Origin of the sequence: Rhodococcus sp. BS-15, from assembly GCF_000813105.1 — a bacterium.
Taxonomy (GTDB): domain Bacteria; phylum Actinomycetota; class Actinomycetes; order Mycobacteriales; family Mycobacteriaceae; genus Rhodococcoides.
Genome location: NZ_BAOX01000007.1, coordinates 1 through 48,709, shown reverse-complemented (window position 1 = coordinate 48,709; position 48,709 = coordinate 1). Strand labels below are relative to the sequence as shown.

Genomic DNA, 48,709 nt, shown 5'->3' with positions numbered 1-48,709 from the left:
GCTCACCCTGGCCGACACCGGCGACGCCCGCGCGGTCATCGACGCGGCTGCAGCTGCGTTCCCGGCGTGGCGCGACACCTCCCTCGCCAAGCGAACCTCCATCCTGTTCTCGTTCCGAGAACTGTTGAACGCCAAAAAGAACGAGCTCGCCGAGATCATCACCGCCGAACACGGGAAGGTCCTCTCCGACGCACTCGGTGAGATCTCCCGCGGCCAAGAAGTCGTCGAATTCGCCTGCGGCATGGCCCATCTACTCAAGGGCGGATACACCGAGAACGCCTCCACCGGCGTCGACGTCTACTCCATCCGTCAACCGCTCGGACCGGTCGGCATCATCTCCCCCTTCAACTTCCCCGCCATGGTCCCGATGTGGTTCTTCCCCATCGCCATCGCCGCCGGCAACACCGTCGTCCTCAAACCCTCCGAGAAAGACCCGAGCGCCAGCATCTGGCTCGCCCAGCTCTGGGCCGAGGCAGGCCTGCCCGACGGCGTCTTCAACGTCCTTCAAGGCGACAAGGTGGCCGTCGACGAACTCCTCGAGAACAAGAAGATCAAATCGATCTCCTTCGTCGGCTCCACCCCCATCGCCCAGTACGTCTACTCCACCGGCACAGCCCACGGAAAGCGCGTCCAAGCCCTCGGCGGTGCCAAGAACCACGCCGTCGTCCTCCCCGATGCAGATCTCGACCTCGCCGCCGACGCCATGGTCAACGCGGGCTTCGGCTCCGCAGGCGAACGCTGCATGGCCATCTCCGCACTCGTCGCCGTCGGGAACATCGCCGACGAACTCGTCGCGAAGATCGCCGAGCGGACTACACCGTTGGTGACCGGCGACGGAACCCGAGGCGCAGACATGGGCCCGCTCGTCACCAAGGCACACCGGGACAAGGTCGCCTCCTACGTCGACGCAGGCGAAGCGGCCGGGGCCACCCTCGTCGTCGACGGTCGCACCGTCCAGCCCGACGGGGCGGCCGACGGATTCTGGCTCGGCCCCACCCTCATCGACAACGTCACGCCGGACATGAGCATCTACACCGACGAGATCTTCGGACCCGTGCTCTCGGTCGTCCGTGTCGAGACCTACGACGACGCACTGCGGCTGATCAACGACAACCCGTACGGCAACGGCACTGCCATCTTCACCAACGACGGTGGGGCGGCACGCCGCTTCCAGAACGAGGTCGAGGTCGGCATGGTCGGCATCAACGTCCCCATCCCGGTTCCCATGGCGTACTACAGCTTCGGCGGCTGGAAGAACTCCCTCTTCGGCGACAGCCACGCCCACGGCACCGAGGGCGTTCACTTCTTCACCCGTGGCAAAGCCGTCACCAGTCGCTGGCTCGACCCCAGCCACGGCGGCATCAATCTCGGATTCCCCGAAAACAGCTGAGTTCTACAAAGCCCGCGAAGGAGCACACCATGGTTGCCAATATTTCGTTTCCTCGGTTCCTCAAGCTGGGCGGCGGTGCCGTCGAAGAGTTGGGGACGGTACTGACCGACCTCGACGTGTCACGGCCGTTGCTCGTCACCGATGCGTTCATGGCCGGCAACGGCTCGGCGGATCGTTTGATGACGATCATGACCGAGGCCGGGAAGACGCCGGCATTGTTCTCGGGCACCGTTCCGGATCCGACGACCGATTCGTTGGTCTCCGGTCTCGAAGCGGTGCAGCAGCATTCGGCCGATTCGATCATTGGGTTCGGCGGCGGCAGTCCGATGGACACGGCCAAGGCGTTGGCCATTCTCGCGGTGCAGGGCGGCACGATGCGCGACTACAAGGCTCCGGTGCTCTCGACCGGCCCGGCACTACCGATCATCGCCATCCCCACCACGGCCGGAAGTGGTTCGGAGGCAACTCAGTTCACCATCATCACCGATGTCGCCTCGGACGAGAAGATGTTGTGCCCCGGCCTGTCGTTCCTGCCGATCGCCTCGATCATCGACTTCGAGTTGACGATGTCGATGCCGGCACGTTTGACGGCCGATACCGGTGTCGATGCACTCACCCACGCCATCGAGGCGTATGTCAGCAAGAAGGCCAACCCCATTTCCGACGGTTTGGCGCTCAGTGCGATTCGTACGATCGGGACGTCGTTACTGCGGGCGTATCGGGACGGCGACGACCGGCAGGCACGCGAGGCGATGATGCATGCCTCGACGCAGGCCGGGATGGCGTTCTCCAATGCGAGTGTCTGTTTGGTGCACGGTATGAGTCGGCCGATCGGCGCGCATTTCCATGTTGCACACGGGCTTTCCAATGCGATGCTGTTGCCTGCCGTCACGGCATTCTCGATCGACGGGGCCCAGGCGCGTTACGCCGACTGCGCACGCGCACTGGGCGCGGCGTCGGAAAGCGATTCGGATGAGCTTGCCGGTGGCAAGTTGCAGGATGCGATCGTCACACTGTGCCGTGAGGTGGAGGTTCCGACGCCGGAGACCTTCGGTATCGACGAGGCGAAGTGGGACCAGCTGTTGCCGCTGATGGCCGAGCAGGCGCTCGCGTCGGGCAGCCCGGGCAACAATCCGATCGTGCCGACGGCAGAGCAGATCGTCGATCTGTACCGGCAGGTGTATGCGGGAGTCCAGTAGGACTCACTCCGATGCGCGGGCGGCAACAATGTCGCGCCGCGCATTTCGGCGCTGCACCGCAATTCCACCGACCACGGTCACGGCCGCCAGCACTGCCGACAGCAGAATGGACGCCCGCTGCTCCGGCCGGACCACCATCATCACCAGGACGAACACGATGAACCCGATGGCCAGGTAGGTCAACCACGGGTAGAGCCACATCCGAACGGCAGGGCGTTCGCCGTCGCGGTCGAGGTGACGCCGCAGCACCAGCTGGCTGCTGGCGATGGCGAGGTAGACGAAGAGCGCGACGGCTCCCGTGGTGGCCAGCAGGTAGGTGAAGAGCTTCTCGGGCAGGATGTAGTTTCCCACCACGGCGAGGAACCCGAGCACCATCGAGGCGATCACCGCAACCCACGGCACCCCGTTCGTGGCGATCTTCTTGACCGCCATGGGTGCGTCGCCTCGATCGCCGAGGGAATACAGCATGCGCGACGCGGTGTAGAGCGCCGAATTCAGGCACGACGCAACAGCGGTCAGAATGACGATGTCCATGATGGTCTCGGCGTGCGGGATCCCCATCTTGGACAGTACGAATTGGTACGAGCCCGTATTGGGGTCCAGTTCGTTCCAGGGCACCAACGCGACGATGACGAAGATGGAACCGAAGTAGAAGATCGAGATTCGCCAGATCACCGAGTTCGTGGCGCGGGTGATTCCCTTTGCCGGGTCCTTGGATTCGGCAGCGGCGATGGTGACGATTTCCGAGCCCATGAACGAAAACATCGTCGTCAGCATGGCCGCGATCACCGCGCCGAACCCGAGGGGCATGAATCCGCCCGAGGCCCAGAGTTGGTCCACGCCACTTACTTCCGAATCGGGTAGCCATCCCAGGATGGCTGCGATCCCGAGGCCGATGAACGCGATGATGGCCACGACCTTCACCAGGGCGAACCAGAACTCGAATTCGCCGTAGTTGCCGACGCTGATCAGGTTGGTCGCGGTGAGGGCGATGACGATGAGCAGTGCCCACATCCATTGCGCTCCGCCGAGCCAGTTGGTGAGAATGGATGCAGCCGCGGTCGCTTCGACCGGGATCACCAGCACCCAGAACCACCAGTAGAGCCATCCGACCGAGAATCCGGCCCAATGACCCAGCGCGCGTGTGGCATACGTGGAGAACGAGCCGGTGTCGGGATTGGCCGTCGCCATCTCCCCCAGCATGCGCATCACCAAGATCACGAGTGTTCCCGCGAACAGATACGCCAGCAACACTGCTGGGCCTGCCGTCGCGATGGCGTTCGCCGAACCCACGAACAATCCCGCACCGATGACTCCGGCTATCGAGATCATCGTCACGTGCCGTGGCTTCAGGCTGGTACCGAGTCCGTTCTCGCCGGTGTCCGGCTTCTCTGTAATGGCCATCCCTGTAGTCGAACACAAAGTGAACGCCACTGCAGCTGGTGACCGATATGTCCAGAATGCCTCTGGCGCAGTTCTTTCCACGCACAGCGTGCAGACTTGATATCGTCTCTAACCATGGAGGCAGGCTCGTGATCTTCACCGTCGCCGTCGCTCGAGCTATCGCCGACGGTACGGTCCGCCGGGTCTATCGACGTTGGTCGAGTCCGAAAGTGACTGCCGGGTCGGTTCAGCGCTCACCCTCGGGCATGATTCGCATCGACTCCGTCCGCGAGGTGGATCCTGACGGGCTGACCGACGCGGATGCCCGGGCCGCGGGGGAAATATCGCTCAGTCACCTCGTGAGATCGTTCTTCGGCCCCAGTGCGCATCCCACCTATCTGATCGAGGTCTCCTACCTCGGTGCCGATCCTCGTGATGCCCTGGCCGACGATGCCGCACTGGACGAGACCGCACTGAACACTTTGAGGACAACGCTTTCGCGGATGGACTCTCGGTCTGAATCTGCTTGGACACGTGAAGTATTGACGGCCATCGCCGCCGAACCCGGACGCCGCGCAGCGGACCTTGCCGAGCAGGCCGGACTGGATACGAAGACGTTCAAAGCCCGTGTACGCCGGCTGAAGACTCTAGGGCTGACGATCAGCCTCGAGACCGGCTACCGAATCTCACCCCGCGGTGCCGAATTCCTTCGGCTCACCGACGCGACCGACTGATCCCGGCATACTGGACCGATGAACTCCGAAACGGGCAGCATCACCGATCCGGTCACCATCGTCGGTGCCGGCATAGCCGGTGCGGCCTGTGCGCAGGTTCTCCGCGACGCAGACGTGCCGTTCCGCATCGTCGACAGAGGACGCGCTCCGGGTGGGCGGATGTCCTCGCCGGAGCTACACGGCCGTCGCGTCGATCTGGGGGCGGGCTACTTCACCGTCCGAGATCAAGAATTCTCGACGGTGGTCGCCAACTGGGAGTCCGGGGGCCTGGCCCGTCAGTGGGCAAACACGTTCGGCATCCTCAAACCCGAAACGGTTCCGTGCACGACGACCGGACCGGTTCGCTGGGCGACCCCGAACGGGCTTCGATCCCTGGTACGAAACATGCTCGACGGCTACGACATCCAACATTCCACCGAGTTGACCGACCTTCCCGACGGCCACATCGTGGTGGCGATGCCGGATCCGCAGGCGGCGCGAATGACCGCCGTCCCCGATGCCGTCGATTACGTTCCCGTCATCGCGGTGGCATGCGGGTTCGACGGGCTAGACATTCCCTTCCGGGACGCCGCGTTCGTCAACGATCATCCCGACATCGACTTCGTCGTCGACGACGGTGCCCGGCGCGGCGACGGGGCGCCGGTTCTGGTGGTGCACACGACGTCGGAACGAGCGCAGCAACATCTCGACAACCCCGACGACGCGATCGCCCCGGTTCTCGACGCGCTACGTGAGTTGTCCGTCGTCTCGGCGGCACCCGCATGGACTCACGCTCATCGGTGGACCTTCGCCAAGCCTGCGGCGCAACACGATTCGAACTTCGCACTTCAGCAGCAAGACGGACGCTACGTTGGTTTGGCGGGCGACCAGTGGTGCGAATCCGGAGTGCCCAGAGTGGAGAGCGCCTGGCGTTCGGGAACGGACGTGGGCAGAGAACTCGTGCGACGCCTCTCGCACTGACGCCGGATTTGCTCAGCTGACGAATCTCACAGTCTCGTCGAGCGGCGCTCGGCTGGTACGGAATCCGTTGATCGGGTGAGTTTCGTCGGGATAGCCGAAGGAGATGCCGGCCACCACTTTTCGGGTGTCCGGGATGTCGAACCATTCGTGCAGAAACGGCGAGTATGCGGCGAGCGCTGCCTGAGCGATGGCTCCGAGACCGAGACTCTGCGCGGCAAGCAGGAAAGTTTGGAGATACAGCCCGCAGTCGACCGCCCCGTACACACCCAGATCGGCGTCGGTGGTGATGATGGCCGCGTGCGGGGCGTCGAACAGTTCGTAGTTACGAATGAATTGGCGAGTCGTCGCCTCGGTGTCGGACTTGACCACTCCGATGCTCTCGTACAGCGCGCCACCGCATTCGCGTCTGCGCGCTCGGTGCAGGGCGTTGTAGTTGGCCGGGAACGGAAAGTCCGGTTGCGGCACACCGGACGCCACGTGCTCCACCAGTGCGTCGGAGAACTTACGGGTGGCATCGCCCTCGGTCACGATGATCTGCCACGACTGGGTGTTGGACCAGGACGGAGTTCGCTGCGCAGCCGCCAACAGTTGTCCGAGCACCTCCCGTGATACCTGCTTCGGCAGGAATTGCCGGCACGAGTGCCGCTGGTCTAGCAGTGTCATCAGGGACTCGAACTCGTTCACCAGATCCACCTCAAGTCGTCGAAAGCTCTTTTCGCAAGCGAATCTAACACCGGTGGATCAACCCGCTGCGTACAGTTTCGACGGCTCAGGTGACCGCGCGCCTGCGGCTAGCGGTTCCACCGTTCGATTCCGGGCGGGGACCAACTGCCATCGAGCACAGCGGACCCTGGAACGTACATGCGGAGATATACGCGAAATGAACCATCCGGCAGCGGAAGCCAGTTCGCACCGGGCACTCCGGGATCCTCCCGGGAAAAGACCATATCCAGTGAGCCATCCGGCTGATAGACCAGGCCGGGTCTGCTGTCGCTGATGCTGTGACGGTTCCCGGGGACCGACGGCAAAAAGCCGTCCCCGTCGTAGACCGTGATGGAGAAGAACGCGTCAGCGGGAGGTTGCCCACCGGGCGGGAAGTGCAGCCGATAGCTGTTCGCCCCGTTGAGCGGCAGTCCATTTCGGTCCAGCAACGCGGTGACGTAAGCCGCTTCCTGCGGTGTGTTGGCTCCGAGTCCGATCTCTGCCACGCCCGCCCTGGTGACGTAATCGGTTCCGTAGTCACCGATGGTGTCCGGCGGTGACGACCACCCCTGACTGCGGAGCGCGCCCGCATACTGCGAGCCGCTCACCACAGCCGGCAACGAGGACTCTGCAGCACGCACGGCTTGATCTAGTGCGCGGAATGCGACCGGACTCAGGCCCGCATCGGCAACGCGCAGTCCGGGTCCGACGCCGATGCGCGCTAGTTCGGCAAGCTCGGCTGCGTCGCGAATCGGAGGCGGATTCTGTTCCATGGCAGCGCTGATGGCGTCGAGAAGCGCGGTTCCCTCCGGCTTCGGCGGCTCCACGGGAACGAAGGGCGCGCAGTCGGTGAACGTCTGCGGACCCGCGGGAGGTGTGACCGTGTATTGGCTCATCAGCGCGAATGCATCGGCGCGGTCGGCTTCGTCGCCGGCAAGTGTGCGTCCGAGCAACCAGATCCTGCTGTCCGACACGGTGATGGTGGTGACACCGGGGACTTCAGGGCCAGGCGCGCCGGACCAGGTGATCGCGAATTTTCCGGCATCTGAACCACTGGTGCGAGAGCCCACGTAACCGACCACGTTCGTGTACGAGTCCATAAGCTGAAAGTTGAAATATCGGTCTCCCATGTCCGGATGCGACAGCACCACCGGACCGTCGCTCAGATCCAGATGCGCCATGGAGTACAGCGTGTCGACGTTCGGGGCGACCACGAGTTTCTCGTCCGGCGCGATGAAGGCGGGACGCGAGGAGATCGCGTTCACCGGAGCGAGGCCGCGGTCGTCCGGACACGGAACACTGGTGGCCGTGTCACGCACACGCAGCAATTCCAACAGCGGATTGCCGTAGATGAAAGCTCGCGCCCCCAGGGCAGCTGCCTGAACCGGTCCCGGAGCGGGTCCGACCGCACTCGCAGTCCCGGCACCGATCACGACCAACAGCGTTGCAAGACCGATCCGCGACGCGAGACGGAAGATGTGTCGTTTCGTCATGCGCCACATTAAACACGCATGCATGTCCAAAGGGAAGCAGGGCCGGATGATTGGATGAGGATCACACGACACACATCTGCGAGGAGGTACTGATGTCGGACACGGAAACCGGTGCAACTCCGCTCCCTCGTGGACGGCACAAACTCGGAGCCGAGGAAGTCAAGGCCTCGCAGCGCGCCCGGTTGTTGCAGGCAATGGAAGACCTGGTCGACGAGGTCGGCTACTCGAAAGCGAGCGTCCCCAAAGTGGCCCGTCGAGCCCGGGTGACCGATCGCGCGTTCTATGCCCTGTTCTCCGACAAGGCCGAGTGTTTCATCGCCCTGTGCGAGCAGCATGGCGACGCGCTACGGGAAGAGCTGAGCGACGCCGCCCGCGAGATGTCCGGGGCCGAGGACATGTTCGCCGCTTTCGATGCCGGACTACATCGTTATCTTCGGTGGTGGATGGAGCGGCCCGGTGGCTCGCGCGCCTTCTTCGTGGAGATCCTCACCGTGGGCGATCGCGCACACACTTCACGCGACTCACGGGCCGCACTGTTCGCGCAGACGCTACGTGGGATCGGGACGTTGCTACGCGCTCAAGCGGGCATCGACGGAGCTCCGGCCGAGATCGACGCTACTGCCGCTGCGGCCCTCGCTACCGAACTGGTTGCGCGCGAGGTACGCGCAGGCCGAATACAACGCCTACCCGAGCTTCACGCGGATCTGCGAAGAGTCCTGCTTTTGTTGCTGCTCGGCCGCGAAATGTAGCGACCGGAACGTCGAGTGCCGAGGATGCGGCAGGGGTGGGCGCAGAGGGGTTCGAACCCCCGACCGCTGGTGTGTAAAACCAGAGCTCTACCGCTGAGCTATACGCCCGAGTACCGGTGGCCTGGGGACAACCCCGGGCCACCGGAACGCTTGGAGAAATTTATCGTGTCTGATCTCTAACTACAATTCCGCAGGTCAGCTGACCTGTGCGAGAGCCTCGGACCACGACGAACTGTCGCGAGCCTCGCCAGGTCCGTTCATTTCGGCGAACCTGATGATTCCGGATTTGTCGACCACGAACGTTCCGCGATTGGCGAATCCTGCTGTGTCGTTGAAAACCCCGTAGGCCTGAGCAACCTCACCGTGCGGCCAGAAGTCCGACAGCAGCGGAAAGGTGTAACCCTGTTCTGCAGCCCAGATCTTGTGGGTCGGAGGCGGACCCACCGAGATCGCCAACACCGCGGTGTCGTCGTTCTCGAAGGTCGGTAACTCGTCGCGTACTTTGCACAGCTCGCCCTGGCACGTGCCGGTGAAGGCCAGTGGATAGAACACGAGCAGAACGTTTTTGACGTTCCTGTACGACGACAACGTGACCAGTTGGTTGTTCTGGTCTTTGAGGGTGAAGTCGGGCGCAACCGCGCCAACCTCGATCGGCATCTAGAACCGTCTTCCTGTGTCGAGCATCTCCCCTACCGCTTGGTGGCAGGGGTCTTGGGCTGAACCAATCGACTTCCGATCCAGTCACCGAGGTTTGCCGCAGAGGTCTGCGTCAATCCTGCGGTCGGGGCGGACTCGGCAATCTCACTGGGTTCGACGTGACCGGACATGCCGGTTTTGGGGCTGAGGACCCACACGATGCCATCGTCCGAGAGCGGACCGATTGCATCCATGAGTGCATCGACCAGGTCACCGTCTCCGTCGCGCCACCACAGCAGTACAACGTCGATCACCTCGTCGGAATCCTCGTCGAGGGTCTCGCCACCGATCGCATCTTCTACGTCGGCGCGCAGATCATCGTCGGTGTCCTCGTCCCAGCCCAGCTCCTGTACGACCATGTCGCGAGTGATGCCAAGTTTCTGAGCGTAGTTCTGAGCGTCCGCCGCGGCGACCACGGTGGTGACCTCCTTGAATTGTGGGTGCAGTAGACAAAGCGAACAGTGTTGAAGCCGTTCGCGCAAGCTGACCGCGCCGAAATTGCGTACATAAATTTCTACTGGTGGGTATCGGGCCTCTGTACTACCAGAACCGACAAGATGTAGCAGGATTGGGGAGGAATCACGAGAACGAGGAAAGTAGACCGCCGTCACAGGGGCGGGTCTACCGGGACCGGACGCCACACCGAGCGTCCGCCACATTGAGGAGTGCACACGTTGTCCGAAGTGAACAGCGGCGAACGGCAGAACACATCGTCTGCAGGCAAGAAGGCTCTGACGGCCGGGTCCGCGTCATCCGTGAGGGTGTCGCGTCGTACCTGCCCGATATCGACAACGACGAGACCAACGAATGGATCGAATCGTTCGACGGCCTGTTGGAGAGGTCCGGCCCCAACCGCGCTCGCTACCTGATGCTCAGGTTGCTCGAGCGCGCCGGCGAGCGCCGCGTCGCACTGCCGTCGCTGACGTCGACGGATTACGTCAACACCATTCCCACCGAGAACGAGCCGTGGTTCCCCGGTGACGAGTCGATGGAACGCCGCTACCGTGCCTGGATTCGCTGGAATGCCGCGATCATGGTGCACCGCGCGCAGCGTCCCGGCGTCGGAGTCGGTGGCCACATCTCCACGTACGCCTCGTCGGCTGCGCTGTACGAGGTCGGCTTCAACCACTTCTTCCGCGGCAAGGACCACCCGGGCGGCGGCGACCACATCTTCATCCAGGGTCACGCCTCCCCCGGCATCTACGCCCGCGCCTTCCTCGAGGGCCGCATTCCGGCCGAGCGCATGGACGGCTTCCGCCAGGAGGCCAGTCACGTGAACGAGGGCGGCGGACTGCCGTCGTACCCGCACCCGCGTCTGATGCAGGACTTCTGGGAGTTCCCGACGGTATCGATGGGTCTCGGCCCGATGAACGCCATCTACCAGGCCCGCTTCAATCACTACCTCAACGACCGCGGCATCAAGGACACCACCGATCAGCACGTGTGGGCGTACCTCGGCGACGGCGAGATGGACGAGCCGGAATCGCGTGGACTCGCGCACGTGGCCGCCACCGAGGGCCTCGACAACCTCACGTTCGTCGTCAACTGCAACCTGCAGCGCCTCGACGGCCCGGTCCGCGGCAACGGCAAGATCATCCAGGAACTGGAGTCGTTCTTCCGCGGTGCCGGCTGGAACGTCATCAAGGTCGTCTGGGGCCGCGAGTGGGACTCGCTGCTGCACAAGGACCGCGACGGCGCACTGGTGAACCTCATGAACACCACGCCCGACGGCGACTTCCAGACCTACAAGGCAAACGACGGCGGGTACGTCCGCGATCACTTCTTCGGCCGCGATCCGCGCACCAAGGAGCTCGTCAAGGATCTGTCCGACGACGAGATCTGGAACCTCAAGCGCGGCGGCCACGACTACCGCAAGGTGCACGCTGCCTACGCGGCCGCGATGTCGCACAAGGGCCAGCCGACGGTCATCCTGGCGCACACCATCAAGGGCTACACCCTCGGCAAGCACTTCGAGGGCCGTAACGCCACGCACCAGATGAAGAAGCTGACACTCGACGATCTCAAGACGTTCCGCGATCTCCAGCACATCCCGATCTCCGACGAGGAGCTCGAGAAGGATCCGTACATGCCGCCGTACTACCACCCCGGCCCGGATGCCCCCGAGATCCAGTACATGCTCGATCGTCGCAACAAGCTCGGCGGATTCGTCCCCGAGCGCCGCGTCGACGTCAAGCCGCTGCCGCAGCCGGGCGACGACACGTACAAGACGCTGCGCAAGGGCTCCGGCAAGCAGGAAGTCGCCACCACCATGGCGCTCGTGCGTGTCATGAAGGAGCTGTTGCGAGACAAGGAGATCGGCCACCGAATCGTGCCGATCATTCCCGATGAGGCCCGCACCTTCGGTATGGACTCGTGGTTCCCGTCGCTGAAGATCTACAACCGCAACGGCCAGCTGTACACCTCGGTTGACTCGGAGCTGATGCTCGCCTACAAGGAGAGCTCGGTCGGCCAGATCCTGCACGAGGGCATCAACGAGGCCGGTTCGACGTCGTCGTTCACCGCGGTCGGTACTTCGTACGCCACGCACGGCGAGGTCATGATCCCGCTGTACATCTTCTACTCGATGTTCGGATTCCAGCGCACCGGCGACGGTCTCTGGGCGGCAGCAGACCAGATGGCTCGCGGATTCGTGCTCGGCGCCACCGCAGGTCGCACCACCCTCACCGGTGAGGGCCTGCAGCACGCCGACGGTCACTCGCTGCTGTTGGCGTCGACCAACCCGGCGGCCGTGGCCTACGACCCGGCGTTCTCGTACGAGATCGCGCACATCGTCAAGGACGGTCTGCGACGGATGTACGGCGGCACCGAAGGCGTGGAAGGGTTCGGCGGCGAGAACATCTTCTACTACATCACCCTCTACAACGAGCCGTACGTACAGCCGGCCGAGCCGGAGAACCTGGACGTCGAGGGTCTGCTCAAGGGCATCTACCGGTTCGCTGCTCCGCAGGAGGGCGACGGACCCGAGGCGCAGCTGCTGGCGTCGGGCGTCGGCATGGTCTCGGCCCGCAAGGCGCGCGAGCTGCTGTTCGAGGAGTGGGGCGTGCGTTCGGCCGTCTGGTCGGTGACCTCATGGGGCGAACTGCGCCGCGACGGCGTCGACGCCGAGAAGGAGTCCCTGCGCAACCCGGGTGCCGACAAGCGCGTTCCGTTCGTCACCTCGGCTCTGGCCGACGCCAACGGCCCGGTAATCGCGTCCTCGGATTGGATGCGCGCCGTTCCGGACCAGATCCGTCAGTGGGTTCCGGGCGATTACGTCACCCTCGGCACCGACGGCTTCGGGTTCTCCGATACCCGTCCGGCCGCACGTCGGGTGTTCAACGTCGACGCCGAGTCGATCGTCGTCGCCACGTTGTCCGCCCTCGCCGCATCCGGTGAGATCGAGAAGTCCAAGGCTGTCGAGGCTGCGGAGAAGTACAAGATCGACGACGTCACCGCGGCTCCGACGTCGTTCGCCGATACCGGTTCCGCGTAGGTTCCACCCTTGATCGCCCGACCCCCGTCCCACGTCGCGAAGTACGTCCATCGCGATGTGGGCGGGGGTCGGGCGTAGGTTCTCCCTATGTCCGATGCGAAGCCCGGTTCACCGGACAGTGCGTCCGCACGCGATGTGTCCCGACGCGACGCCTACCGTGAGGCGTTGCGTGAGTCGTTGACCTCGGACAACGAAGTGCATCTTCCGGTCGCCTCACTGGCTCCCTCACGCCAGAAACGCGATCCACTGCCCGATGCCCTGCTGCGACGCGTCAAGCAGTTCTCCGGCCGACTCTCGACCGAGGCCGTCACCACCATGCAGGGCCAGCTGCCGTTCTTCGGTGATCTCGACGCCGCCCAACGTGCCAGCGTCCAGCTGTTGATTCAGACAGCCGTCGACAACTTTCTCGAATGGCTGAAGAACCCCAACAGCGATATTCGCTTCAGCCTCGACGCATTTCAGGTCATCCCCCAAGACCTTGCCCGACGCCTCACTCTGCGCCAGACGGTCGACATGGTGCGGGTGGCGATGGAGTTCTTCGAGCAATGGCTTCCGGCGCTGGCCCGCAACGACCAGCAGTTGGTGGCCCTGACCGAGGCCGTATTGCGGTATGGGCGCGAGCTCGGCTTCGCGGCCGCGTCGGTCTACGCCAGCGCCGCCGAGTCCCGTGGAGCCTGGGATACCCGCCTCGAGGCCCTCGTTGTCGACGCGGTGGTGCGTGGAGACACCGGCTCGGACATGCTCTCGCGCGCCGCCACGTTGAACTGGGACGCCACGGCACCCGCGACGGTACTGGTCGGCACTCCTCCCGACGACCGAGGCGTCTCGGTGGTCGGAACCGTGCACGCCGTGGCGCAGAAGCACGGCCGCGCGGCACTTGCCGTGGTGCAGGGAACGCGGCTGGTGATGGTGGTGAGCGGTCAGCTCGACGACACTGCCACGCATCGCGCATTCATCGACGACATGCTGCAGAACTTCTCGGACGGCCCCGTCGTCATCGGCCCGACCACTCGCACTCTCGGCGCGGCGCACTCGAGCGCGGTGGAGGCCTTCGCCGGGATGCAGGCGGTGGCGGGTTGGCGGGGTGCGCCGCGTCCGGTGCACGCAGGTGAGTTGCTGCCCGAACGCGCACTGCTCAACGACGGCGCAGCGATATCGGCGTTGAACGATCACGTGGTGGTTCCGTTGGCGGCGGCCGGTTCCGGTTTGGCCGACACGCTCGACGCCTATCTGGACTGTGGTGGTGCCGTGGAAACCTGCGCACGGCAGCTGTTTGTTCATCCAAATACGGTCCGATATCGCCTCAAGCGAATCGCCGAGGTCACCGGTCGCGACCCCACTCACCCGCGCGATGCGTACGTGCTCAGGGTCGCGGCAACGGTAGGTAGGTTGGCTCGAACCCATCACGAACCGCCCCATCCTGCCCCATATGTCACACAGGTCACATTCGGAGAAGTGGTCACGTAACGCCGACCCACCCTCCGGCGATAGCGGATACCCACGAGGCAATTTGTAGGGTTCCCACAAATTGCTTGTCGAGAGTTCATCGAGCGCGACATCACTCATTCGGCACCCGACGGTGTTCTCTTAACCCTGTGATTGCGTTGCTTGCGCCCGGTCAGCTCCCAGACTCCCGGCATGCTGTTGCCTTGGCTCGAATTGCCAGGCGCGGCAGACCGACTCGCGTTGTGGTCGAAGGCCTCCGGTCTCGACCTCGTCCGCCTCGGCACCACAGCTACCGCCGAGGAGATCACCGACACCGCGGTGACCCAGCCCCTGGTCGTCGCGTCGGCCCTGCTCGCATTCGAAGAGATCGCATCTCGTGGCCTGTTCCCCGAGGACGCCATCATCGCCGGACACTCGGTGGGCGAACTCGCCGCCGCTGCGATCGCAGGCGTCATCTCCTCCGACGACGCCGTGTCACTCGCTGCCGTCCGTGGCGCAGCAATGGCCAAGGCGTGCGCACTGGAGCCGACCGGCATGTCCGCCGTGCTCGGCGGCGACGAAGCTGCCGTCCTGGCGCGACTCGAAGAACTCGACCTCGCCCCGGCCAACGTCAACGCTGCAGGCCAGATCGTCGCAGCCGGATTGCTCACCAAACTGGCCGAGTTGGCCGAGAGCGCGCCCGAGAAGGCTCGGGTTCGCGCTTTGCCGGTCGCAGGCGCATTCCACACCAAGTTCATGGCATCTGCGGGCGACACCGTTGCCGCAGCCGCTGCCGCCATCACCCCGTCGGAGCCGACGCGGACGCTGCTGTCCAACTCGGACGGTCAGCCGGTCGCCTCCGGTGCCGATGCACTGAACAAGCTTGCCGCTCAGGTCACTCGCCCCGTGCGATGGGATCTGTGCAACGCCTACCTGCGCACCGCGCAGGTCACCGGACTTGTGGAACTGCCCCCGGCAGGCGCATTGGTCGGCATCGCCAAACGCGAACTGCGCGGCGTTGCCAATCTCGGCCTGAAGACACCGGCGGACATTTCCGCAATGGCCGAGCTCGGTTAGCTCGACCCACACACTCCGCAGTCACAGCACTGCGGATCGCACTTCCACTCCCCGAGTGGCAGAAATGCACAATCGCGTCTCGAAGCACATGACTTCGGCGTTCTACACAGAAGAGAAGGGAGCCACAACAGTGGCCAGCCAGGAAGACCTCATCGCCGGACTTGCAGAGATCATCGAGGAGGTCACGGGCATCGAACCGTCCGAGGTGACCATCGAGAAGTCCTTCGTGGACGACCTCGACATCGACTCACTCTCCATGGTCGAGATCGCAGTGCAGACCGAGGACAAGTACGGCGTGAAGATCCCCGACGAGGACCTCGCAGGTCTGCGCACCGTCGGCGACGCCGTCAACTACATCCAGAAGCTCGAAGCGGAGAACCCCGAAGCCGCAGAAGCTATCAAGGCCAAGCTCGACGACTCCGCGAGCGAGTGACACGGCCCATGACCAACCCATCCACCGCCAACGGACGCTTCCCCAGTGTCGTCGTCACCAGCCTCGCTGCGACCACGTCACTCGCGGGTGACGTCGATGCCACGTGGAAGGGTCTGCTGAACGGCGACAGCGGAATCGCAACGCTGGAAGACGACTTCGTCGCCGAGTACGACCTGCCCGTGCGGATCGGCGGCCACCTCGCGGTGAACCCGCAGAGCCTGCTCTCACGGGTCGAGATTCGTCGCCTGAGCTACGTGGAGCAGCTGGCCACCGTGCTCGGTCGTGAGGTCTGGAAGAACGCCGGCACTCCCGACGTCGATCCCCTTCGCCTCGGTGTGTCGATCGGTACCGGCCTCGGTGGCGGCGATTCACTGATCGACGCCAACGACAAGATGAAGGCCGGCGGCTACCGCAAGGTGTCTCCGCTCGCCGTTCAGATGGTCATGCCGAACGGCCCCGCAGCGGTCGTCGGACTCGAGCTCAAAGCACAGGCCGGCGTCATCACCCCCGTCTCCGCCTGCTCCTCGGGATCGGAAGCCATCGCACACGCGTGGCGGATGATCGTGATGGGCGACGCGGACATGGTCGTCACCGGCGGCGTCGAGGGATACATCGACGCGGTTCCGATCGCCAGCTTCTCCATGATGCGGGCGATGAGCACCAACAACGACAATCCGAAGGGTGCGTCACGTCCGTTCGACAAGGATCGTGACGGCTTCGTCTTCGGTGAAGCGGGTGCGCTCATGGTCATCGAGACCGAGGAGCACGCCAAGCACGCGGCGCAACGATCCACGCCCGCCTGCTCGGTGCCGGAATCACCTCCGACGGGTTCCACCTCGTGGCTCCCGACCCGGAGGGCAAGGGTGCCGCGCGCGCTATGCAGCGTGCGATCGAGACCGCAGGTCTGCAGAAGTCCGACATCACCCACGTGAACGCCCACGCAACGGCAACTCCCATCGGAGACACCGCCGAGGCGCTGGCGATCAACAAGGCCGTCGGCAATCACGCAGCGGTGTACGCACCGAAATCCGCTCTGGGCCACTCGATCGGTGCCGTCGGCGCTCTCGAGTCGGTTCTGACGGTGCTGGCAGTGCGCGAGGGAATCATCCCTCCCACACTGAATTTGGAGAATCAGGATCCCGAGATCGATCTCGACGTCGTCAAGGGCGAGCCCCGCGTCGGACAGATCGATTACGCGATCAACAACTCGTTCGGATTCGGTGGGCACAACGTAGCGCTCGCCTTCGGAAAGGCGTGATGCACTGAGTCGATTCTTCGACTCAGCGAATCTCGCTCTCGCAGTGCATGATCCGGGCTGGGGCCGTTCCCAGGGAACGGCCCCGGTTCGGGCCTCGCCCCCGCCAGGGGCCCTGAAGAAGGACAAGCGATGACCATTCTGGCCCCTGTCACACGATCCGGTACCTCCACCGATCCCCGCGATCCACTCGCCCGCCTCGAGAACCTGTTCGACGCCGGAACCACTGTGCCCCTGCACGATCGGGACAAATCCGGCATCCTCGCCGCATCCGGTGAAATCGACGGCGTCCACACCATCGCCTACTGCTCCGATGCCACCGTCATGGGCGGTGCCATGGGAGTAGACGGCTGCAAGCACATCGTCGCCGCCATCGACACGGCCATCGAGCAGCGCGCTCCGATCGTCGGCGTCTGGCACTCCGGAGGCGCTCGCCTCGCCGAGGGCGTCGAAGCTCTCCACGCCGTCGGACTCGTCTTCGAGGCCATGGTTCGAGCATCCGGCCTCGTCCCCCAAGTTTCCGTCGTCCTCGGCTTCGCAGCCGGCGGCGCCGCCTACGGTCCTGCGTTGACCGACGTCGTCATCATGGCTCCCGAGGGACGCGTGTTCGTCACCGGTCCCGACGTCGTCCGCAGCGTCACCGGTGAGCAGGTCGACATGGCCTCGCTCGGCGGCCCCGACACCCACCACAAGAAGTCCGGCGTGTGCCACATCGTCGCCGACAGCGAGATGGACGCGTTCACCCGTGCCCGCCGTCTGGTGTCCATGTTCTGCGAGCAGGGCGAATTCGACATCGCCGCCGCCGAGCACGGCGACACAGACCTCCGGGCGCTGATGCCCGAATCCAACCGTCGCGCATACGATGTGCACCCGATCGTGCACGAATTGCTGGACAACGTCGAAGGGGAATCCACCTTCGAGGAGTTCCAGGGCGGCTGGGCTCGCAGCATCGTCATCGGCCTCGGACGCATCAGCGGCCGCACCGTCGGCGTCATCGCCAACAATCCCATTCGCCTCGGCGGTTGCCTCAACTCCGAAAGCGCCGAGAAGGCCGCACGTTTCGTACGACTGTGTGACGCGTTCGGCATCCCGCTCATCGTGGTCGTCGACGTGCCCGGTTACCTTCCCGGCGTCAGCATGGAATGGGAAGGCGTCGTCCGCCGCGGCGCAAAGCTGTTGCACGCCTTCGCCGAAGCCACGGTCCCCCGCGTCACCCTGGTGACCCGCAAGATCTACGGCGGCGCATACATCGCGATGAACGCTCGCGCACTCGGTGCCACCGCCGTCTACGCCTGGCCCGGTTCCGAGGTCGCCGTGATGGGCGCGAAGGCCGCCGTCGGCATCCTGCACAAGAAGGCGCTCGCAGCCGCTCCCGAGGAGGAGCGTGAGGCACTGCACGATCGCCTCACCGTCGAGCACGAAAACATCGCCGGCGGCGTCGAGCGTGCCGTGGCCATCGGTGTCGTCGACGAGGTCATCGAGCCGAGCAAGACTCGCAGCACCGTCGCCAAGGCCCTCGCTGCTGCGCCCGCGGCACGCGGCAACCACAAGAACATTCCGCTCTGATCGCTTGGTTTCGCTTGCGGCCCTGACTCAACACCCCGCCCCGGTTGTTTGCCCGCCCCCCGTTGTTTGCCCGCCCCCGGTTGGGATCAATGCGGCTTTCAGGCGCTCTGAATGCAACAAAGCCACATTCATCCGGAACCGAGCGGGCTCCAGGGCGAGATGAAGCGGCTACGCGTCGGTCAGTTCTCGATCCACTTGTGGTCGTGAGCCAGTCGCAGCATCGCTGATCGGATGTCGAGGATCTGCGCGGCCGTCACGGTTCCGTTGGCCGTCAGGAGTGCCTCGGTCACTTCGGCGGTGAAGTCCGCCTCGGACAGCACGTCGCAGATGACGTCTTCGAGGTTCTGATGGTCGGTCACCGGCACGGTGTGGTGGTACGGCACGTCGGGCTTGCGTCGGGTCACCAGCGCGGTCGATGCGGGACCGTCGATGATCTGTACCTGGGTGGCCTTGAGGCCGCGATCGCCGTCGACGGCGACGTATTCGACGCGAACCCCCGGTGCCAGCAGCCTTTTGTCGAAATCCAGATCGTTGACGTGGATGAACACGTCCTCGCCGCCCTCGTCCGGCGCTACGAATCCGTACCCCTTGAACTCGTCGAATCTGATCACTTTTCCGGTCGACAACATCGAACTCACCACTCCACGGTCGTTCCCACATGCCTACCCCAGGCACGCACGCGAAACTACCGCGACACCGAACCCCCAGCAACTCCCACGACTAGCCGACGTTGCGGCTCAACCACGTCACTTCGGCTCCGGCACCACCGGTGCGGAACGGCTCGAGGGCGGCGTCCCAGTCCGAGCCGAGAGCATGCTCCACGGCCGCGGTGAGGTTGCCCTGGTTGTTCTCCATGAGGGCTCGCAGACGCATCTCGCCGAGGACCACGTCACCGTTCGCGCTTGTAGATCCACGCCACAGCCCCAGACCGGTACGTGCGAGAACCGTTCGCCGTCGACGCCTTCGCTGGGGTCCTCGGTCACCTCGAAGCGCAGCATCTGCCACGAGCGCAGGATGCCGGCGAGGGTCGCTCCGGTGCCGACCGGGCCGATCCAGTCGGTGGTGGCGCGCAGCTGCCCGTCGGAGGCCGGCTGCGCAGACCACTTCAAATTCGCACGGCAATCGAGGGCGTCGGACAACGCCCATTCGACATGCGGGCACAACGCCGCGGGCGACGAGTGGATGTACACGACACCCGACGTCGCTTCTGCGAATTGATTCGATCCACGCATTGCACTACCTCCAGCTTCGACGAGGGACGTCTTCCCCAACGACCTCGACATGCTTCGGCTGGCTGCAGTGAATCAACACGTATGTGTACTAGTGTGCCCCGAGTTACCCCTGTTGCGCCAGTGCAATCTGTGAACGGTCGGTATTCACCCTGCAAGGACGGCGTCGGACAGTTCGGGCCACAGCGGTTTCGCCCAGTCTCCGAAGGCCCGGTCGGTCAACACCACGCATGCCGTTCGCACGGACGGGTCCACCCACAGGAACGTTCCGGCCTGCCCGAAGTGCCCGAACGTGGCCGACGAGTTGTCACTTCCGGTCCAGTGTGGGGTCTTCTCTCCGCGCAGCTCGAACCCGAGTCCCCAGTCGCACGGCTTGTGCGATCCGTACCCGGGCACGATTCCATTGAGGCCGGGGAACTGGACGGCTGTCGCCGACGAGAGGGTCTGCGACGCGAGGAGCGTCGGTTCCAACAACTCGGCCGCGAACTTCTTCAGGTCCGCCAGGGTGGAGCTGGCACCGTGGCCTGCCGATCCCGGTAGCGCGGTGTTCGTCATCTGCAGTGGCCGGCACACGGCCTCGTCGAGGTAGTCGGGAAAGGCGATGCCTGCCTCGGTTTCGATCAGTTCGGCCAGCACCTCGAACCCAGCGCTCGAGTAGATCCGCTTGGTACCGGCCGGTGCCTGGACTGTGCGGTCGCCGAACGCAAGTCCCGACGCGTGTGCCAGCAAGTGACGCACCGTCGACCCTTCCGGCCCTGCGGGTTGATCGAGCTCAACCGCACCTTCCTCGACGGCGACGAGAACGGCGTACGCACTGAGCAGTTTGGTGACCGAGGCCAGCTCGTAGACGCGATCGGTGTCGCCGACCTCTTCACGAACTCCGGAGTCGGTGACGACTGCTGCACTGACATGGTCGACGGGCCAGGAGGCCGTGAGATCGAGGGTGGTCACGATTCACGAGCCTAATTGTCGGTCGATGACGGTGCCCCGGTCCCCCGCCGGGCTACGCTCGCAGCACATGAGTGGGAGGAATGCGATGTCGGTTGTGTATGGCTCGTGCAATCTGTGCGAAGCGATCTGTGGGCTCGAGTTCACGGTGGAGAACGATGCGGTGACGGCCATCCGCGGTGACGAGAAGGACCCTCTCTCCCGCGGTCACATCTGCCCGAAGGCTCTGTCGCTGATCGACCTGCATTCCGATACCGATCGACTCACCACACCGGTCAAACGCGTGGGTCAGAAGTGGGAGAAGATCGGGTGGGACGAGGCGTACGACCTCGTGATCGACGGTCTGATCTCGACGCGTGAGAAGTACGGCCGCAATGCGGTCGGCATCTATCAGGGCAACCCCAACGTGCACTCGATGGGCGCGATGACCCACGGCATTCCCTTCACCTCGCTCCTGCGGACACGCAATCGATACTCCGCGACCTCGCTGGATCAACTCCCACATCAGCTCGTCGATCACCTGCTGTACGGGCATCAACTGCTGCTGCCGATCCCGGACATCGATCGAACCGACTTCTTCCTCGTCCTCGGCGGCAACCCGATGGCATCGAACGGTTCCATGATGACCGTCCCCGATTTCGCCAGACGAGCACGGGCACTGCGTAAACGGGGCGGACGGCTGGTCGTGGTGGATCCGCGCAAGACCGAGACCGCCGACATCGCAGACACGCACTTCTTCGTTCGCCCCGGCACCGATGCACTGCTACTGCTCGCGATGATCCACATCATCGTCGCCGACGGCACCGTGCGCGTGGCCGACTACATCGACGGGGCCGATCGCCTCGCAGACCTCGTCGCCGAGTTCACTCCCGAATCCGTTGCTCCGGTCGTGGGGATTGCGGCGGAAGAGATCTCGACCCTGGCACGTGATTTCGCCTCGGCGAAGTCCGCGGTGGCGTACGGCCGAATGGGGGTCTCGACCCAGCAGTTCGGCACCGTGTGCCAGTGGGCAATTCAGGTACTGAACATCATCACGGGCAATCTCGACCGCCCCGGCGGTGCCATGGTGACCGATCCCGCGATCGATCTGATCAAGCAGGGCATCGTCGGCCGCGGTCATTTCGACAAGTGGCGCAGCCGCGTTCGCGACCTGCCCGAGTTCGCAGGCGAATACCCCTGCTCGACGCTCGTCGACGAGATCACCACCGAGGGCAAGGATCAGATCCGCGCGATGGCGGTTCTGTCCGGTAATCCGGTGTTGTCGATGCCCGGCGGCACCACCTTGAACGACGCGTTCGCAGGCCTCGACTTCATGGTGTCGTTCGACTTCTACATCAACGAGACCTCGCGTCACGCACACGTGATTCTGCCGCCGACGATGTCTCTCGAACGTGACCACTACGACCTGATCTTCAACTCCTTCGCGGTACACAACACTGCCAAGTACATGCCCGCGGTGGTGCCCAAGAAGGCCGAGGCAAAGCATGATTGGGAAATCTTCCGAGATCTGTCGCTGCGCTACAAGAGCCGGATGGCCGGTTCGACGATCGGTCGACTGAAGTCACGATTGACTCCGAAGAGCGTGATCGGCGAGGCACGCCTGCGACTTTCCCCCGCCCGCACCCTGGACATCCTGCTCCGCAGCCAACGAAAAGGATTGTCGCTCAAAAAACTTCGAGCCAACCCACACGGTGTCGATCTCGGACCACTGCGTCCCGGCTTCCCGCAGAAGCTGAAGACTCGGGACAAGCGGGTACAGCTGATTCAGGACATCGTTGTTGCCGAACTTCCCGCATTGGTGGACCTGATGCATTCGAGCGCCGTTGCGACCGGCGATGAATTGTTGCTGATCGGTCGTCGACACCTGCGCAGCAACAACTCGTGGATGCACAACACCGCCCGGCTCACCAAAGGCAAAGCGCGACATCAGCTTCTGGCCCACCCGGACGACCTGCAACACCGCGGCATCGAGGACGGGGCGATGGTTTCGGTGACCTCCGCCGCCGGGACCGTCGACATCGAGGTGGCGGCGTCGGAGAAGATGATGCCGGGTGTGGTGAGCATGCCGCATGGGTTCGGACATCAGCGCCCCGGCGTGGAGCTGTCCGTCGCCACGACGGTGACCGGCCCCAGTGTCAACGACATCACCGACCCGAGCCGTGTCGACGCCGTCTCGGCGAACGCGATCCTCAACGGCGTCCCGGTGCAGGTCCGAGCGAAATAGCTGCCCCGATGCACCGACGAGGCTGCGTGATTCTGTACGATTCTGCAGGCTCGTACCTGGTACGGGCATGGGGCGGTAGCTCAGTCGGTTAGAGCCGTGGACTCATAATCCATTGGTCGCGGGTTCGAGCCCCGCCCGCCCCACACCCGGTTGACCACTGTGGCTCGACTTGTCGAAGAACAGACCATTTTTGGGCAACGTTGTCGTCGGCGCAGGATCGCGGATTCTGCACGGTGCGATCCCGACAGCGAGGATGGTCGGATAAGTTCCAGAGTGACGTCGTAGACCATATTTCGGCGCAACCGACGAGCCCGCGTCTTGTGAGGCATGTTCTTGCCGTGTGTGGCGTTGCTTACTGACCGGTAGTATTTTGTTCGCGGCAATTCCCGTCGGTTTACCCTGGACAAGGTGGAGGCACGTGGAAGCGAGGGTGTGCCACGGATAGCTAGCGCGCAGCAGATCGTCGCCGCTATCCCACTTCCCGCGCTTGTTCACGACACCAGTTTTCACATCCTGGCCGTCAACACCGCGTGCCGAACGTCTGCGAACCTATCCCGCACATACAGCGACACCCGCGATGTCTTTGCCTTCGTGCACCCAACGGAGCATGCGGCGATCCGGGCCGTATCAGAGGATCTACTGACCGACTTCGCTCGAACAGGGGAATCGTCGCAGACGCCAGTCTCCGCGATGCGACGGCTCCACCAAGACGACGAGGTGTCGGTGTCGTGCTGGACGCACACCGGACTCGCGGTGATCGACGGCATGCCTCTCATCGTCGTTGCCCTGGATCTTGCGAATCCTATTGTCCGTGAGGCACGAACGTGGCGAGAGCTCGCAGAACGCGACGACCTGACCGGGCTGTACCGTCGCAACGTGGCGGTCTCGGTCATCGACGATTGGATTGCAGCCGGCGACGAAGTAATGGTGATGTTTGCCGATGTCGATCACTTCAAGCAAGTCAACGACGGCTACGGCCATGCCGCCGGAGACGCAGTCCTGTCAGCGATCGCCGACCGACTTCACGCCCTGTCGCACGACGACAGAATCGTCTGCCGGTATGCGGGTGATGAGTTCCTGATCGCTTCCCGCCCATCCGTGTGGCCTCACCGAGGCTTCGTCTGGCAGTTCGACGAACAGCGTTACCTACACGACTACATCGCAGCGGCGGCAGAGGCAGCAACGCACCCCCTTGGAATCGATGGGCATGAGCGTGTATCCATAAGCACAGGTGAGGCAAGACGACGACCCGCCGATTCGGCCGCGACGCTCATTCATCGGGCCGACACCGCGATGTATCGGAACAAGGCACATCGCGTGCGGGAGCGATGAGCTCGGCAATCGGGCAGCTCAATTGCTGCGCGAACCGACACGCCGTCTTCGAGTGTCCCGTCGAGCGATCGTGTATTCGACATCATCCATTGCGTATGTCGAATTCCGAAAGATCTAGGGCGGCCAGCGAAGATCGCCCGCGACGTGGGGTACGGCTCGGACAGCGCTTTGTCGGTGGCGTTCGAGCGTGTCATCGGCGTCTCACCCGACGACTACCGCCGCTCGGCGACGTCTGACTCCACTTCGTAGCGGACCGCCCTTCGATACAACCGCGACCAATACACCAGCAGCACAGCAGCATTCGCCCCGAACCACAGCCACGTGAGGAGCGCCGCCAGGACACCGGTGACGAAGAAACCCAGTACCAGTGCCACGACCCAGGCAAGGACATAGGCCAGAATCGTGACGACAGCCGCGACTGCGCACCGCCCCGGGGACCGCCGGACCATAGCCGACGCTGCGCGGAACGGATGTCGTTGTCCGTCGGCCACGCCCGGAAGTATCAGCAGCGCAACCACAATCACGATGACCGGAAGCAGCGGGTAAAGAATTGCCAGCGCAACGGCCACCCCGGTCAACGCCACGCACCACACCAGGACGCGCGGCCGTCGCCATGCCCGACCCAGCGCACCGCGGACGTTGCCGTCCACCACATCGAGTGCTGTCGATGCGGTGATCCACAGCGCGAATACCACCGCGGCAGCAGAAGCCAGAACCAATGCCGCGAACCCGACAGAGGACGTGGGTACGGGATCGCCCAGGACTGTCAGAGCCTGAACCAGAGCAGACACGACCACCACGGCAACAAGCACCGCACTCCCTCTCACGGCGCACCGACCGTCGAGTTGCGGTCGAGCACGTCCTGCACGGAACCCGAGTAGAGAACCTCCGTACCGACCTTGATCTCGACGGTGCTCGCGTCGTCCGACGTTGCCGAACCGGTAATCGCCTCGTTGTCGGTTGTCTCCCCGGCACATTCGATGTCTGCTCCGGCACCCGAGCACACCGGCGCGACCAATATCTCGATTCCCTTCTCCAGCAGAACGTCGTTCACGGCGTAACGCAGATTTCCGAGTTCGGCACCGCCGACCGGGGCAAGCGCAGCGGTCTGAGAACACCCCGCACAGACCATCACAGCGAATACGGCGAGGAGCTTTCTGCAAAATCCGTTCATCGGCCCTGCCTCGTCTCGTAAGCGATCAGTCTCGCGTGCTCGTCGAGGTGTTGTTTCTCGAGAGCGGCGTCGGTGATGGTGCTCAGATCGAACGGAGCCGGCAGGAGCAATTCGGTATTGCGATCCAGACGCGACCCACGCCGCATCAGCGGATTCTCGGCCCAGTCGTTGGCCGCCAACTCGCGGCTACGCGACGCCAGATCCAGGTAGCTGCCGCTGTTTCCGGGCGTGACCGGAGACGCGTGATCGAGAACCGTGGTGAACAGCGACAGGGTCCCGTCTCGGTTGTCGACGATCTCGACCACTTGCTGCTGCTGCGGGAAATCGATGCACGACGCGGTCGTGATCTCCCAGAATCCTCGTCCGTCTCGCGAGTGCGCCAGAATCTGATTCTGGTGGGTGTGGCCGTTGAGCCAGCCGATCACCACCGGATACTTCAACAGCAGATCGATGAATTCGTCTGCGCCGTAGAGCTTCACCGATTGCCCAGGCCTCTGTGCCCGGTTCTCCAACGTCAGGCTGTTGTGGTGCGTGTAGATCAGCACGAGCTTGTTCTCGGCCTGCGCCCGCTCCAATTGCTGGGTGAGCCAATCGAATTGGTTCTCCGGAACCGCACCGTCGGGCCCGGCCACAGCGTTGCAGGTGTCGAGACCGAACGTGCGGATGTTCGGGGTGGGGTCTGCCGTCCACCAGGTCTCGCCCGAATCGAGGTTGTGTTGGGTGAAGCCGTGACCGATCGGACCCGGTGTCGGCGTGGTCTCGAAGTGCTCCTGCATGAACTCGCGTTGCTCGAACAGGTACCGCGCCGGATCGGCCGAGACTGCGCGAAACCCCGGTCGCGCACCGGATCCCACGCCCAGCGCATCGACCATTCTCTGCAACGGACTGGCCGTCGACGCGTAGCCGGCCAGTGCCGAGGTGGCCGTCGCCTCGAGGGTGTACGCCTTGCGACCCCCGACGGCGAGCGCGTGCAGCTGCGAGGACAGATCGAAGGTGCCGAGCAACAGTGTGTCGTGGTTGCCGTACACCGAATACCACGGCACCGGCAGCCCCACCGATTCCACGGTTCCAGACATTGCCTGCTCGAGGAGGTCGGGAAGCGTCGGGAATCCGTAGTCGCCGAACGAGCCTCCCGAGGGATCACCGGGCCGGTAGGCCCACTGCGCCTCCGGCCAAGCCTGAACACCCTCGAAGACCTTCGAGTCCCCGCTGGTCGGCCGAACCGGAACGCCGTCGAGAACGTCTACGTACCAGCGTAGTTCGAGGTGCGAGTGCATGTCGGCGCTGTCCCCGGTGACCACTGCCGCTCCCATCGGTGCGCCGGTAACCGGGCTGATCCGCGCGTCCGCGAACGCCTTCACCATCGCCGCGGTGACGTGCACCGTGAGCGGATCCTGCGGGTGGAACGCCGAGCCCCATGCTGCGTGGTCGGAGACGATCATGGGCTCGATCCGTCCGGGCGACTGCGCGTCGATGACGTGCATGTCCGACAGGTGCCCGAGATAGAGCAACGACCGTCGCGACTGGACCCTCGACGGATTCGGCGCTCGTCCGAGAACGTCCAGCCGAGCAACGTACGGCTCCCCCGGTCCGGCACCGAGCACGCGGTACTTCCCCGGCCCGGTCGAGGTTCGCAGAATCGTCTGCGCGAGCGTTCCGGTCCCGTTCGTTTGCACAGGCTGGGCATGCGCAACGAGAGCCTTACCCAGCACGTGGGGTGCAATCCCCCACGCCGCGGCAAGAGCCCCCACTCGAGCAATGAATTGTCGACGCGACAGCCCTGCCATGGAACTCCTCGGATCCTCGAGAACGGCACCACGTGCGCCTCGCATCCGACGAGGTGACTGCCTATTTTTACAGGCCAGACCGCGGATCGGCTCGCTTTCGGACCGTTCAGGGCACCACGGTCACCGGCCAGCGGCCCGCTTTGACCAACCGCACCGCCACCGAACCGGCGATTCGATGCCCCGCATTCTCGGATGCGCCCACCACTACCGCGTCGGTGCGCAGTTGCTCTGCCACGGCGATCAGTCCGTAGTACGGGTCACCCTGCGCGGTGCGGAACTCCCACCGCACGTGCTCCCGATCTCCGAATCGGGCAGCAGAGGTCCGGACGTAGTCGAGCAACTCGTCGGCGATCTGCTGACCGGTTTCGACGAGTGAGATGCCGGCCTGGCCCCACGACGCCGTCGCAATGGGTTGGACGTACACCAGCACCAGCAGCGACCGCTGCCTGCGAGCGAGTCCCGCTGCATAGGCTGCGGCACGCCAGGAAGAATCGGAACCGTCGACCCCCACCACGATCGACTTGGGACCGTCGTGGCCGTACTCGAAACCGGTGGATTCTTGCGCATCGCTCACGAGTCGAGGCTACTGCCGGTACCCGCATGTTCGAACACCCCATCCCGTGGCGGTACGGTTGGTTCACTTCGAGTGCCGGTCGCTCGAACACCGACACTGGACGGGAGTAGCCAAGTGAACGAAGTCACGCAGCACGACGGCCCGTCGACCGATCCGGCCACCGTGTTCGCCGCGCTGGCCGACATCGTGTATCGAGCAGCAGCGCGGAAGAGATCTACACCGCAATCTGCAACGCCGCCGTACTGGTTGTTCCCCACTGCGACCATGCGAGCTTGATGCTGATGCGCCACGGAAAGCCGGTCACCGTCGCGGCCTCCGACGACATCGCTCGTGTCGTCGACGATATCGAGCGCGCCACCGGCGAAGGCCCGTGTCTGGACGCGATCACCAGCGAGGCAGCGCAGCTCGAGGCCGACTTCCGAACTCCGACGCAGTGGCCCGCGATGGCCCGCGGTGTGTTGAACCGCACGCCGGTACGAGGGGCCATGGGATTTCGGCTCAACGTGGACGATCAGAAGGTCGGCGCGCTCAACCTGTTCACCGACAAGCCGGGTGTGTTCGATACCGACAGCGCGAGCAAGGCGATCATTCTGACGGCGTTCACGGCTGTCACCGTTGCTGCGGTCATGAACGGTCAAGAGGCGTCGACTCTGCGTGACGGGCTCGAGAGCAACCGTGAGATCGGCAAGGCGATCGGCCTGATCATGGCCCTGCACGACGTGTCAGGCGACGAGGCGTTCGCCCTGCTGCGTAAGTCCTCTCAGGACCTCAACGTCAAGATTGCCGATCTCGCAGCAACCGTTGTCGATCGGCACAGCAAGGGCTTGAACCGCTGAGCATGTGCGCTCAGTGCGCGCGCTGAACCTTCTTGGGAAGCGCGAAGACCAAAGCCAGCGCCACCACACTGAACGCTGCACTGACTGCCATTGCCATCGCCGCGCCGTGCAGAAAGCCCGACCCGACGGTGTCGGGGCCGGTGATGTCCAGAGACCCGAACAGCACACTGCCGATCACGGCAATACCGATCGCCGAGCCGACGCGCTGCATGGTGGAGATGACCCCGCTCGCGGCTCCCGCGTCGTCGCGATCGACGGTGGCGACGATGAACTGGGCGTTGGGTGCGATGAAAGCGCCGTTGCCCAGACCCGCGATGAACAGTGGAACCAACAGCGTCCAGTGCGAGATCGTGTCGGCCGAGCTGGTCGCGAGGATGATCCACAGCCAGATCAGCCCGATCGAGACGAGCGACGCGCCGAGTATCAGAACGGTGCGACCGAGACGGATCGTCAGCCTGTTGCTCTGCGAGGCGGCAATGATGCTGCCGATCGCGAACGGTATGGACACCAGTCCCGATGCCAGTGCCGTGTTGCCGAGTCCGGTCTGCCACAGCAACGAGATGGTGAAGAAGATGCTGGTAAAGGCCGCGAAGTAGACGAGCGCGAGGATGACACCGCCGGTGAACGCCGGACGGGTGAACAATCGAGGTGGCACCAACGGATTCTGTCCGCGGCCGCTCCGAATCACTTCCCACCAGCCGAACAGCGCGATGAGGCCGATTCCTGCGGCGATCGTCAGGTAGGTCCACATTGGCCAGCCCAATTCCTGGCCCTCGATCAGCGGAACGAGCAGTGCGATGAGACCTGCGGAGATGAGTACCAGCCCGAGCCAGTCGATTCCGGGGCGGGCCGCCGGCTCGGCATCGGTCTTGTTCGGGAGCAGCACTGCAGCCGCGACGAGACCGACGATTCCGATCGGCAGGTTGACCCAGAAGACCAGTCGCCAGCCGTTCTCGTCGCCGAAAGCCTGGATGATCAGGCCACCGACGATGGGACCGAGCGCTGTCGAGACTCCGATGACCGCACCCATGATGGCGAATGCCTTGCCCCGCACCGGTCCTGGGAACAACAGCTGAATGAAGGCGGTGACCGCCGGGACGAACATGCCGCCCGCCAAGCCCTGAACGACTCGCGCGACGACAAGCTGCAGATCGTCCTGAGCCAGCCCACACGCGAAGCTTGCGAGGGTAAAGAGTGCGAGCCCGGTGAAGAAGACCCATTTGTGGCCGATCCGGTCGCCCACCTTGCCCGCCGGGATGAGAGCCAAGCCGAAGGCGAGTGCGTACCCCGAGATGATCCACGACAGAACCGATTCCGACGCGTCCAGCGTGGTGCTGATCGTCGGTAGTGCCACGTTGACGATGGTGGTGTCCAGCAGAGCCATGAACATGCCGAGCAGCAGAACCACGAGCGCTTTCCAGGCGCGTGCGGGCACCTCTGTCCCCGGTGGAGTTGCAGAGGCAATGCCGTCGGTCACTGTGCCGTCCTTCGTCGTTGTCGCCGAGCAGTATCGGCCGACCGATCCTGGGTCACTGTCCGATCATTGCCGTCGCCACGAAGACCCACGACAGTCCGGTGGCCAAGACCACGAACGCCGATGCCACAACTCGGCCACCCCACACGGTCTCCACGAGAGCAGTCTCCGCGTGAGCAGTCGCGCCCGCCGTACCCGTTGGTGTCATGATCGATTTCCCACCCTGCATCCGCGACCCTCGTCATTTCCGGCCGGTGGATACCCCGGGAACCGACGCCGAAACTACGGCGCTGCGACAACCGCCTCCAGTGCGTCCAGAAAGGGGTGCTGGGAGACGAGCAGCTTCGTTCTCGCCTGCGCCACCGGGAACCACTCGACGCGGTCGACCTCGGGAAACGACTTAATGAGACCGGATTTCGGGGGCCACTCGATCTCAAATGTGTTGCTCACCGCATTCGAGACATCCAGATCGGCCTCGACGCCGAACGCGGTGACGATCTTTCCGCCGCGCTGTGTGACGGTGCCCAGTTCGACGGGTTCTCCGGCCGGCACATCGGTGCCGACTTCCTCTCGAAATTCCCGCTGGGCCGCCGTCCAGGGATCTTCTCCATCGGTGATCAACCCTTTGACGATCGACCAAGCTCCGTCGTCCTTGCGCGCCCAGAACGGTCCGCCGGGGTGAGCGATCAGGACATCCGGGCCGTCGACACCGACGCGATACAACAGGATTCCTGCACTCGTATTGACCATTGCCTCAGCCTGCCATCAATTCGGTTGCTCTCCGTCATTCGCCGTCACTACCGTTATCGCGGCTCACGACCACGCATATTCGAGAGGTAGGGCGACATGGACACGACGGGATCGGACAGGGTCTGGTTGATCACCGGGGCCAGCTCGGGTTTCGGCCGTCAATTCGTCGCTGCCGCATTGGACGCGGGTGATCGAGTGTTGTCCACCGCCCGCAGCGTCGCCGATCTCGAGGGGCCCGAAAGCGATCGGTTGCTTCACGCACAGCTCGATGTGACCGACCGAGATTCGATCGACTCCGCCGTGGCCTACGCTCTCGACCGGTTCGGACGCATCGACGTCCTGGTCAACAACGCCGGTGTGGGCCTGCTCGGCGCGTTCGAGGAGATCGACGAACCCGACTTTCGCCACAACCTCGAGGTCAACTTCTTCGGCCCATTGGCCGTCACCCGGGCGGTGCTGCCTTCGATGCGGGCGCGCCGTAGCGGCCACATCGTGCAGATGTCCTCGGTTATCGGCGTGGTACCCGGTCCGGGCGGAACCGCGTATGCAGGAGGCAAATTCGCGCTCGAAGGCTTTTCGGAGGCTCTCGCCGCGGAGGTGCGTCATCTCGGTATCGGTGTCACCATCGTCGAACCGGGCCCGTTTCGCACCGACGCGAGCGGACGGTCGATGCAATGGGGAACCCCTCTGGACGACTACGCCACCCTGATCGGACCGGCTCGAACCGCTTTCGAAGCCACCCACGGCCATCAGCCCGGCGACCCACGCCGCGGTGTCGATGCCGTCATCGCCGCGATTTCTTCGGAAACTCCCCCACTGCGGCTTCCGCTGGGCTCGAAGTCCTTCGAGTGGATCGAGACCTACCTCCAGGGTCGGCTCGATCAAGCCCGCGACGTTCGCCCTGCGGGTTCCGATACCGACCACAGGTGACTCACCCAGTCACGAACACACAGAACTCGTTGCCCTCCGGGTCCGCCATGACCGTCCATTCGATGTCCGAGTCCGGTCGCCGGAGCACCCGTGCGCCGAGGGATTCCAATTCGGCGATCGCGTCGACGGAATCGACCTCGATGTCCCAGTGGACACGGTTCTTGCCGGTCTTGGCTTCGGGAACCTGGGCGAAGACCATCGACTCGAACGGCACTCCGGCAGCGCCCTCGATCGCGTGCCAGCCTTCCTCGCTGACCTCTGTCGTTCCGCCGAGTACCTGCGACCACCAGCTGGCCAGAGTCTTCGCGTCGAGAGCGTCGACCACCAGTTCGTACATCCTGTAGGGGCCGACTTCCGGACGGACGAAGGCGCAGAACTCCCCTCCGTCGGGATCGGCCATCACGCGCCAGCCGAATTCGCCCGGGGCGGAAAGAGGCGTGGCACCGGGAAGTTCGGTCGTTGTCACGTGCGCGTCCAGATGGACACGATTCTTGACTGCCTTGAATTCCGGTACGCGATTGACCCAGATGGTCTGTGTGGGCTCGCTCCCGCTGAGCTTCACGATGTCGGGCGAGCCCGTACGAACGACATCGAGTCCGATGGTGGCCGACCAGAAGGTCACCATTGCCTCGAGATTCGTTGCATCGATACACAGATCCTTGAATCTCGCTGTAGTCACCGCGCCGATCGTACGCACCCGTCCAGGACTGTTTTGCAGCGCGAACGGCCTCCACTCCGCCGTGCCGCGAACCCGGGCAACAGTTATTGTCTACCGATGCAGGAGCGTGCAGCGTCCACCAGGCAGGCCGTACTCGAAGGGGCCGCCGCCAGTTTCGAGAAGTTCGGTTACGGCACAGCAAGTTTGAGCACCATCATCGCCCATGCCGGGGTCAGCAAGGGCGCGATGTACTTCCATTTCTCGTCCAAGGAAGACCTGGCGCAAGCAGTGATCGACGCGCAGCTGGCCATGGCGGCGAGTGCGAGCGCCATCGTCATCGAGCAGACACCGAAAGCGCTGGACGCCCTGATCCTGGTGAGCAAGGAGTTGGGACGCCAACTGCAGACCGACTCCATCGCCCGCGGGGGTATGCGGTTGACGCTGGAGTCGGCCATCGTCGACAGCCCCAATGCGCGAGCGTTCGAGGACTGGATCGGAAAGATGGGCGATCTGGCCGCACGCGCTCAGGCCGAGGGCGACATCGTCGACGGTATGGACGCACTCACGCTCGGTCGATACATCGTCGCGTCGTTCACCGGCGTGCAGACGGTGTCGGAGATGTTGACCGGACGCGCCGATCTACAGCAAAGGCTGACCGAGATGTGGCAGATGTTGCTGCCCGCGGTGGTGCCGCGCCGACGCCTCCCGCGGGTGATGGCGATCGCCGAAGACGCCCTTATCGACTGGAGCGATCGGTAGGCGCCAACCACGGTTCGGACGTCACCGTGACGGACATCGCCGACAGCACCTCGCCGTCGTGCTCGAACTGAATGCGGTAGAGGCCGTCGGTGGAGGCCGTGTCGACGATCACCGAGCACGGATTGGTCCACTCGGCGAAACCCATGAACCTCACCTCGCAGGAGGTGAAATCCAGCGCCGGTGTTTCGGTGGCCAAGCGCAGAGCCTGGCGTGCCGCCTCGAGCATCGTGACGCCCGGCAGGTACTCGACCGAGTGATCGAACATCGCCAGGTTGCGCGGATCCGGCGCGACGACGATGGTCCCGTCGGATGTGTGCCGTGCCAGCACCACGTCGGACGGATCGAGACGTCCGACGGAGGACGGCGGGACCACCTCGGTTCCGGCCGGCAGGAAACGGAAGTGGGGGTCGGCAATGGTCGACTTGCGGAACTGCGAATACACCTCGGGTCCGATGGTCCGGACCGACGCCGTCCCCGACGCGACGAGGTGGGTGCCGTTCAGGAGTCGGGCGGAGAGCTTCATGTTGTCCAGCGACTCGTTCTCGAACGTCACGTCGGTCGTGATCGACTCTGCGACAAGCGAATCGTCGATGTCGTCGACCGAGAGCGGGTCCAGGATCTCGAAGCGGGAGTGCTCGATGAACACCACGTGATCGAGTGGCACGCCGTGGTTGACGTGGCAGAAGAGGCTGATCGCTTGGCGCAGAGCCTCGGCCACCATCAACGAGTCGTGGGTTCGGCGCACCGGCGCGAACATGCGATGCGACGTGGGGAACTGCACCGCCGCCCGATGCGTACCGTCGACGGTCTCGTAATCGGTCAACAGAACGTCGCCCGGCGACCTCCGATGCACGAGGTGACGCGGAACTGTTGCTGCGTAACTCAAACTCATGAAGCCCCTTAAAACCGACCGACCCGGCTTTTTATAGCACTGTTGAGCCACCGGGATCGCTCGCTCAGTATGTAGCGGGCGACCGACAAAACTGGCATCGGTCGAAGGGATTCATTCAATCGATATACAGAAATAACTGTCACGATCTGTTAACTAACTCGAACTCCCGGTACCACATGTCCGGTACGTTCACGGGCCGCGCCGGGGGCTCGTGTGGCACACTCCCGACAGCAAAAATCCCGGCCCGGGCGAACCGGACGGGGACTGCGCTCCCCCACCTGGACTCGAACCAGGAACCCTTCGTAGCTGCATCCAAGAATTTTCGCTGACCGCAGATGTTCGCCTTTACCCACCCTGAACTGCAGTTATATGCGGTTCAAGTGGTTGCGGTCTATCGCAACGAGTCGTCAGTTTTCGGGGCTGATTGGGGCTGAAAGTGTTGGGAAAGTGTTGGGTACAGACTCCCCTGAGCTACTCCCGAACGGTCAATTTGGCTGTCTGCATCGTGCTGTCGACGGAGTTCATCGAACCGCCCCTAAGTCCGTCGAGCAGCCGCACAACCTGTAGCTCGTGACGGTCGACCGTCCGGTTTCCGTCAGGCCAGGGGACGACACTTCGGCCACCATCGGGACCCGCGTATTCAACCCGATGGACCAGCGAGCCATTCCAAAAGAAATCGATCTGCTGATTGTGGACGGTCTTATCCAAAACATCCCACCACCACTCCTCGGCACCGTCACCCACGCCGTCCGCGTCCCGTCCCCACGCCACGGTGAGGCCCGTATCGGGGATATACACGGCGGTGCCGTAGTGGCCATCTCGGTGGGTGTGTCCCGCCCTCTCGATGACGTGCCAGCTCTCCGAGTCCGCCTCTTCCAAGATTCCAAGCAGTGCGTCGTAGTTCACAATCCAGCCTCTCTCTTTTTGGTTTGCACGAACGCGTCGAACCCCAGTGACGCTTGGTAAGTCCTTGCGCCACTTCCCGGCTGGGTGAGTTGCTTGACCCCAAGCAAATAGGGCAAACCTGCCGATTCGAGATGGGGCGAAAGCTCGACCGGCAGCGGTTTGTCCAAGTCGGCTGCGAGCAGTCGCTCTCGGGCTGGAGTGGAAAGTTCTCGCCATACGGACTATGGGCTGATCACGGGAGAAACGCTATCCGCAACCACCGACAAGTCCTTCGAGCTTCGCTCTCTTGACGGTCCACGAAACTGCTTTCGGTCTTCACGGGCGGTTTTCGAAAGTGTTGTCTGCCTTCAGACCTACAAGCCATCTGTGTAGTGAGAACCGAGGTGAGCACTCCAGTCAACACAGCGCCACCACCGTCAGCCACAGCGTCCAACATCCTCCGCGCACGAGTCCGGGTGTCCTCACCCGCATTTTCGTCGTTTGCGAGCTGCTTTAGGCGATCAACAAGTTCGCTTGTGATGTTCTCCGGCGTCGGCCATGCTCCGACCTCACGCCGAGCCTTGCTCGTCGCGCTGAGCACGAAGTCGATGTGCCCTCCGGCGTTAGGCGTGGAAACCCGGATGTAACCGCCATCCGAGTCGAGCGCTTTGATCGCACGCTGGACATCCTCGGGGCTGAGATCGGTGTCTTGCTCGATCTCATCGAGCCCGACCTCGTGGCCACTCTCGTCGGTCCGCCGAACGATCGACTCCAGCACGAGGAAATCACGGTCGGCCCAGGTGCTGTTCATGACCCGATGATCCCTGCGCTCAGGCTGAACCGGCAGCACCTACCAGAATGTCCCTGCCAGCCCCCAGAAACGCTGTGAGGCCTGCCTTGGCCCTCTCACGGGTTTCCGGCTCGGCCGTCTCATCATTAGCCAAGTCTTGAAGGCGCGCAATCAACGAGTCGGCCAGAGTCTCTGGCGTAGGCCACGCGCCCGCTGCCCGCCTGGCCTTCCCCGTCACCCCGGCGACCGCGATGACGTGGTTCGACCCCCGCATAGTCTTGACCAAATAAGGCGGCTCGTCGGCGTCAAGAGCACGGAGTGCTCGCTGAACCAGATCGTCGTCTAAGCCCGTCAATGCGACTAACTTGGATGCACGGACAGGATGCCCAGTCCGATCGATCTCTTCGACAACCGCGGTGAGAACAGGCAGGTCTCTCGGACCCCATGTGTCTTCCATGCGGCGAACCTACGCCTGGACAGCGACATTCTGAGATCGAACTGCTCAACTACCGGGGCAAGGATGGGCGGACCCTCTTGATTTACGGAGCGCCGTGATTCTTGCTGACCTGTGCAAGGTGGAGACCCTCAGGCCCCGAACTGGCCTGCGATCACAGCAGTAATGACCCCGCCCACCACTTGCCCGCCACCCTCTGTCAGAGCATCTCGGATCTTTCGAGCGCGAGACCTGGTGTCCTCTGTCTGAGAGTCGTCCCTCTCGGTCTCAACGAGCTGCTGAATAAGCGCCTCCAGCACAGACTCTGCGCTGGGCCACTGACCAACCTCCCGTCGCGCTCGTTCTGTCGGCCGAGAGAACAGGACGACCCCGAACTCGTCGTCGTCTGAGTGGCCGAAGAATGGGGGTGTGGCTCCCGCAAGTGCGTCGAAGGCATGGCGCATCTCCTTGTAATCCAAGCCTGTCACATCCGTGAGGTCATGCCACCTCACCACTTGGTGCTCGTCGCAGTACGCGACTGCTTCAACCAGGACCGGTCGATCTCGTTCGCTCCATTGGGTTCCCATGGGCAGAACGTACCCAGTGGCTCCGACACCACCAACGAGTACCGCCAGCGGAGTAGCCAACCAACCAGCAGGGTTACAACGAAGAAGGCCCCGTCTGCATGACGGGGCCTTCGTTGTATGCCTCACGATGGAACGTCAGGCGTACACCTGGGGTGACTCCCAGTGAAAGTGCAATGCGTTGACCCAGTACCACGGGATTGCGAACATGCTGTCTCCGATCGTTGCGGCCTAGCACCTTGGACCACACGAGCGTATGAGCGGAGGGCCCTGCCAGGCCATCCCCCGATTGCATGACGCCAATACTGGGGGCATATCGAGGATTTTGAGCCTGGGGGCCAGATGTCTGTCCATTTCTGCTGGAGACCACAACCTGACCGGAGTCCTCACGGGCGATCTGACCTGACCGAGTCCTCACGGACACGCCCGACACTCGCGTGGCCTCTCACGCGTAAAACGCGGGTGCGCAAACAAGTTGACCGTCGTGGTTACCGTGGTCCTGGCGGTCGCAGTCGGCGTTTCGCTCCTGTGGGTTGGTTCGGCAACAGTCCGATGGGGCCATGGTCCTTCTGCAGTGGGTGATCTCTATATCGTCTCCACCGTCCTAGAGGTTCCGGACTCATGCCGCGCTTCGATTCCCACCAGAGACGAAGCCTGAAGAAGCGGTTCCACTCCCATAGATACAGTCCGTCGTCTGGAATGTTCTTGGCAATAGCGTTGGTCCGCAGCCCTTCTCCGTAGGGGTCGACCCAGGACACCATGAAGTAGGCGTGACGGACCAAGTCAACCTCGGCATCGAACCCCCACTCAATCGGTTCCGACTCGCACGTCATAATCGGGCGCGTCGGCGGCATTCCGATCGGGTCGCAACCAAGCCCAAGGACGCGGACATCGACGTTGTGCCGGACACCTGGACCGATCAGCTCCACCTTGCAGAACACCTGGACGGTCGGTGCCCCGCCGTTGACGGAACTCACGATTCCACCTCGTGTTGCCTCGATGTTCATACCGCGACCGCCAGCTGTGTTCCGAGCTATCTCAAGCTGCCTGCCCATCACCAGGAGACCAAGCCCAGAGAACACTGCTGCCAATGCCGTGAGCACGAATGTTGCGTCCATGACTCGGGACGCTACACACGGATGGTTTCAAACTGACCGCTCGACAATCTGCACACCGGCTACTCCCCGGTGCCTGTGACCCTTCCGCTGCCCAAGCCTGCTTCGATCCAGTCGTCACCCTTGCGCCACTTGAGTTGAGCGCCGGTTCCCAGGGCCACCTCAGGGTGATCGCGGCCAACCTGATCCCTGGCGCTCGTGTCGTCACGTGCTTCGAACTCCTGGACCACGACGGAGCCGTTGGCGCTCACTACCCGGTAGCTCTTCATCTCTGTCATGTGGCGATCATGACAGACCATCACAGCGGCCACCCGTAGATTGGAACTGCCCTCAGCCGCAACTGCTGAACTGGATGACAGCGTGTCTGCTCTTTCAGCTAGCGCTGGAGTCTCGCTGCTCGATCAGCTCAGCGTGGGCATGTCTCATCTGGGTGAGCAGAAGACTCGCCAGACCCAAGACGCCCACTGCGTACCTCTTCAGATCCGGACGTATCTGGACGTGGTGCCGGTCCACGTTGCTGGTGGCCTGTGCGAACCCCATGCCCAGGTTGCGCCAGCCTTCCCATTCGTTCGACTGCGCGCCCAGCCGTAATTCCCCTGCATTGCTCAGCGCGTGTGCGTACATGTTCTTTCCCACGACTGCGCCGTCCTGGTTCGACCACTTGCGCACCTTGTCCTCGGTGAACACGGCGGCTTGCGTCGCAACCTTTCCCCAATCACCCGCGTCGACCAGACCACGAACGTGCGCCCACAGCTCGGGATCGAAACTGCTTTCATCTACGGGTTCATCGACTTCTGCGGCCAGTCCGAGTGCATAGATCGCTGAGGCGATCAACTGACGAGTCTGCTCGACCATCTCAAGTCGCATGTGGAGTAGGTCAACTTCCGTGTAATCGCCATACATCGGACCTGATCTCCAAGCGTGCTCTAGTCGCTCAAGTAGAGCGTGGTCCTTACCAAGCGCTCGACCAACGACCTCATTGATGTTCGCTCGCCAGCTCCCGATCTTTGCCCAGTGATTTGGGGCATCAGCTACATCGTGACCGACGTTCTTCAGGGCTTCGAGCTTCTCGATAGCAAGGTCAGGTCTCATCACCTCAGGTTATGTAGAACCACTGACACGTCGACAGCGCCACACCGTGGGCACCACCCCCTCTCCTAGCCACACCAGCACCAGCTCCTACGGTCGGCATAGAGGCTGAGGCTCTCTACGGGTCTGGGAACTCCAGCAGCCCCTCGGTGTTAGAGCAACTTCATGGCGGCGTCCTGCACGGACTGACGACTCCAAGGAGGCGATCACGATGGCTGGACGTGGACCGGGACCCAAAGACCCCTCTCGCAGGCACGCACGAACAAGGACCCGATCCAACTTGGAGTCATCCACGCCGATCCAGTCGAACAGCCGGCACCCACCGCAAGGGTGACGCTCCCCCGCTGACGATTGTGATCCTGGAATTCGCCGTGGACATCCTCGGTCGACGCCGAGAGGCCCTCACGTTCAACACCCCGAACGGCGCCATCTCCGTCACCTTAACCGGCAACTGGGTCTCGCCTGCCAACGTTCGAGGGTGGCCGCGAGGTGCACTCGGCATGCACTTCGATTGGGTGACACCCCACAGCTTCCGCCGGACCGTGGCGACACTCGTGAAGGCTTAGTACGGAGTGGAGGCGGCGCAGGCTCAGCTCGGCCACGCCAACACCGCTGTGACGGAAGCGCACTACATCCGGCGGATGAACTCGGCACCGGACATGACCGAAGCACTCAACACTTTCGCACCGTCAGAGCGGCAAAGTGTTGGATACGTGTTGAGTTCGGCAACCTTCGGCCTGAAACAGAAAGAGCCCCTCACCTGATCTGGCAGGTAAAGGGCTCTTCTTGCGCTCCCCCACCTGGACTCGAACCAGGAACCCTTCGATTAACAGTCGAATGCTCTGCCAATTGAGCTATGGGGGATTACCTCGCGGCGTCACACTCTCGTGCGAGCCGTTGGAAACAATAGCGCACACCCCCTGCCGAGTACCAAATCGCCCTGCTCGAGGTTCGTCGGGCAAGATGGAAGAACAGCCGCACGCTCTAGGGAAGGACCTACTGATGATTCGTTTGGTACTGGCGGCTGGAGCTGCGTATGTGCTCGGTGCCAAGGCAGGACGTGGCCGGTACGAGCAAATTCGCAAGACTGCGAGCGCCGTCGCGTCGAGCCCGGCCACCAAGAAAGCGATCGAGGTCGGCCGTCAGAAGCTGTCCGATTCCCTGAACACTCAGCCACGACTGGAGCCGATGAAGCCGATCGACGACGAGACCCAGGTCTTCGTTCCCCGCGATCAGCTGCGGCGCTAACCGACCTCGGCCACACTTCCGACGGCGAGCTCGAGCAGACTGCGGCGATACTGCTCGAGGGCGATGAGGTCGCCGAACAACGCGTTGTAATCGTCGGGCTTCTCCACCGGTGACATGCGCTGAAGTTTCGATTTGAGCTCGGCCACCTGTTGGCCGACCCACACTTCCTGGAGCCGTGCGAGTACGCCGGAGATGTAGCGGGTGAGAGCGTCGTCGGCCACGCGCATCGGGTCGACGGCCAACTCGGTGACCAACGACACGACTACGGCGTCCTTGGCCTGTTTGGCGACGGCGTCGACCCACTCCCCTCCGCCCAGTCCTGCAGCGGTGCCGCCGGCAGCGGCCACCGCGTCGCGCACAGCCGAGTACGCCGGGTGATGGAAGCTTTCGGGCGGAAGCGAATCGAACACCGTGCCTGCCATCGCAGGCATCTGCAGTACCGCCTTGAGCGCTTCCCGTTGCGGCCACAGAGACGGATCGGTGGGATTGGGACGTGGAGGACCCGTGGGGGCCTCCACCGGAGCTGCCTGCCGCTTCTCGAACGGAACGCGTTTGCCGCTCGTGTCGCCCCTGGCACCCTTCTTCGCCTCGTCGCGCACGCGGGCGAGCACCATCGCGGTGTCGTCCCACCCGGTCCAGCCGGCGAGCTGCCGCGCGTACTCGTCCCGAAGCGACGCATCCTTGATGCGGGCGACCACGGGAACGGTTCGCTTCAACGCCTCGACGCGCCCCTCGGGTGTGTCCAGATCATGCTCTCGGAGCAGCGATTTCACGACGAAGGCGAACATCGGGGTTCGCCTGGCCACAAGATCGCGAACGGCGTTGTCGCCGGATTTCAAGCGAAGATCGCACGGGTCCATTCCGTCCGGAGCGACTGCGACGAAAGTCTGTCCGGCAATCTTCTGATCACCCTCGAACGCCTTCATCGCGGCGGCCTGGCCGGCTTCGTCTCCGTCGAAGGTGTAGATCACTTCGCCCCGAAAGTAGCTGTCGTCCATCATCAGTCGGCGCAGCATTGCCAGGTGATCCTCGCCGAATGCGGTTCCGCAGGATGCCACCGCAGTCTTGACGCCGGCCAGATGCATCGCCATCACGTCGGTGTACCCCTCGACGATGACGGCCTGATGCGACTTCGCGATCTCCTTGCGCGCCAGATCGAGGCCGAAGAGCACCTGAGACTTCTTGTACAGCATGGTTTCCGGGGTGTTGATGTACTTACCCGGCATCGTGTCGTCGTCGAACAGTTTGCGTGCGCCGAAGCCGATGACGTCGCCGCTCTGACTGCGAATGGGCCACACCAGACGCCGCCGGAAACGGTCGATCGGCGTTCCGCGCTTGCCGGGTGTCGCCAGCCCCGCGTCGACGATCTCCTTGGCCTCGAAGCCCTTGCCCAGCAGGTGTTTGGTGAGGGTGTCCCAGCCGTCGGGTGCGTACCCGCAGCCGTAGGCCAGGGCAGCGTGCCCGTCGAAGTTGCGTTCGGTGAGGTAGTCCCGCGCAGCCTGGGCGTCAGGGCCGCTGAGCCTGCCCGCGTAGAACTCCTGCGCTGCCGCGTTCGCAGCGATCAGGCGCGCTCGGGTGCCGCGGTCACGTTGAACCGACGGCCCTCCGCCCTCGTAGGAGATCGAGTAGTTCAACCGGTCGGCCAATTGCTCGACGGCCTCGACGAAGGAGATGTGCTCGATCTTCTGGAGGAAGGAGTAGGCGTCACCGCCCTCGCCGCAGCCGAAGCAGTGATAGTGACCGTGATTGGGGCGGACGTGGAACGACGGAGACTTCTCGTCGTGGAAGGGGCACAACCCCTTCATGGAGTCGCCGCCCGCGCGCTTGAGAGAGACGTAGTCGCCGACTATGTCTTCGATCCGTGTGCGTTCGCGAATGGCGGCGATGTCGCGTTCAGGAATTCGGCCGGCCACGAAGGGCAGTCTAGTCCCGATCCGGACCCACCCACATTCGGTCGCGGCGCGGTCAGCCCCAGCTGGCCTGAGCTCCGAGCGAACGCTTGTCGATCAGTTCGAGTCGACTTTCGGTGTACGACGCGATCTGGTCGACCACCACTCGGGTCCGTTCGGCATCGCTGCCCGCCCGCTGCCAAGCGGGCACCAGAATGGGGTCCAGTTCGCCCGGAGCCGAGCGCATCAACCACTCGGCGACGCGGTGGATGCGGTCGCGTTGACGCTCCTGCCGGATCTTGTGCCCTGCATCGGACATCACGTACCGCAGGGCCATGGTCTTGAGCAGCGCAACCTCCGAACCGACGATCGACGGCACCACGAGATCGGCGTCGTAGCGACTCAGGGGCGCAGTGCCGTACTTCTCGTGGGTGCCCTCGATGGCGGCGGTGGCGAAGCGGCCGACCAGTTCACTGGTCATGTGCTTGAGCGCTACGGAAGCGGCGAGAGTTCCGTCGTAGCGTCCGACCGCGACGACGACGGGCATCCTCGACAGGCGATCTGCGGCCTCGATCAATTCTTCGACATCGAGTCCGCGAAACTCCGACACGCCGAGTTCGGCGAGGGCGCGTCGCTCGATCGGATCGGACAGCGCCCGTAAGTCGATTCGAGCATCGATGACGCCGTCCTCGACGTCGTGCACCGAGTACGCGACGTCGTCGGACCAGTCCATGCTCTGCGCTTCGAGGCATTTGTGCTTGTCCGGAGCGCCGTCACGCACCCAGCCCAGAATGGCGGAGTCGTCGTCGTAGGCACCGAATTTCGCGCCGGGGGCGGGCCTGATCCACGGGTACTTGGTGGCGGCATCGAGCGAGGCTCGCGTCAGGTTGAGTCCTGCGCTGCGGCCGTCGGCATCGAGAATTTTCGGCTCGAGTCCGGTGAGAATGCGCAGGTTCTGCGCATTGCCCTCGAACCCGCCGCAATCCTGGGCCACTTCGTCGAGGGCGCGTTCACCGTTGTGTCCGTACGGCGGGTGGCCGATGTCGTGCGCCAGTCCGGCGAGGTCCACCAGATCGGGATCACTGCCGAGACCCTCGGCGATGCTGCGGCCGATCTGCGCAACTTCGAGCGAGTGAGTCAAGCGCGTGCGCGGGGTGTCTCCGTCTCGCGGGCCGGTGACCTGTGTCTTGTCGGCGAGCCTGCGCAGTGCGGCGCAGTGCAACACGCGCGCTCGATCCCGCGCGAAGGCGCTTCGATGCGAGGCGTTGTCTGCCCCGGCCCGCAGTCCTGCGGTCTTGGGAGGTTCGGTGACGAATCGTTCGACGTCGTGAGCCGAGTATGTGCCGGTCATCTACTGGCCTGCCGTGTAGGAGAAGTCCGCGGTGAAGTGGGTCAGCTGGTACCACAGCAGAGCGCCCGTCTCCCTGGCGATCCCGTGTGCCTGGGATTCTCTGGTGTAGACGGCGGGACCGGTGCGCGTCGGCGAGGTCCAGGCGTCGAGGCCGGCATCGCGCGCCATGGTGCGGGTGCGTAGTGAATGCCACGGATCGCTGACCAACACCACCGACGACTTTTCCTGTTCGCGCAGTGTGTTGCTCACTGCCTCGATGCTCTGAAGAGTGTCCGAGCCGGTCTCGACGGCAATGATGGCGTCGGCGGGAACTCCCTGATCGATCAGATAGTTGCGGCCCGACGCGGCCTCGGTGAACAGGTCGCCCTCCTGCTTGCCGCCGACGGTGACGATCTCGGGGGCGATTCCCTGCTCGTACAGAGACGCGGCCTGGGACAGTCGTGCCTCGAACACCGTCGAGGGTGTACCGCTGTACTGCGCAGCACCGAGCACAACGATGGCGTCCGCCTTGGAATAGTCGTCGATGCGCGCCACCTGCCATACCCGCACCGCTGTTCCCGCGACCAGCACCAACGACATCAGCACCACTCCCGCGACCAGCCGACCGGTCCAGCGTCCGAGCGTTCCGAAGAAGCCCAGGCGCTCGGGACCGGGGTCCGGGGCATACCGATCGTCGTACGGATCGCCGTACGAATCTCGGTCGAGAGTTGAATTCACCCCTCGAGTTTGCCAGGCCTGCTCGACGGCATGGTCACGGCGCGCCCCGAACGGCCTACAGCCACCCTCGATCCTCGGCCACTCGGACCGCCTCGGCCCGGGTGCTGGTGCCGGTCTTCCCTATCGCCGACGACAGATGATTGCGTACCGTGCCCTCCGAGAGGTGGACCTGAGCAGCGATGGATCCTGCCGTCCCGCCCCGGGCAGCCGCGCGGAGAACCTCCTGCTCTCGGGCCGTCAGTGGAGAGACACCGTCGGTGAGGGTTTCCGTCGCCAGCGTCGGATCGACCACGCGAAGCCCCATGTGTACGCGGCGAACGGCGTCGGCCAGTTGCTTGGCGGGGGTGTCCTTGACCACGAAACCCGACGCACCCGCATCGATGGCGCGTCGCAGGTAGCCGGGTCGCCCGAACGTGGTGACGATCAGCACTCTCGACTGCGGGGCGACGAGCGCCAGTTCGGCGGTGACCTCGATACCGTTCTTGCCGGGCATCTCCACGTCGAGCAGGACGACGTCGGGTCGATGTTCGAGAACGGCAGCGGCAACCTCGTCCCCGCGTCCCACCTCGGCGACGACGTCGAGATCGTGTTCGAGCCCCAGCAGAGCTGCCAGTGCACCCCGCACCAGAGCCTGATCGTCGGCCAGTAACAGTGTGATCGTCATTGCGCCTGAGTCCTATTCACCGTGTACCTCCACCTTGAACCCACCGGTCGGCACCCGGGCGATCGTCAGTGCACCACCCGCGGCAGCCACTCGCTCACCCAGCCCACGTAGACCGTTGCCGCCGGACTGCTTGTCTGCCGGTCCCACTCCGTCGTCGACGATGGAGATGCTCGATGCCGTCAGTGTCACCCGGCACTGTCGCGCGCTCGAGTGTCGAACCACGTTGGTCACCGCTTCCCGGATCACCCAACCGAACAGTTCTCGGTGCCGCAGTGGCACCACGTCGGCGTCACCGGGAAGATCGGCGTCGATTCCCGCAGCGTTCAATGCCGTTCGTGCACTGGCCAATTCGGATCCGATGTCGACCTGCCGCATGCCCCCGACGGTGCTGCGCACATCGGCAAGTGCTTGCCGGGCAAGGGTTTCCAGTTCGGCGATCTCCACGGCCGCTCGGGCGGGGTCGATCTCGATGAGCCTGCCGGCCAGTTCGCTCTTGACGGTGATGACGGTCAGGGAATGGCCGAGGATGTCGTGCACGTCCCGGCTCATGCGCTCGCGTTCGGCCACGACGGCCAGATCTGCCAATTGTTGCCTGGCCACGGCCAATTCGTGATTGCGCTGGAAGACCTGGGTGATTCCCCATGCCGCGGCCGCGCTGATCAGGAGTTGGAATGCGAAGAAGGTGTCGGGCACCCAGGACGAGATCAGGCGCGGTGCCAGTTCTACGATCACCACCATCACCGCGACCAACGTCCACGCGTGTCGGACGGGCAGGGTCATCATCGCCAGGACGGCAATGTAGACGGTGGCGCCGAAGCCGGTAGTTCCCACCAGGGCACTCATCGCGACGGTCAGGGCGACCATCCCCCCGAGCGCGATCCATGCCTGCGACGTGGGTAACGGATTCCCTCGACGATGGCCGTTGCGGAAACGCCAGAAGGTGGTCGTGAACACCGCACCGAAACAGACGATCGCAACGATCCCGGCGACCCGTTCCGCCACCGAGGCCAGAGCGAGAATCTCGTTGAGCGGGTAGATCAGGTAGATCAGCCAGATGGCTCCGAACATCCAGCCGAACCGCCAGACCCGCCCCTCCGGCAGGTCGGCGGTGAACGTGGTCATGTCGCCCACGGTATCCCTGTGGGCGACACGATCAGCGGTTTCGGTCTCAAGCACGCGTGGTGTCTCTCCGGAACAGCATCGCCGCGCCGGCGATGAAGATCGTCGCCCAGACCACCAGATTGATCACGGCGATCAGCAACGTTCCGGTTTCGGTCCCGGCGAACGCGGCCCGGGATACGGTGGCCAGCCCGTAGAGCGGGGTGAACTGGGCCAGCATCGGGAACCAGCCGCTGTCACCGAGAGGAACGAAGAGTCCGCCCGCCAACGCCAGGAACGCGAGCACGGGTCCGAGGATCTGCATCACGTTCTCCGACGGCAGCAGGTAGCCCATGAACAGTCCGAATGCGGCGAACACCGCCGAGCCGATCCAGCCGATCAGACCGCTGACGATCCACACCCAGATCGGCATGTCCGCCCCGAGGAACTTCGCGACGACGAACACCACGACGATCGAGGCTGCACCCATCGTCATGGCCACGAGGACCTTGGTGACGATGTAGGCGACGGGCTTCAGCGGGGTCAACCGCAACTGCCGGCTCCACCCCTGAGCTCGTTCGACCGAGACCATCGCTCCCCCACTGGTGGTGGCGAGCATCGCGCCGTAGACGGCCATGCTGATGGCGATGTAGCCGGTGACGTTTCCGTGCGCGAAAGGGTAATTGGTCCGGTAGTCGGACTGCGTGCCGAAGATGACGAAGAACACCGGCGGCATCACCAAGGTGAAGATCAGAGTTCGCTTGTTCCGGAAGAGCCTGCGGATCTCGAGTCGGAGGAATGTGGGCGAGAAGCCGCCCCAGGCAACAGCTCTGGCAGGTGTGCGGGTGGTCGTGGACGGCGTGGTCGTGGTCATCGGATGCTCCCGGCGAGTTCGTTTTCGGCTGTGTCGTTTTCTGAATCGGTGGTCAGGGCGAGGAATGCGTCCTCGAGGTTGCGCGAGACGATTTCCAGATCGGTCGCGTGCGCGTCGTTGAGCAGGTATCGGGCCACTGCATCGGAGTCGCGACCGTGCACGATCACCCGATCGCCGCGCGTCTCGACGCGGTCCACTCCTGGCAGAGAGAGCAACATCGACTGGTCGACGCCGGGCAGCGTGGCGGTGACGGTGCGTCCTGCCGCCAGGTTCTTCACCTCGGCGGCGCTGCCGTCGGCGACGATCTTGCCGTGCCGCACCAGCACGATGCGGTCCGCGTACGCGTCGGCTTCATCGAGATAGTGCGTTGCGAACAGCACCGTTCGGCCGGTGCTGGCGTCCTGGCGGATGGCGTTCCAGAAGTCGCGACGCCCCTCGACGTCCATGCCGGTGGTCGGCTCGTCGAGTACCAGCAGATCCGGATCGGGCAGCAGTGCGAGCGCGAATCGCAGTCGCTGCTGCTGCCCGCCGGAGCATTTTGCCACTCGGCGATCTCCGATGTCGGCGATGCCGGCCCGGGTGAGAACCTCCTTGACCGACCGAGTCCGGGCGAACAGTACCGACGTCAGCTCGACGGTTTCGCGGACGGTCAGATCGCGAAGCAGACCGCCGGTCTGCATGACGGCCGAGATGCGGCCCTGGGCGATCGCGTCGGCGGGCGTTCCCCCGAACACCGACACCGAGCCGGTGGTGGGTGTTGCCAGGCCGAGCATCATGTCGATGGTGGTCGTCTTTCCCGCTCCGTTCGGTCCGAGAAATGCGACGACCTCGCCCGGTTCGATGGACAGGCTGAGTCCGTCGACCGCCCGGACCGAGCCGTAGGTCTTGGTGACGTTTCGCAGTTCGACTGCCTTGGTTGTGGTCATGGGAATCACTCTGCTGCGACCGAGCGGCTCCGACCTCGTTCGACCGTCACGATTGCGAGGTGACAACTGTCATGCATCCGCATCGACCTGCTCGATCTCCTCGCCGCCCAGCCGGTAGATTTCAGTGCATGGCAGTCCAGCACCGGCGGCACAGCAGCGCCACAGTCGTTCGAAAGTCAGCCGTCCGAAGCTCGGTCCATCGATTTCGTCGTCTCGCCGCCGTGGGTGCCCTGACCCTGTTCGCAGCGGTCCTGCTCGCGCCGGGGGTTGCATCCGCAGAGGCTCCCTCGCGGCTGGCCACGCAGATCACCGACAACGTCCAGGCACTCGACCCCGATGCACTCGCCGAGGTGCAGACCTCGATCGACGACCTGTACGGCAGCAGCCAGGTCCGGTTGTGGGTCACCTATGTCGCGGACTTCGACAACCTGTCGGCCGCCGACTGGGCCGAGCAAACTGCGTCGAGAAGTGACCTCGGTCAGCGTGACGTTCTGCTCGCCGTGGCGACCGTCGACCGTTCGTACTACCTCGGTGTGAACACCGGACTGTCTCAGGTCACCACCTCCGAGCAAGATTCGATCCGTGTCGACGACGTCGAACCTGCACTGCGCGAGGAAGATTGGTCCGGTGCCGCCATTGCGGCAGCCGGTGCACTCGGCGACGCGTACGCCTCGAGCGGCAGCGGCGGCTCGTCGGCACCACTGCTGATCGGCGTCGGCGCACTGGCCGTGGCCGGTGGCGGAGCCGTCGTCTACTCGTCCCGGCGCAAGAAGGCCCGCGTTGCAGCCGAGGTCGAGGCCGTGGCGAAGATCGACCCGAGCGACCCGGCCGCACTCGCTGCCTTCCCCGATCGACGTCCTCGACACCCGGGCCAAGGAAATTCTGGTCGAGACCCGACAATGCCGTACGCGCCAGCGAGGAGGA

At 63.9% G+C, this 48,709-nt stretch carries 45 protein-coding genes, 3 tRNA genes and 4 pseudogenes; 20 read left to right on the top strand and 32 right to left on the bottom strand.

The features are described 5' to 3' along the window. A partial coding sequence (locus RHBS_RS02130) for a CoA-acylating methylmalonate-semialdehyde dehydrogenase (RefSeq protein ID WP_145977461.1) occupies positions 1 to 1,390 on the top strand: 1,390 nt, incomplete at its 5' end. Positions 1,391 to 1,419: 29 nt separating this feature from the next. After that, positions 1,420 to 2,589, top strand: a complete 1,170-nt coding sequence (locus RHBS_RS02125; protein ID WP_128644719.1) for an iron-containing alcohol dehydrogenase — start codon at positions 1,420 to 1,422, stop codon at positions 2,587 to 2,589. Positions 2,590 to 2,592: 3 nt separating this feature from the next. Here RHBS_RS02125 and RHBS_RS02120 read toward each other — a convergent pair whose 3' ends face one another. Continuing rightward, positions 2,593 to 3,993, bottom strand: coding sequence for an amino acid permease (locus RHBS_RS02120; RefSeq protein WP_128644718.1), 1,401 nt, complete (start codon positions 3,991 to 3,993; stop codon positions 2,593 to 2,595). A gap of 128 nt (positions 3,994 to 4,121) precedes the next feature. Here RHBS_RS02120 and RHBS_RS02115 point away from each other — a divergent pair, with 128 nt between their 5' ends. Both RHBS_RS02115 and RHBS_RS02110 read left to right on the top strand, forming a co-directional pair. Further along, positions 4,122 to 4,706, top strand: a complete 585-nt coding sequence (locus tag RHBS_RS02115; RefSeq protein ID WP_128644717.1) for a winged helix-turn-helix domain-containing protein — start codon at positions 4,122 to 4,124, stop codon at positions 4,704 to 4,706. Between the two features lie 18 nt (positions 4,707 to 4,724). After that, complete coding sequence (locus tag RHBS_RS02110) at positions 4,725 to 5,666, top strand: NAD(P)/FAD-dependent oxidoreductase (protein ID WP_121869548.1); 942 nt, start codon at positions 4,725 to 4,727, stop codon at positions 5,664 to 5,666. A 12-nt stretch (positions 5,667 to 5,678) separates the two neighbouring features. On the opposite strand, the gene RHBS_RS02105 is transcribed toward RHBS_RS02110, so the two are convergent. Both RHBS_RS02105 and RHBS_RS02100 read right to left on the bottom strand, forming a co-directional pair. Further along, positions 5,679 to 6,329 (bottom strand): nitroreductase, encoded by a 651-nt coding sequence (locus RHBS_RS02105; RefSeq protein ID WP_121872335.1) that lies wholly within the window; start codon positions 6,327 to 6,329, stop codon positions 5,679 to 5,681. A 128-nt stretch (positions 6,330 to 6,457) separates the two neighbouring features. Further along, positions 6,458 to 7,861: a DUF1254 domain-containing protein gene (locus RHBS_RS02100; RefSeq protein ID WP_183130126.1), complete on the bottom strand. Its 1,404-nt coding sequence runs from the start codon at positions 7,859 to 7,861 to the stop codon at positions 6,458 to 6,460. Between the two features lie 92 nt (positions 7,862 to 7,953). On the opposite strand from RHBS_RS02100, the gene RHBS_RS02095 reads away from it, so the two are divergent. Further along, entirely contained in the window at positions 7,954 to 8,610 is a 657-nt protein-coding gene (locus tag RHBS_RS02095; RefSeq protein WP_121869546.1) for a TetR/AcrR family transcriptional regulator, read from the top strand. A gap of 36 nt (positions 8,611 to 8,646) precedes the next feature. Here the strand turns inward: RHBS_RS02095 and RHBS_RS02090 are convergent. The 3 genes from RHBS_RS02090 to RHBS_RS02080 all read right to left on the bottom strand — a co-directional run bounded on the left by RHBS_RS02090 (position 8,647) and on the right by RHBS_RS02080 (position 9,722). Then, positions 8,647 to 8,718 (bottom strand) — tRNA-Val (locus RHBS_RS02090). Positions 8,719 to 8,805: 87 nt separating this feature from the next. Then, complete coding sequence (locus RHBS_RS02085; RefSeq protein ID WP_121869545.1) at positions 8,806 to 9,267, bottom strand: peroxiredoxin; 462 nt, start codon at positions 9,265 to 9,267, stop codon at positions 8,806 to 8,808. Between the two features lie 32 nt (positions 9,268 to 9,299). After that, on the bottom strand, positions 9,300 to 9,722 hold the full coding sequence (locus RHBS_RS02080; protein WP_032379129.1) for a DUF3052 domain-containing protein: 423 nt from the start codon (positions 9,720 to 9,722) through the stop codon (positions 9,300 to 9,302). 293 nt (positions 9,723 to 10,015) lie between these two features. Here RHBS_RS02080 and aceE point away from each other — a divergent pair, with 293 nt between their 5' ends. The 6 genes and pseudogenes from aceE (at position 10,016) to RHBS_RS02050 (ending at position 18,555) form a co-directional block, all read left to right on the top strand. Continuing rightward, positions 10,016 to 12,799, top strand: a complete 2,784-nt coding sequence (aceE, locus tag RHBS_RS02075; protein ID WP_237668940.1) for a pyruvate dehydrogenase (acetyl-transferring), homodimeric type — start codon at positions 10,016 to 10,018, stop codon at positions 12,797 to 12,799. Between the two features lie 87 nt (positions 12,800 to 12,886). After that, positions 12,887 to 14,266: a CdaR family transcriptional regulator gene (locus tag RHBS_RS02070; protein WP_230596340.1), complete on the top strand. Its 1,380-nt coding sequence runs from the start codon at positions 12,887 to 12,889 to the stop codon at positions 14,264 to 14,266. 128 nt (positions 14,267 to 14,394) lie between these two features. Continuing rightward, a pseudogene (locus RHBS_RS02065) lies at positions 14,395 to 15,301 on the top strand (ACP S-malonyltransferase). Between the two features lie 88 nt (positions 15,302 to 15,389). Further along, positions 15,390 to 15,734: a meromycolate extension acyl carrier protein AcpM gene (gene acpM / locus RHBS_RS02060; protein WP_045199610.1), complete on the top strand. Its 345-nt coding sequence runs from the start codon at positions 15,390 to 15,392 to the stop codon at positions 15,732 to 15,734. Positions 15,735 to 15,742: 8 nt separating this feature from the next. Beyond that, positions 15,743 to 16,992, top strand: a pseudogene (locus tag RHBS_RS02055) (KasA/KasB family beta-ketoacyl-ACP synthase). Positions 16,993 to 17,121: 129 nt separating this feature from the next. Next, the gene (locus RHBS_RS02050) at positions 17,122 to 18,555 is read left to right on the top strand and encodes an acyl-CoA carboxylase subunit beta (RefSeq protein ID WP_121869543.1); all 1,434 of its coding nucleotides are present in this window, start codon (positions 17,122 to 17,124) and stop codon (positions 18,553 to 18,555) included. Between the two features lie 179 nt (positions 18,556 to 18,734). Here the strand turns inward: RHBS_RS02050 and RHBS_RS02045 are convergent, their stop codons facing one another. From RHBS_RS02045 to RHBS_RS02035, 3 genes and pseudogenes are all read right to left on the bottom strand, one after another. After that, positions 18,735 to 19,184, bottom strand: a complete 450-nt coding sequence (locus tag RHBS_RS02045; RefSeq protein WP_128644715.1) for a cold-shock protein — start codon at positions 19,182 to 19,184, stop codon at positions 18,735 to 18,737. 91 nt (positions 19,185 to 19,275) lie between these two features. Then, positions 19,276 to 19,787: pseudogene (locus tag RHBS_RS02040) on the bottom strand (DUF3145 domain-containing protein). Positions 19,788 to 19,931: 144 nt separating this feature from the next. Further along, entirely contained in the window at positions 19,932 to 20,735 is an 804-nt protein-coding gene (locus tag RHBS_RS02035; protein ID WP_121869541.1) for a serine hydrolase, read from the bottom strand. An 85-nt stretch (positions 20,736 to 20,820) separates the two neighbouring features. Here RHBS_RS02035 and RHBS_RS02030 point away from each other — a divergent pair, with 85 nt between their 5' ends. From RHBS_RS02030 to RHBS_RS30050, 3 genes are all read left to right on the top strand, one after another. After that, positions 20,821 to 22,956 carry a molybdopterin-dependent oxidoreductase gene (locus RHBS_RS02030; protein ID WP_121869540.1) on the top strand — a complete coding sequence of 712 codons (2,136 nt, stop codon included), beginning with the start codon at positions 20,821 to 20,823 and terminating at the stop codon, positions 22,954 to 22,956. Positions 22,957 to 23,025: 69 nt separating this feature from the next. Then, positions 23,026 to 23,099, top strand: a tRNA-Ile gene (locus RHBS_RS02025). A 547-nt stretch (positions 23,100 to 23,646) separates the two neighbouring features. After that, entirely contained in the window at positions 23,647 to 24,288 is a 642-nt protein-coding gene (locus RHBS_RS30050) for a GGDEF domain-containing protein (protein ID WP_121869539.1), read from the top strand. A 212-nt stretch (positions 24,289 to 24,500) separates the two neighbouring features. Here the strand turns inward: RHBS_RS30050 and RHBS_RS02010 are convergent, their stop codons facing one another. The 4 genes from RHBS_RS02010 to RHBS_RS01995 all read right to left on the bottom strand — a co-directional run bounded on the left by RHBS_RS02010 (position 24,501) and on the right by RHBS_RS01995 (position 27,823). Further along, positions 24,501 to 25,100, bottom strand: a complete 600-nt coding sequence (locus RHBS_RS02010; RefSeq protein ID WP_121869538.1) for an EI24 domain-containing protein — start codon at positions 25,098 to 25,100, stop codon at positions 24,501 to 24,503. A gap of 11 nt (positions 25,101 to 25,111) precedes the next feature. Then, positions 25,112 to 25,462: a hypothetical protein gene (locus RHBS_RS02005; protein WP_121869537.1), complete on the bottom strand. Its 351-nt coding sequence runs from the start codon at positions 25,460 to 25,462 to the stop codon at positions 25,112 to 25,114. Further along, entirely contained in the window at positions 25,459 to 27,249 is a 1,791-nt protein-coding gene (locus RHBS_RS02000) for a TIGR03767 family metallophosphoesterase (RefSeq protein WP_121869536.1), read from the bottom strand. The genes RHBS_RS02005 and RHBS_RS02000 overlap by 4 nt, the downstream gene beginning before the upstream one ends. 106 nt (positions 27,250 to 27,355) lie before the next feature. Then, positions 27,356 to 27,823 (bottom strand): universal stress protein, encoded by a 468-nt coding sequence (locus RHBS_RS01995; RefSeq protein WP_121869535.1) that lies wholly within the window; start codon positions 27,821 to 27,823, stop codon positions 27,356 to 27,358. A gap of 96 nt (positions 27,824 to 27,919) precedes the next feature. Here RHBS_RS01995 and RHBS_RS01990 point away from each other — a divergent pair. Continuing rightward, positions 27,920 to 28,659: pseudogene (locus tag RHBS_RS01990) on the top strand (ANTAR domain-containing protein). Positions 28,660 to 28,669: 10 nt separating this feature from the next. On the opposite strand, the gene RHBS_RS01985 reads toward RHBS_RS01990, so the two are convergent. The 3 genes from RHBS_RS01985 to RHBS_RS01980 all read right to left on the bottom strand — a co-directional run bounded on the left by RHBS_RS01985 (position 28,670) and on the right by RHBS_RS01980 (position 30,883). After that, positions 28,670 to 30,136, bottom strand: coding sequence for a DHA2 family efflux MFS transporter permease subunit (locus tag RHBS_RS01985; RefSeq protein WP_121869533.1), 1,467 nt, complete (start codon positions 30,134 to 30,136; stop codon positions 28,670 to 28,672). Positions 30,137 to 30,188: 52 nt separating this feature from the next. Continuing rightward, positions 30,189 to 30,341 carry a hypothetical protein gene (locus RHBS_RS28665; RefSeq protein ID WP_183130124.1) on the bottom strand — a complete coding sequence of 51 codons (153 nt, stop codon included), beginning with the start codon at positions 30,339 to 30,341 and terminating at the stop codon, positions 30,189 to 30,191. 74 nt (positions 30,342 to 30,415) lie between these two features. Continuing rightward, the gene (locus RHBS_RS01980; protein ID WP_121869532.1) at positions 30,416 to 30,883 is read right to left on the bottom strand and encodes an NUDIX domain-containing protein; all 468 of its coding nucleotides are present in this window, start codon (positions 30,881 to 30,883) and stop codon (positions 30,416 to 30,418) included. A gap of 96 nt (positions 30,884 to 30,979) precedes the next feature. Between RHBS_RS01980 and RHBS_RS01975 the strand changes: the two genes are divergently transcribed. After that, entirely contained in the window at positions 30,980 to 31,813 is an 834-nt protein-coding gene (locus RHBS_RS01975; RefSeq protein WP_121869531.1) for an oxidoreductase, read from the top strand. A 1-nt stretch (position 31,814) separates the two neighbouring features. On the opposite strand, the gene RHBS_RS01970 is transcribed toward RHBS_RS01975, so the two are convergent. Then, the gene (locus RHBS_RS01970; RefSeq protein WP_128644713.1) at positions 31,815 to 32,492 is read right to left on the bottom strand and encodes a VOC family protein; all 678 of its coding nucleotides are present in this window, start codon (positions 32,490 to 32,492) and stop codon (positions 31,815 to 31,817) included. Positions 32,493 to 32,588: 96 nt separating this feature from the next. On the opposite strand from RHBS_RS01970, the gene RHBS_RS01965 reads away from it, so the two are divergent. Continuing rightward, entirely contained in the window at positions 32,589 to 33,230 is a 642-nt protein-coding gene (locus RHBS_RS01965; protein ID WP_121869529.1) for a ScbR family autoregulator-binding transcription factor, read from the top strand. On the opposite strand, the gene RHBS_RS01960 is transcribed toward RHBS_RS01965, so the two are convergent. From RHBS_RS01960 to RHBS_RS01940, 7 genes are all read right to left on the bottom strand, one after another. After that, on the bottom strand, positions 33,208 to 34,122 hold the full coding sequence (locus tag RHBS_RS01960; protein ID WP_121869528.1) for an AfsA-related hotdog domain-containing protein: 915 nt from the start codon (positions 34,120 to 34,122) through the stop codon (positions 33,208 to 33,210). The genes RHBS_RS01965 and RHBS_RS01960 overlap by 23 nt on opposite strands. A 471-nt stretch (positions 34,123 to 34,593) precedes the next feature. Then, the gene (locus RHBS_RS01955) at positions 34,594 to 35,028 is read right to left on the bottom strand and encodes a hypothetical protein (protein WP_121869527.1); all 435 of its coding nucleotides are present in this window, start codon (positions 35,026 to 35,028) and stop codon (positions 34,594 to 34,596) included. 232 nt (positions 35,029 to 35,260) lie between these two features. Beyond that, a complete protein-coding gene (locus tag RHBS_RS01950) occupies positions 35,261 to 35,818 on the bottom strand; it encodes a hypothetical protein (RefSeq protein ID WP_128644712.1) in 558 nt (185 codons plus the stop codon). A gap of 564 nt (positions 35,819 to 36,382) precedes the next feature. Continuing rightward, positions 36,383 to 36,817, bottom strand: coding sequence for a hypothetical protein (locus tag RHBS_RS28660; RefSeq protein WP_187298328.1), 435 nt, complete (start codon positions 36,815 to 36,817; stop codon positions 36,383 to 36,385). A 485-nt stretch (positions 36,818 to 37,302) separates the two neighbouring features. Further along, complete coding sequence (locus tag RHBS_RS29615) at positions 37,303 to 37,932, bottom strand: hypothetical protein (protein ID WP_145977460.1); 630 nt, start codon at positions 37,930 to 37,932, stop codon at positions 37,303 to 37,305. 59 nt (positions 37,933 to 37,991) lie between these two features. Next, the gene (locus tag RHBS_RS01945; protein ID WP_121869522.1) at positions 37,992 to 38,207 is read right to left on the bottom strand and encodes a hypothetical protein; all 216 of its coding nucleotides are present in this window, start codon (positions 38,205 to 38,207) and stop codon (positions 37,992 to 37,994) included. A gap of 94 nt (positions 38,208 to 38,301) precedes the next feature. Continuing rightward, positions 38,302 to 38,784 (bottom strand): TIGR02391 family protein, encoded by a 483-nt coding sequence (locus RHBS_RS01940; RefSeq protein WP_236745329.1) that lies wholly within the window; start codon positions 38,782 to 38,784, stop codon positions 38,302 to 38,304. 806 nt (positions 38,785 to 39,590) lie between these two features. Between RHBS_RS01940 and RHBS_RS01935 the strand changes: the two genes are divergently transcribed. Further along, positions 39,591 to 39,782 (top strand): hypothetical protein, encoded by a 192-nt coding sequence (locus RHBS_RS01935; protein WP_121869519.1) that lies wholly within the window; start codon positions 39,591 to 39,593, stop codon positions 39,780 to 39,782. 27 nt (positions 39,783 to 39,809) lie between these two features. Here the strand turns inward: RHBS_RS01935 and RHBS_RS01930 are convergent. Then, a tRNA-Asn gene (locus tag RHBS_RS01930) sits at positions 39,810 to 39,882 on the bottom strand. Positions 39,883 to 40,020: 138 nt separating this feature from the next. Between RHBS_RS01930 and RHBS_RS01925 the strand changes: the two genes are divergently transcribed. Beyond that, positions 40,021 to 40,266 (top strand): hypothetical protein, encoded by a 246-nt coding sequence (locus RHBS_RS01925; protein ID WP_032394749.1) that lies wholly within the window; start codon positions 40,021 to 40,023, stop codon positions 40,264 to 40,266. Here the strand turns inward: RHBS_RS01925 and dnaG are convergent. The 7 genes from dnaG to RHBS_RS01890 are packed head-to-tail and all read right to left on the bottom strand — an operon-like array spanning position 40,263 to position 47,785. Then, positions 40,263 to 42,179: a DNA primase gene (gene dnaG, locus RHBS_RS01920; RefSeq protein WP_037193018.1), complete on the bottom strand. Its 1,917-nt coding sequence runs from the start codon at positions 42,177 to 42,179 to the stop codon at positions 40,263 to 40,265. The two genes, RHBS_RS01925 and dnaG, sit on opposite strands and share 4 nt — an antisense overlap. A gap of 52 nt (positions 42,180 to 42,231) precedes the next feature. Further along, the gene (locus tag RHBS_RS01915; protein WP_121869517.1) at positions 42,232 to 43,506 is read right to left on the bottom strand and encodes a deoxyguanosinetriphosphate triphosphohydrolase; all 1,275 of its coding nucleotides are present in this window, start codon (positions 43,504 to 43,506) and stop codon (positions 42,232 to 42,234) included. Beyond that, positions 43,507 to 44,223 carry a YdcF family protein gene (locus RHBS_RS01910; protein WP_121869516.1) on the bottom strand — a complete coding sequence of 239 codons (717 nt, stop codon included), beginning with the start codon at positions 44,221 to 44,223 and terminating at the stop codon, positions 43,507 to 43,509. A 55-nt stretch (positions 44,224 to 44,278) separates the two neighbouring features. After that, complete coding sequence (locus tag RHBS_RS01905; RefSeq protein ID WP_094612772.1) at positions 44,279 to 44,887, bottom strand: response regulator transcription factor; 609 nt, start codon at positions 44,885 to 44,887, stop codon at positions 44,279 to 44,281. Positions 44,888 to 44,899: 12 nt separating this feature from the next. Continuing rightward, positions 44,900 to 46,009, bottom strand: coding sequence for a sensor histidine kinase (locus RHBS_RS01900; RefSeq protein ID WP_121872333.1), 1,110 nt, complete (start codon positions 46,007 to 46,009; stop codon positions 44,900 to 44,902). Positions 46,010 to 46,055: 46 nt separating this feature from the next. After that, a complete protein-coding gene (locus RHBS_RS01895) occupies positions 46,056 to 46,859 on the bottom strand; it encodes an ABC transporter permease (RefSeq protein ID WP_121869515.1) in 804 nt (267 codons plus the stop codon). Then, entirely contained in the window at positions 46,856 to 47,785 is a 930-nt protein-coding gene (locus tag RHBS_RS01890) for an ABC transporter ATP-binding protein (protein ID WP_128644710.1), read from the bottom strand. Before RHBS_RS01890 ends, RHBS_RS01895 begins: the two co-directional genes overlap by 4 nt. A gap of 221 nt (positions 47,786 to 48,006) precedes the next feature. On the opposite strand from RHBS_RS01890, the gene RHBS_RS01885 reads away from it, so the two are divergent. After that, positions 48,007 to 48,709, top strand: a 703-nt coding sequence (locus RHBS_RS01885; RefSeq protein ID WP_237668937.1) for a YgcG family protein, incomplete at its 3' end; no start/stop codon positions are given.

What these genes read in the sequence shown, in the direction of transcription:
- RHBS_RS02125 (WP_128644719.1), top strand. Translation starts at nt 1,420, where the DNA reads ATGGTTGCCAATATTTCGTTTCCTCGGTTCCTCAAGCTGGGCGGCGGT.
- RHBS_RS02120 (WP_128644718.1), bottom strand. Translation starts at nt 3,993, where the DNA reads ATGGCCATTACAGAGAAGCCGGACACCGGCGAGAACGGACTCGGTACC.
- RHBS_RS02110 (WP_121869548.1), top strand. Translation starts at nt 4,725, where the DNA reads ATGAACTCCGAAACGGGCAGCATCACCGATCCGGTCACCATCGTCGGT.
- RHBS_RS02105 (WP_121872335.1), bottom strand. Translation starts at nt 6,329, where the DNA reads ATGACACTGCTAGACCAGCGGCACTCGTGCCGGCAATTCCTGCCGAAG.
- RHBS_RS02100 (WP_183130126.1), bottom strand. Translation starts at nt 7,861, where the DNA reads ATGACGAAACGACACATCTTCCGTCTCGCGTCGCGGATCGGTCTTGCA.
- RHBS_RS02095 (WP_121869546.1), top strand. Translation starts at nt 7,954, where the DNA reads ATGTCGGACACGGAAACCGGTGCAACTCCGCTCCCTCGTGGACGGCAC.
- RHBS_RS02085 (WP_121869545.1), bottom strand. Translation starts at nt 9,267, where the DNA reads ATGCCGATCGAGGTTGGCGCGGTTGCGCCCGACTTCACCCTCAAAGAC.
- RHBS_RS02070 (WP_230596340.1), top strand. Translation starts at nt 12,887, where the DNA reads ATGTCCGATGCGAAGCCCGGTTCACCGGACAGTGCGTCCGCACGCGAT.
- acpM (WP_045199610.1), top strand. Translation starts at nt 15,390, where the DNA reads ATGACTTCGGCGTTCTACACAGAAGAGAAGGGAGCCACAACAGTGGCC.
- RHBS_RS02050 (WP_121869543.1), top strand. Translation starts at nt 17,122, where the DNA reads ATGACCATTCTGGCCCCTGTCACACGATCCGGTACCTCCACCGATCCC.
- RHBS_RS02045 (WP_128644715.1), bottom strand. Translation starts at nt 19,184, where the DNA reads ATGTTGTCGACCGGAAAAGTGATCAGATTCGACGAGTTCAAGGGGTAC.
- RHBS_RS02030 (WP_121869540.1), top strand. Translation starts at nt 20,821, where the DNA reads ATGTCGGTTGTGTATGGCTCGTGCAATCTGTGCGAAGCGATCTGTGGG.
- RHBS_RS30050 (WP_121869539.1), top strand. Translation starts at nt 23,647, where the DNA reads ATGCGACGGCTCCACCAAGACGACGAGGTGTCGGTGTCGTGCTGGACG.
- RHBS_RS02005 (WP_121869537.1), bottom strand. Translation starts at nt 25,462, where the DNA reads ATGAACGGATTTTGCAGAAAGCTCCTCGCCGTATTCGCTGTGATGGTC.
- RHBS_RS02000 (WP_121869536.1), bottom strand. Translation starts at nt 27,249, where the DNA reads ATGGCAGGGCTGTCGCGTCGACAATTCATTGCTCGAGTGGGGGCTCTT.
- RHBS_RS28665 (WP_183130124.1), bottom strand. Translation starts at nt 30,341, where the DNA reads ATGACACCAACGGGTACGGCGGGCGCGACTGCTCACGCGGAGACTGCT.
- RHBS_RS01980 (WP_121869532.1), bottom strand. Translation starts at nt 30,883, where the DNA reads ATGGTCAATACGAGTGCAGGAATCCTGTTGTATCGCGTCGGTGTCGAC.
- RHBS_RS01975 (WP_121869531.1), top strand. Translation starts at nt 30,980, where the DNA reads ATGGACACGACGGGATCGGACAGGGTCTGGTTGATCACCGGGGCCAGC.
- RHBS_RS01965 (WP_121869529.1), top strand. Translation starts at nt 32,589, where the DNA reads ATGCAGGAGCGTGCAGCGTCCACCAGGCAGGCCGTACTCGAAGGGGCC.
- RHBS_RS01960 (WP_121869528.1), bottom strand. Translation starts at nt 34,122, where the DNA reads ATGAGTTTGAGTTACGCAGCAACAGTTCCGCGTCACCTCGTGCATCGG.
- RHBS_RS01950 (WP_128644712.1), bottom strand. Translation starts at nt 35,818, where the DNA reads ATGAACAGCACCTGGGCCGACCGTGATTTCCTCGTGCTGGAGTCGATC.
- RHBS_RS28660 (WP_187298328.1), bottom strand. Translation starts at nt 36,817, where the DNA reads ATGGGAACCCAATGGAGCGAACGAGATCGACCGGTCCTGGTTGAAGCA.
- RHBS_RS29615 (WP_145977460.1), bottom strand. Translation starts at nt 37,932, where the DNA reads ATGGACGCAACATTCGTGCTCACGGCATTGGCAGCAGTGTTCTCTGGG.
- RHBS_RS01945 (WP_121869522.1), bottom strand. Translation starts at nt 38,207, where the DNA reads ATGACAGAGATGAAGAGCTACCGGGTAGTGAGCGCCAACGGCTCCGTC.
- RHBS_RS01940 (WP_236745329.1), bottom strand. Translation starts at nt 38,784, where the DNA reads ATGGTCGAGCAGACTCGTCAGTTGATCGCCTCAGCGATCTATGCACTC.
- RHBS_RS01925 (WP_032394749.1), top strand. Translation starts at nt 40,021, where the DNA reads ATGATTCGTTTGGTACTGGCGGCTGGAGCTGCGTATGTGCTCGGTGCC.
- RHBS_RS01915 (WP_121869517.1), bottom strand. Translation starts at nt 43,506, where the DNA reads ATGACCGGCACATACTCGGCTCACGACGTCGAACGATTCGTCACCGAA.
- RHBS_RS01905 (WP_094612772.1), bottom strand. Translation starts at nt 44,887, where the DNA reads ATGACGATCACACTGTTACTGGCCGACGATCAGGCTCTGGTGCGGGGT.
- RHBS_RS01900 (WP_121872333.1), bottom strand. Translation starts at nt 46,009, where the DNA reads ATGACCACGTTCACCGCCGACCTGCCGGAGGGGCGGGTCTGGCGGTTC.
- RHBS_RS01895 (WP_121869515.1), bottom strand. Translation starts at nt 46,859, where the DNA reads ATGACCACGACCACGCCGTCCACGACCACCCGCACACCTGCCAGAGCT.
- RHBS_RS01890 (WP_128644710.1), bottom strand. Translation starts at nt 47,785, where the DNA reads ATGACCACAACCAAGGCAGTCGAACTGCGAAACGTCACCAAGACCTAC.